Below are 57,671 nucleotides of genomic sequence, written 5' to 3'. Positions count from 1 at the left end.
GCGAAACCTGACTATTTAGCAGTCAATTATTATCGTACGCTAGTGGTACGTCATTTACCTGAAGATGAGGTGCATCCGTTTGGAACCAAGGTCAATGAGATCGATTTTGATCTTTACGGTTATTTTGCACATGAGAAGAATCCTAATCTAGTCGCGTCGACCTATGGCGCACAGATTGATCCAATGGGGTTACGTCTAGTGCTAAATGAATACTATGAAAAATATCGGTTGCCAATGATCATTACTGAAAATGGTTTAGGAACGGCCGATGAGTTGACTGCAGACGATAAGATTCATGATGACTACCGCATTGATTATTTACGTCAACATATCGAAGCGTGTCGTTTAGCGATCGAAGATGGTGTGGAATTATTTGGATATTGCCCTTGGTCAGTGATGGATCTTTTAAGCTCTCATCAAGGTTTTAAAAAGCGTTATGGCTTTATCTATATTGATCGCACAGACGAAGATGAAAAAGCATTACGCCGAATCAAAAAAGATAGTTATTACTGGTATCAAAATGTGATCCAGTCAAATGGTGAAGCGTTAGTATAAAAAAAGGGGTGTGACAGAATTTCTGTCACACCCCTTTTTTATTATTTTAATTTTGGTTTGATTTTCCATTCAAAGATCACTAACAAAGCGATAAACCAAATCGGAACAAAGAATAAAGCTTGTCTAGTCTCACCTTGTAAGAAGAGTACAAAGACGATAAACGCTAAGAATGCCACGATCAAATAACTCGTATAAGGAAAAAGTGGCATAGGGAATTTCCGTTTTGCTTTTGGTTTACTTTTAGCTGCTTGTTTTTCTGAGCGGCGGTATTTAAAATGCGCAAATACGATCATAAACCAGATAAATAAGAAACAGATCGTCGAGATACTGGTAATCAATGTAAAGACTTGTGACGGCATAAAGAAATTCAAAATAACGGCAATCAAGATCACAGCACTAGAAAAGAAGATCGCAGCTGCTGGAACATAATGACGCGTTAATTTTGAATAGCGACTTGGTGCATTGCCTTCACGTGAAAGCGAGTGTAGCATTCGTCCTGTCGAATAGATCGCCGAGTTACAAGCAGAAGCTGCTGAACTTAATACCACTAAGTTAACGATCGTTGCAGCAGCTGCCACTCCGATATCGGCAAATACTTCTACGAAAGGACTTTGATCGGCGTTTAGTGAATTCCAAGGGTAGATCGACATGATCACCGCTAATGCACCGATATAGAACAAAAGGACACGGATTGGTAAACTATTGATCGCTTTTGGAATCACAGTTTCAGGATCTTTTGTTTCGCCAGCAACTAGACCGACCAATTCAATTCCCACAAAGGCAAAGGTCGCCATTTGGAAAGATTTTAAGAAACCATCGGCACCAGTTGGAAAGAAACCACCATAACTCCAAATATTACTTAGACTGACTGTTCCTTTAGATGTTTTAAAGCCGATGACCATTAAGACAACACCTGTGACGATCAAGGCGATAATGGCAATGACTTTGATCAAAGAGAACCAAAACTCTAATTCACCAAATAGCGCTACTGCAACTAAGTTTAATCCAATCAATAGAGCTAAAATAATAATTTCAGGAATCCATGCTGGCACTGAAGGAAACCAGTAACGCACGTACGTACCAGTTGCTGTTAGATCCGCCATCGCGATGGATACCCAACAAAACCAATACGTCCAACCAGTAACAAAAGCCGCTTTTACACCAAGATACTTGGCAATAAAATCAATAAACGAATGCTTTGAGGTATCGGATAATAATAATTCTCCGAGTGCTCGCATAATCAAAAAACACATTATGCCGACTGCGGCATAAGCAATTAAAATCGATGGTCCAGCTAATTGGATCGAGCGTCCTGATCCAAGAAAGAGTCCGGTACCAATCGCGCCACCAAGTGCAATCAACTGCACGTGACGATTTTTTAATCCCCGATCGAGAGATTTTTTTTCTTCTGTCATCCTATCATCCTATCTTAAAAAAAGTACAATAATTATATTTTAATCTATTTCTCAGAAATTACAAGTGATATCTTTTTCAGGCTATGAAAAGACAACATTTAAGAGAATTAAAATAACGCTTGTATCAACTGTCGTGATAGGGAATTCTTTCTATTTTTGTTTTCACGAAAATAACATTATTTTTTCATAATCATTTGGATTGCTTGCTGGATTTTGGCATTTTGCTCGGTAGGATCATCTGCCGGATTCTCTAAACAAGCTTTTAGATTTTCGGCTACGATCAATCCCATCGTACGATCGATACTAGAACGGACTGCACTTAATTGCGTAATAACATCGATACATTCTTTTTCATCTTCGATCATTTTCTGGATTCCGCGCAGTTGACCTTCTGTTCGTTTTAAACGGTTTAAAATTTTTCGTTGTTCTTCGGGAGTGACTTGCATGAAGCATTCCACCTTTCTCTTCTTTCTTTTATGATTATACCCACCTATGTATAGAAGTCAAAAAAAACAATCACTCACTAAATCACTTGTTAAGATCACATTGATTGACAGAAATAAGAAAATCATTTATAAATACCCTATAAGGTATTTTAGAAAGCGTAAAAAGGAGGATTCACATGTTTTCATTATTTAAACAAGGAAAAAGTATCTCAACAAAAGAATTGGCACAACAAAATCTCAATCAGTTGGTATTACTGGATGTTCGTAATCCAAGTGAATTTAAAACAGGTCATATTCGCCAAGCTAAAAATGTTCCACTAGCCAATATTTCGCAGTATCAAGGGAAAGAATCTGAACTCTATGTCATTTGTCAGTCGGGCATGCGTAGTAAACAAGCTGCAAAAATACTCAAAAAGAAAGGCTATGATGTCATAAATATCCGCGGGGGTATGCGACAATGGTCGGGAAGAGTTGTAGGAGGAAAATAAAATGAAAATCATTATTATTGGCGGAGTAGCTGGTGGAATGTCAGCTGCAACCCGTTTGCGTCGTTTAAACGAATCTGCTGAGATCATTATTTTTGAGAAGGGGCCGTATGTTTCATTTGCAAATTGTGGCTTACCTTACTACGTATCTGGAGAAATCGATCGTCGTGAGAAATTACTTGTGCAAACACCAGAAAGTTTGAAAACGCGATTTGATCTTGATGTGCGACCAGAACATGAAGTCGTGGCGATCTCATCAAAAGAGCACACGGTAACTGTACGCAATGCACAAGGTGAATTTAAAGAAACGTATGATAAATTGATTCTCTCTCCTGGAGCGAAACCATTTATCCCACCGATTTCAGGAATTGAACAAACAAAAAATACGTATAGTTTGCGTAATGTACCTGATCTAGATCGTTTGATGGCAGGGATAACGACTGAAACGAAAGAAGCTGTGGTGATTGGCGCTGGTTTTATTGGATTAGAAATGGCCGAAAATTTAAGCAAACGCGGACTCAACGTAACGATCGTCGAGCAAGCACCACATGTCTTACCGCCACTTGATGAAGAAATGGCCGCTTATATCAAAAACGAATTGATTGCAAATGGTGTGACGGTATTGACCGCTGATTCAGCAACAGCATTTTCTAATGAAGGAAAACAGATTCATTTAAGTTCAGGCAAAGTCCTTAATTCTGATTTGACACTACTTTCTGTCGGGGTCACTCCTGCGAGTGAATTAGCCAAACAAGCTAATCTTGCGTTAGGGGTGAGAGATGGAATCATAGTCGATGAACACTATCAAACAAGTGCTAAAGACATTTTTGCTGTAGGAGATGCGATTCTTGTGAACCATCAAATTACACATGAAGCATCTTTGATTTCTCTAGCCTCACCAGCCAATCGTCAAGGGCGACAAGTTGCAGATGTCATCTCAGGGTTAGATCGAATCAATCAAGGAAGTATCGGGACGGCGATCGTACGAGTATTCAATCAAACCGCCGCTTCAACGGGGATTAGTGAACGTGCTGCTAAACAAGCTGGTTTTGATGTTTCTGTCGTCCATGTCAGTGGCAAAGACCATGCTGGTTACTATCCTGGAGCGACGGATATACGATTAAAGTTAGTGTTTGATCGATATACCGGAATGATCTACGGAGCGCAAGGAATTGGGCAAAAGGGAGTCGATAAACGAATCGATATCTTAGCGACAGCTATTAAAGGTGGTTTAACGATCTTTGACTTGCCGGAGTTAGAACTGACCTATGCACCACCATTTGGGTCAGCTAAGGATCCTGTGAATATGCTAGGTTACGCAGCAATCAATTTAGCAGAAGGAATCAGTCAATCGATTCAGTGGTATGAACTTGACGATTATTTAAAAGCGGGAGCTATTTTACTTGATGTTCGTAATCCTAGTGAAGTAGCAAAAGGACGTTTTAAACAAGCAGAATATATCCCGTTGGATCAATTGCGTGAAAAAATCCAAACACTAGACAAAACCAAAACATACATTGTAAGCTGTCATAGTGGACTTAGAAGTTATATTGCAGAGCGGATGCTGAAACAAGCAAACTTCGATGTGAAAAATTTAGATGGCGCCTACGCCTTATATCAAACAGTGAAACCGGAGGAAATCGATTATGTATAGATCTATCTCAATGCCAGAATTTGACCAAGAATTAAAGAAAGACATCCAAGTGATCGATGTGCGTGAACGAGACGAGTTTGCAAACGGTCATGTACCAAAAGCGATCAATAAACCGCTAAGTGAATTGGCGACACAGATTACAGATATGGATGATGAAGCAGAATATTATATTATCTGCCAATCCGGTGGACGTTCTGCACAAGCTTGTGCATACTTAGCCGATCAGGGATTTGATGTGATCAACGTTATGGGTGGTACTTCAGCTTATACCGGTCATTTAGAACAATAATTTTGATTAGAAGATCTTTTAAAGATCTTCTTTTTTTATACGCAAAAAAGCATAAGAGTGCTAGAATGGTAGCAGATTGATTACTAAAGGAGGAATAGATATGAAATTAGCGAAACAAGATCGTATTTTATTTTTTGGGGATAGCATTACAGACGTAGGGCGTGATCGCACCGATTTTTTTGACCTTGGCAAGGGATTTCCTCTATTGGTCAATGCTGCTTTGCAAGCCGCAAAACCTGAGTATGAATTGGAAAGTCTAAATCGCGGAATCAGTGGCGATCAGATCCAAGATTTAATCGAACGATTCGACGTTGATTGTGCACAACTAGCTCCAGATGCGATCGTATTGTTGATTGGGATCAATGATGTTTGGCATCACGTCGAGGATGCAGATTTTCTGGATCCCAAGCAAACCAAACGATTTGAAGCGGAATACCGAACATTGTTGACAAAATTGCAACAAGTAACAAAAACGATTTTGATTTTAGAACCGTTTGTACTACATGAACCAAGCGATCGAGCGAATTGGCGAGCATCTTTAGATCCTAAGATCCAAATCGTCCGCCAACTAGCTAAAGAATTTTCATGCGAATTCATCGCTTTAGATGGCTACTTTACACAACTAGCATTAACAAGCAAAGCAAAATATTATACAGGAGAAGATGGTGTCCATCCAACACCAGCTGGTCATCACGTGATTGCTACCAAAATTTTAGAAACGGTGGAGTGGGTCTAGATGGATAAAGTGCACCGATTTCGAGAGTTGGCACCCGGACTAGGATTATCAGTTGTCGTCGCAATGGTCGCAAAAGCCTTAGCTTTGGTTTTTCCAACATTAGGTGGTGCTACGATTGCGATCTTATTAGGGATCGTATTAGGAAATACTATCTTTAAGCAACCTATCCTGGCTAAAGGAACAAAATTTTCTGAAAGTCGTTTGTTAGAGTATTCCGTTGTATTATTGGGATTTACCGTGACATTTCAAACGATTGCCCAATTAGGTGTCAGAGGGTTTATTTTCATTTTCGTGATGATGACGATTGTGATCATCGGTACGTTGTATTTAGGTGGAGCATTTAAATTCAATAAAAAAATGAGTATGATGATGGCTGGTGGGAACGCAGTGTGTGGTTCTTCAGCGATCGGAGCGATTGCCCCAGCAATTCAAGCAGATGATCAAGAAAAGGGTCAAATTATTACATTAGTAAACCTCTTAGGGACCGTGATGATGCTGACGTTACCATTTTTAGGTACGAGTCTATTTCAAGGAGATCAATTAGCGCAAGGCGCTTTGATCGGAGGAACGCTTCAATCAGTCGGTCAAGTTGTTGCAGGGGCTAGCTTGATCGATCCACAAGTCGTTCAATATGCGATGCTATTTAAAATCTTGAGAATTATTTTGTTAGTCGTTGTAGTAGCGGTATTTGAAAAAATGAATCAAGGACCGGCAACTGTTTCCACGAAACCCAATCGTAAAAAATTTCCGATCCCTTGGTATGTTACTGGTTTTTTGATCGTATGTATTCTCAATAGTTTTGTGAGTTTACCAACTAGTTTTGAAACGATTGCCCATTTTTTAAGTACATGGTTTGAAACGACAGCACTAGCTGCTATTGGGTTACGTTTAGATCTGCGACGTTTTATTAAAGAAGGACCACGCTTTTTATTTTATGGGTTGTCAGTCGGTAGCGTACAGACTGTTGCAGCATTAGGATTTTTATGGTTATTTCCAGTATAATTAGCGAGGTTTTTTTCTGTTCTTTTTTTTGAAATATGCTACACTAAAAGCACTAAAATACAAGGAGCGGATAGTATGCCATTAATTCGTGTCGATGTAACTGAAGCATTTACCAAAGAAACGACGAGACAGATCTTAGATGTGATCCATCGTCAAGTCGTTGAAGTCTTTAAGGTCCCTAAAGGTGATCGCTATCAAATTTTGTCACGTCATAGTCAAGATGAGCTGATTTTAGAAGACACGGGTCTGGGATTTGAACGCACAGCAAATCGAATCTCGATCCAAGTGTTTAGCCGTCCGCGAGCTAAGGAAGATAAAGTGAAATTTTATCAAGCGGTCGTGACTGCACTTGAAAAAGAGTTAGGAATCCAAGGTAAAGATGTATTGATCTCATTGTTTGAAAATAGCGATGCGGACTGGTCATTTGGTTTTGGTGAAGCACAGTTCTTGACTGGAAAATTATAAGTGAGAGAAGGGGGATGACAGAAGTCTTCCCCCTTTAAAAATCGTATGAACGGTGTTTTGGAAGTAGTTCGTTCAAAAATAGGCCAAATCATGTTCGAAATAGGCGAACCTGTTATCAGAAGGATTCGGCTTATTTTTAGAACTGCTCACCTTTTGTCACAACCTCATTTTTTAACTTATAAAAAAACGATGATTATGATAGACTGTTATTAGGGAAAATAAGAATGGAAAGAGTGGGAGTATGCCAAGAAAACTTTTTTGTGAGATATCGCCATTGACCTATAAAATTTCGGTCAGAAAAAATATTTTAGTCAAAAAATTACAAGATCGTAAATCGAATCACGTATTTGCACGTCGATTTAGTGCAGAGCGTTTACCAAACTTAGTCTATAAACACAATTCATTGATTCGTCGGAAATTAGGAACGATTCGAACTGATTTACAAGACAATAAAGCCATCAATCTTGCATTATCGACGCCAAAAGTTAATGGAATCTTGATCCAGCCAAACGAAACGTTCTCGTTTTGGCAATTAGTGGGAGAATGTAGCGCAAAATTAGGATATAAAGAAGGATTGACAGTTGGTCGAGAAGAAGAAACAAGTTCTGGTATCGGCGGGGGCATGTGTCAGTTTACAAATTTGATTCATTGGATGGTCTTGCATACGCCTTTAGAGATCGTTGAACACCATCATCATGATGGTGTGGATATGTTTCCTGATTTTGGACGTAAAGTACCTTTTGGAACTGGGACATCGATCGTCTATAATTATTTTGATTATCGTTTTAAAAATGTGACGGATCAAACATTTCAATTGATCACCTACGTAGATGAAACTTATCTATATGGCGAAATTCGCAGTGAAACACCACTCGATGCAAAATATCATATAAAAGTAGAAGATGAATTCTTTAGTCAAGAAGATGGTGTCGTGTATCGCAACAGTGAGATCTATCAACGAGTTGTCGACAAAAAAACTGGGAATGTGATCAAAAAAAATCTGATCAAAAAAAATCATGCAAAAGTACTGTATGATACCAGCGATTTAGAAGTAAGGGTGTTGTCTTAACAAAAAATCGCGTTCTATTGAAAAAATTTTAAGGGATGTGACAGACTTTTGTCACATCCCTTTTTTTTAAAGTCCATACCATGCGATCCCTTCATTCCGCCAACCCAGAGCGACAAGCCCGTTTCGTTCGCTTGCGCTACTTGTATAAAAGTGACGGCCATCGTGTTTGTTGTATACACGATAAACCGGACTACCACTTGCAGAAACTTGATAAGCGATCCCTTCATCCCGCCAACCAAGTCGAATTAAACCCGTTTTTTCAGCAACTGATGTTGTATAAAAGTGCATCCCTGAATTTGGATTGTATACACGATAAACAGCTGTCCCTTGAGATGGGGAAAACCAAGCAATTCCTTCTGCCCGCCAACCCAGAGTTGTCAAATGAGCGTATTCTGCTGCATTTTTTGTATAAAAATGTTCACCAGAATTAGGATTATATAATCGGAAATTCGCTACGAAACTATGTGTTTCTGAATCGATCCAAGAAAGGATCGTTGCATTGAGGCGAGTACCAAAATTGTCTTGTTGGCCACCATAAGTATGTGTTGCAACTAATTGTTTTTGAGTATTGTAGACCGGACTACCACTTTGCCCACTTGTCGTATCTAGTGTATAGTGCACTATGGTATCTTCGATTGCATCGATGATACCAGTTGTTTGCCACATCGTTTCTGCTTTTTCTCCTGGAAATCCATTTGTCTGAATCGTTTCATTAGGCATCACAGTTGTTGTTGAACCAAACCAACCTGTTTTGTAGCCGATGGGTGTGTCTAATCGGATCAATCCAATATCGTGGGTGGAATCTTGATTCTTTGTCCATGCCTCAACTGAAAACAATTTAGCTGCATTTGCTGATCCAAACGGAGCCAAATGCCCATTTAGTCCTGGATAGACGGTGACAGTTTGTGCCCAACCACCATTTTTTTGGCTATAGATCATATGTCCGGCGGTCAAGACACCATCGCTAGAAACCATTGAACCGCTACCAGTATAAAACGTACCATTAGGAAACTTTGTTAAGATAAAAACAGTAGCACTGTAAGGAAATTTCGTCGTATCTTTTACAGCGATACGATCATCACTTGCTAGGATACTTTCAGCGATTGAATTTGTCATATTGCTTTGAGGATAGAGAGTATCTCCTGATTGTGCAGCAGGTAGTGTAATCATTTGTGCTTCATCTGTTACACCGGTCCCGATTTGGGAAGGCATAGTTGAAGGAGCGCCTTCAGGTAAATAGTAGGTTTCATTTTGATTTGTCGTGATCATCATTTGTTCTTCACCGTATACAAAAGAAGTAGTAACGAAAAATCCAATTAATCCTAAGCAGCTGATCCATTTTAGAGCAGAAAACGTAGTCATTTTAGACGCCTCCTTTCAGACAAGACAAATAACGTAAAATTGTTCAGAAATACTCAAATAAAATAGGAAACATCAAGAAATTTTTGCCAAACCATAAACTAAAATTGTTTTTTAGATATAGATATATTATTTTTTTCACCTAATATATAGCACTTTTTTTATGGAAATTCAATTAAAATTCACAAACTTTAGTTATAAAAAGGATCATTTTTTTTATCTTTGTCTGCTCTTTTTTTTGGTGAAAAAATGAACAAAATAAATTTATCTAAAAAATGTAGAAAAAATAAAATTTTAAAAAATTAAAACGTTTTTTCTATTTTTTATTTATTTGATAAATGTAATGTATCCATTTAAAAGAAGAAACAGCTATTCTTATCTATAGAGTATTTTGTGAAATTTTGAAAAGAGAAACTAAAAAGATAGTTGTTTTTTAATAGCATTTGTTTTGTTATATGATTGATCTTTATCGAAAAAACTTTTTTTGTTAACGTTTACAAAAAAAGTTTTTTTTGTATAATAAGAATTATGAACGAGGAGGGGATCATGTGGAGATCGGAATTATCGGTTTGGGGAAAATGGGAGCAAATATCGCATCGAATTTAGTGGAACAAGGGTATCAAGTACGAGGGCTAGATACTTCGCCTACAACGTGTGAAGCAATACAAAGCCAAGGGATTCCAACTTTTTTAGAACTAGCACCTTTCTTAGCTGCATTTTCAGGTCGCCGAGTCATCTGGTTGATGTTACCAGCAGGAGAGATTACAGAAAACATGGTGATTGCATTAAGCGAATCTTTAAATGAAAGCGATATCGTAATCGAAGGTGGGAATTCGTTTTATCAAGATTCGATTCGTAGAGCAACGTTGTTTGCAGAAAAAAAATTGGGGTATCTAGATTGTGGGACTTCTGGTGGCATTAGCGGGGCTAGAAAAAATGCTTGCTTGATGATCGGTGGTGAGCATCACGTATTCCAAAGTATCGAACCACTTTTTTCTGATCTTGCTTGTCAAGATGGCTATCTTTACGCTGGTGCAAGCGGTAGTGGCCACTTTTTGAAAATGATCCACAATGGAATTGAATATGGCATGATGCAAGCGATCGGTGAAGGGTTACAATTGGTCGAAAAAAGTGCCTATGACTTTGATCTAACTAAGGTCACAAAAGTTTGGAACCATGGTTCGGTGATTCGGAGTTGGTTGATGGAATTGATGGAAACACAACTGATCGCGGATCCAAAACTAGCGACATTTAGTAGTACCGTAGCTGCTTCTGGTGAAGCGAAGTGGACAGTTGAAACAGCTTTAGAGATGAATCTAGCCGTTCCAGTGATTGCCTCAAGTCTATTTGCTCGTAATCTTTCACAAGAAAATGATCCATTCTCAGCAAAAGTCGTTTCTGCTTTACGCAATGGTTTTGGAGGTCATGAAAGTCACGTGTCACATATTAGTTAAGGGGGAAGAAACACATGGAAACATTGACGGTGGTACAAAGTTTACTAATTGCTTTATGGGTAGCTGGAATCATGTCGCGTTGGTTAGGTGGAGGAGCTTCATTGAACTTACGCTTCTCACCAATGATGACGGGATTATTTGTCGGAATCGTGATGGGAGATGTGGCACAAGCCATGATCGTCACAGCAGCCTTGCAGATGATTTATATGGGTGTGTTCTCACCAGGTGGTTCGATGCCAGCTGAGCCTTCTGTAGCAGCAGCGATTGCTGTACCTGTCGCATTATTAGGGAATTTACAACCAGAAGCTGCGATCGCAGTAGCCGTTCCTGTAGGTCTTTTAGGTAGCTATCTCTATCAAGTCCGCTTTTTTATCAACACGTTTTTAGGCAAATATACCGATAAAGCAGTAAATGATCTTAATGTCAAAGCAATCAAGCGTTCAATCATTTTATATCCAACACTGGCTTCTTTTGCTCTTTTTGTACCATTGATTTTTATCGCACTATTTTTTGGCGCCCCAGTGATTGCCGATGTGATCAATGCATTGAAAGGGACTGTTGTGATCCATATCTTAGAAGTAGTTGGTGGTGGTTTAGCAGCAATCGGGATTGCGACGACAGTTTATGTGATCGGGCGTAAAGATTTTCTAGTCTTTTTCTTTTTAGCTTATTTTGGCAGTGTCGTATTTGCTTCATTGAAAATTACTATGGTGACCTATGCTATTTTTGGAACATTGATCGCTTTGATCTTTATCCAAGCACGTAAACACAATCAATTGCCACCTGTCGCACATGCTACTAGTCAAGTAGATGGCGATGATGATGATTATGACGATGGATTTTAATAAAGGGGGATTTAGAAAATGAAAACGATCACAACAGATGTACACGCACCAGAAGAGATCACAAAAAAAGATGTGACGAAGGCCTACCTACGTTGGTATTTTGCTAAGGAGATTCCCCATTCATTCGAACGTTACCTTGCCCCATCACTTCTTTATGCGATGATGCCGATTTTAAAAAAAATCTATAAAGACGATGATGATTTACGAGCAGCATATAAACGCCAACTGCTTTTCTTCAATACCCAATTGAGTTGGGGGGGTGGGGTCATTACTGGATTGATGTCTTCTATGGAAGAGCAACGTGCCAAAGAAGAACATGAGCAAACGGAAATTTTGATGCAAGATGATTTGATGTACAATACTAAAGCTGGTTTGATGGGTGCTTTAGCAGGAATTGGGGATGCGATCGATTCAGGTACGGTCCAATATATCTTTATCGCTATCGCTGTCCCTTGGGCACAACAAGGAAGTCCTCTAGGAGCGTTGTTCCCATTTCTTTGTTTTTCAATCTATCAAATGGTCTTAGGTGCTTTCTTTGCTCGTCAGGCATTTAGTATGGGACAAAATGCTTCTGGTTTGATGCAAAGTACAGGTGTGCAAACCGCCATTGAGATGTTGTCTGTTTTAGGATTATTCATGATGGGCGTGTTAGCAGGAAATTATGTCAAAGTCACTTCAAGTTTGAAATTTGATATCTCTGGACGCGAATTTGTTGTTCAAGATATTTTAAATCAGATCATGCCGGGGATCTTGCCATTAGCTGTTGTGATGGGTGTTTATTGGTATTACACGAAAAAAGGCTTGAATGTCACCAAAGCACTCCTCTGGTTGACAGGGATCTTAATCGTATTAGCAGGAATCGGTATTTTATAAAAGGGAGACGATAAAAATGGGAAAAATTATATTAGCACGTGTAGATGAACGATTGATTCATGGTCAAGTAATGGTGACCTTATCACAAAAAAATGGTGTAAATTCAATCTTTGTCGTAGATGAAGTTGTAGCTAAAGATAAATTTATGCGTGAATTATACAAAAATGCAGGAAGCCGTACCGGACAAAAAACAATCGTCGTGACACCGGAAAAAGCGGAATTTTATTGGGATGAATTTGCATTTAAAGACTATAACTGCATCCTGATTGCTAAAACGGTCAAAACGATTTATGAGCTAGTGAAGCACGGTTTACCGATGGAAGAGTTAAATATCGGTGGAATCGCACAAAAAGATTCTGAAAAAGATGTATTAATAACGAAATCAGTTTATTTGAATCAGGAAGATGCTTTACGATTAAAAGAACTAAATGAAGATTATGGCGTAAAAGATATTTATTTTCAAGCGACGCCGTCTTCATCAAAATCAAGCTTACAAGATGTATTAAAACAATTTGGATTATAGAAAATAGGTGAGTGTATGAAAACAAGTGAACAATTTAAAGACTGGGTATTTCGCTATCAATATATCTACAATTCGCGTAAAAGTGACCACAAAAAAGAACGGTTCATTCACGCATTGTTAAAAGACATCGTTGCGTTTCGAACAGATGTAACTGTAGTGGAATCCACACAAGCACCTATAACACGTGATCTCTATATTGGAGATGTTAAAAAAGCCAAGCGGATCATTTGTACGTATTATGATACACCGATGGAAGCTTTCGGCGCGTATACATTTTTTGATACGAAAAAACAAGCAAAAAAAACATTAGCTTACCTCTATGGGACTAGTCTGTTATTGTTTGTACTTGGTGTCTGTTTAACACTCACTTATATTCGATTTGCACCCCATGCGTTTGATTTTTCTTCCCCAATCACGTGGTTGAGTGTACTTGGATTTGGTCTGTACTTTTTAGGCTTACGTCATGTCACAAAAGGTAGTCCAGTGCGCAAAAATCTGATCCGGAATACTTCATCGATTTTAGCGATCTTAGAGATGAGCCGACAACAAGAAGTAGACACGGCTTACATGTTAATCGATCGTGGTTGTTATGGATTGGAAAATTTAAATGAACATAAGCGCATCAACCCAAACGCTCAATGGATCTATTTAGATAGTATCGGAGCACATGCGCCGTTGCACCGTGTGGACAAACAGGAAAAGACGGGCAAAACGACGTATATCTTTGCTGCTCAACAAAAAAATCAACACTATTATTTATCAAAAAAACAATTAAAAGAACGCTATTTGAATATGGAAAATCTAACGCAAGTTTTTAAATGGTGTCTTTAATAAAAGGAGAATAAAGGATGATTGGAATCGTTATTGCGACTCATGGGAATTTAAGCCGAGGATTGAAAGACGCTGCTGAAGTGGTCGTTGGCCCGACACAACAATTAGAAACCGTTAGTTTAGAACAAGGAGATGATATCACGGCACTCGGTCAAAAAATCAAGCGAGCCATTGAAATTGTCGACAGTCAAGAAGGTGTCGTCGTTTTGACAGATCTGGCGAGTGCAAGTCCATACAATCAAACTGTGTTGATCAGCCGGGAATTAGCCGAAGAAACTAAAGAACGTGTTGAGTTGATCAGTGGGGTCAATTTACCCATGGTGATCGAAGCGATCAATCAGCAATATCTAAATGCAACAAGTACAGCGATTCATCCATTACTTATATCTCAGGGAATCGAAGGGATTACACGCTTTGAGCTGGTTGAAGAAGATAACGAAGAAGATGGATTTTAAAAGGAGGATGGAGTATGCAGTGGGGATTTAGATGGTATGGCAAACAAGATTCGATCCCAATCGAACATGTCGCCCAAATACCTGGGATCAATGGTGTTATCGGAACATTATTAGGAAAATTGCCGGGAACGGTTTGGGAAATTTCAGAGATCCAAGCCTTACAAGCGCAAGCAGCTAAGAAAAATCTGACCGTTTTAGGAATTGAAAGCGTAGCAGTCCATGATGCGATCAAAGCAGGCACTGCTAAACGGGATGACTATATCGACAACTATATCCAAACGATCCGAAATTTGGCTGCCTGTGGGATTCATTTGATCTGTTATAGTTTCAAACCGATTTTTGGATGGGCAAAAACCGATCTATTCTATGAAAATCAAGATGGGAGTTTTTCACTAGTCTATGATCAAGCTGTCGTTAATCAAATGGAACCTAGCCAAATGTATCAATTGATCCATAGTCAATCACGAGGATTTAAATTGCCTGGTTGGGAAGCAGAACGTTTAAAAAAATTTGATGAATTATTTGCATTGTATCAAGACGTGACGGAAGCAGATCTTTTAGAAAATCTGCGCTACTTTTTAACGAGAATCATACCTGTGTGTGAAGAAGTTCGTGTGAAAATGGCGATCCATCCGGATGATCCGCCTTGGGAATTATTTGGTCTACCCCGGATCACGAAAAATTTAACGGATTTGCAGACGATTTTAAACTTGGTCGACTCTCCTTATCATGGGTTGACTTTTTGTACGGGATCTTTGGGTGCTGATCCGAATAATGATTTAGTCGACATGATCAAACAAGTAGGTGAACGAATTCATTTCGTCCATTTTCGCAATGTCGCTTATTTGGGTGAGCAGCATTTTAAAGAATCCGCTCATCTATCGACACAAGGATCTCTAGATATGTATGCGATTATGAAAGCTTTGATGGAACAAGGTTTTGATGGTGTTATTCGTCCAGATCATGGACGTACGATTTGGGATGAAGTCGCAATGCCAGGCTATGGTCTGTATGATCGCGCATTAGGAATCAGTTATTTACAAGGATTACATGAAGCGATTTTAAAAGGAGGACTTTGATGTTAGTAAAATCCAAAGCAGATGCTGTAACAGAAGTCTTAAACCACACGCGCTTATTGCCTTTATATACACCTCATGATCTTGATAGATTGCCTGATTTAGAAGCCGTTTTACTCGCATGCGGATTGCCTATTATTGAAATCACGTTGCGTTCATCTTCGGCTTTGGCTGCCATTACTTATTTAGCCAAACGTCAGCAGCTGATCGTCGGTGCTGGGACAGTAAGAACGCTAGCACAAGCGCAAGCAGCTGTTGCAGCAGGGGCAACGTTTTTAGTCTCGCCAGCAATCATACCAGAAGTAGTCGACTATGCAAAACAACAACAAATCTCGATCTATCCTGGTGTTGCAACACCTTCTGAGATTCAGATAGCTGTCGATCATGGGATATCGACAGTCAAATTTTTCCCAGCACATCTCTATGGCGGACTAGAAGCCATTCAAAGTTTAAGAGGACCATTTTATGATGTATCGTTTATCCCGACAGGTGGAATCGACCAGACCAATTACCTTGATTATTTACAAACAGATGGCGTGGTCGCTGTCGGGGGCTCGTTTATTATCTCAGATAAAGTTCTTGCTACACCAGATCATGGCGAATATTATCTATCGACTTTATTGAAACAGATCCACAAACCGTAAAGGAGAGCATATGCGTAAATTAGCAGCAGTTATTTTAGATATGGATGGATTAATGTTTGATACAGGGCGTTTAGCGTACGAGGCCTATCTGTTATCTGCCAAACGTTATGATTACCAAATGACTCCAGATGTATACTACGATCTCACCGGACGTACGCATCCAGCGATTTTGGAAAAAATGAAACAATTGTATGGCGAAGATCAACCTATCGAAAAGTGGCGTAAGACGATGATCGAGGAAAAAGAAAATTTACTTCAAAAGCAACAACGAGTATATACCAAAAAAGGGTTACGCACTTTACTGGATTATGCAAAAGCACAGGATATCAAGGTCATTGTCGCTTCTTCTAATTTAAATAGTCAAATAGAACGCTATTTAGCACTCGAGAATATTACGACATATATCGATGATATCGTAAGTGGTGAAGAAGTGACTCATGGAAAACCCGATCCTGAGATTTTTCTACGCGCATTGGCTAAAAGTGGGGTTTCAAAAGAAGAAGCGATCGTATTTGAAGATTCGATCGTGGGAATTACTGCTGCCAATCGTGCTCAGTTACGCTCGATTTTGATTCCGGATGATCTTACGGATCTACCTACTTATCAGGGGAAAGTGGCTGTAGATACGACGAAATTTGAACAAAAAAAAGCCCAACCAACATTTGAATTTGCTGATTTAGCACAGGCAACGGCTTTTATGCAACAACAGTTTGTTTAAAAAAAGGTGCAAAAGGTTTACATTCTTGTAGAGCTTTTGGATCTTTTTTTAATAAAAAAACTATCGTTATCTTGGACCTTTAAGCCAAACTTGGTTACAATGCTAGCAATAGTAAACAATAAGCGCTATAGGAACAGGAGGGGACGTATGAGTGATTCCATTCGCTTGAGTATCAAATCGATCTATACAAATCTTAGCGAAAAAGAAAAGAAAATCGCGGATTTTATTTTAGAGCATCCTGTCGATGTCGGAAGCAATTCTATTAGTGAACTATCGGAAACGTTGGCGATTGCTCCATCCACGATTTTTCAATTTACACGTAAATTAGGTTATCAAGGCTTTAAAGATTTTAAATTAGCGCTCTTGACGCAAGGACGCAGTGAAGCAGAAGTTGTGATCCATGAGAATATTTACGATAGTGATAGCCTACTCGTCAAAGCGCAAAAAGTCTTTGACACGAATATCGCAACGCTTTTAGATACGCGAAAATTTTTAGATCAAGAATCATTAGCACAAGCGTTGAGTTATTTGAAAGCAGCCGAAGCCGTCTATTTTTTTGGCGTAGGAGGTTCTGAGATTGTAGCAACAGATGCATACCATAAATTTTTACGAGCACCAATTCGCGTCCATCATAGCACGGATTATCACATCCAGTTAATGGAAGCTTCTTTGATGAAGCCAAATGAGTGTGCAGTGTTGATCTCACATACTGGTCGTTCAAAAGAGACCATCGAAATTGCACAAGCAGCTAAGGAAGTCGGAGCTAAGTTGATCGTATTGACTAGTTCAAAGCAGTCGCCACTGGCTTTATTAGGGGATGCAGTATTTGTTTCAATCGCTGAAGAGACTGAATTTCGTTCAGAAGCGTTATCTTCACGCATCGCTCAGCTGAGTATCTTAGATTCACTTTATGTGATATTCATGTTCGAACGGCAAAATGCTTCGAAACAATCGATCCATAAAGTACGCGAACGAATCGCAAAATTGAAAACAACGTAAAATGAGTCGCGGACAGTTACACGTCTTTTATATGAAAAGGGGGTGTGACAAAAGTCTTTCACACCCTTTTAGAAATAGAATAAATGGTGTTCCAGAAGTAACTCCTTCGGAAATAAGCCAAATAATTACCGAAATAGGTGAACCTATTGTCGGAATTATTTGGCTTATTTCTTGAAGTGATCCACTTCTGTCACAGCCTCTTTTTTATTGGTTATATTTTTCTTGATAGACTTTATCGTATAGTTTTTGATCTAATACGACATCGATTTCACCTAAATATTCGACTGCTCCTTCGCGCACAAAGTTACGCTTGAAGGTATACAAGCCATCTTCAGTTGATTCAGCTTCGATTCCCCCCATGTCATAACGCGCGCAGTTCGCGTCTATCGCCCATTGTACCATTGCTTCTTGCACGGCATATGGTGCATTATATAACAACGTATCCATGGAACCTGCGTACATGTACCAAATTTTGTCACCAGCTTTAAACGCCACACCAGTGGAGAGCAATTCGCCATCTTTTTTTGCTAAGTAAATCCGCATCTGTTCTGTTCCTGGAAAGGCTTTTTGCATCTGTTCAAAGTAGACTTTTGGACGATAACTGATTCCATGACGCTTACTCATTGTTTCATAAGAAGTATAAAATGCCTCTAGTTCTTCTACACCATTACCATAAGTGACTTCGACACCATCTTTGACCGCTTTTTTCAACTTATTTTTGATCTTAGAAGGAACAAGATCATGTAATGAAGTCGGTCTTGTTTCACATTTATCAAAATGGATCACCATATTCAATCGCGGTTGGATCGTTCCGTGCATCCCAAGTGCTTCAATATTTCGACTCAAGATTACATAGCCAGCATCTGTGAGGGATTGGATCAATTCTTCATCATATTTAATCTCTGGATCAAATTTAAGAAGATAGACATCTTCAGGTAAGGCTTTTTTGCACTCTGTAACAAGTTGATTAAATAACGAGATATCTTGCATATCCATTACCGGTCCTTTTGTACAATACGCAAAACGACTTCCTTCTGGACCTTGGCCGATCAAAATCGAAGCCGCTGCGATGATACGCCCCGCTTCTTCGACATAGACATAAAGCCCTTCCCAGTTTTCTTTGACTGCTTGCCAAGCGATATTTTGAGTGATTTGACCAAATGGCGAAGTATTTACGAAGGTTTGATACGCTTGTACTGCTTGTTTATTGGTTTGATCTAAGACAGGCATGATACACGCTCCTTTTTCTATTTTTTACATAAATTCCTATCTACTCTACTATACCAAAAATAACTTAAAAGAAGCATAAATAACCCGAAATATAAATTTAAACTATAACAACTCATAAAATTTAAGAGTTATCCTATATAGTTTTGCCGTGATACAGTAGGGTCACTATCTTTAAGGGGGAGCATTTATGAAAACATCGATCGTTGGATTTCCAAGAATTGGAGAGCACCGGGAGTTAAAATTTAGTACTGAACGTTACTTTCGTCAAGAACTAACTGAGCAAGAATTGGAAGAAACGGCTAGAGCGCTGCGGAAGACACATTGGCAGCGATTAAAAGCAGAAGGTCTAGATTTTATACCAAGTGGTGATTTTTCATTTTTTGATACGGTATTAGATACAGCAACATTATTTAACATCATTCCGCAAAAATATCGACAATTAGGACTGACAGAACTGGAGACATATTTTGCGATGGCAAGAGGGTATCAAGGAGAAAAAGGGGATGTGACCGCACTTGCGATGAAAAAATGGTTTAACACAAATTACCATTATATGGTTCCAGAAATCGAAGATGCTACAAATATCAAAGTCAGTGGAACCCGCTTATTTGATCAAATCAAAGAAGCAAATGAACTTGGGATCAACACACGGCCGACGATCGTGGGTCCTTATACTTTAGCAAATTTAGCAAATTACACTGGCAATAAGGATAAACAAGCGATCTATCCTGAACTGATCCAAGCATATCGTGAGCTTTTCCAAAAAATAGAGGCGCTTGGTTGTGAGTGGATCCAAATCGACGAACCGGCATTTGTCTTTGATTTATCTTTGGCAGAGCAGCAGGCGATCCAAGCGTTATACGAAGCGCTTTTGGCTGGACACGTGGGACCGAAGATTTTGATTCAAACGTATTTTGGTGACGTTCGTGATCTTTATGAAACCTTGACGGCTTTACCAGTCGCAGGAATCGGTCTGGATTTTGTCGAGGGACGTAAAAATCTTGAATTGATCGAACGATTTGGTTTTCCTGAGGATAAATGGTTAGTTGCAGGAGTGGTCAATGGCAAAAATATTTGGCGCAATGAATATCAAAAAACAATTCCAACCATCGAGCGCTTGCAAAATAAAGCGAAAGTAATTTTGTCGACATCTTGTTCATTGCTACATGTACCCTATACGTTAACGAATGAACCTCAATTACCCGAAACGATCAGCCGACACTTTGCATTTGCTCTTGAAAAACTAACAGAATTAGCAGAATTAAAAGCTTATTTTACAACAGGAAAAGAGACCTATGTGACTCGTAATCAAGCATTGTTTGCGACACAGCGCTTTGTAAAAAATCCAGAAGTATCTCAGTGGATCGCAAATCTCACGTCAGCTGATTTCAAGCGTTTACCTGAATTAGCAGTGCGAGCAACACTTCAAAAATCTCGTTTAGCACTGCCTTTATTGCCTACGACTACGATCGGTTCATTTCCACAAACCAAAGAGGTCAAGCAATGGCGGGCAACGTATAAAAAAGGCGAGTTAACACTAGAAGACTATCAACAACGGATCGCTAAAAAAATTGCGGAGTGTATCGCATTTCAAGAAGAGATTGGTTTAGATGTATTAGTCCATGGTGAATTTGAACGCAATGATATGGTTGAATATTTTGGAGAACAACTTGCAGGATATGTCTTTACCAAAAAAGCTTGGGTTCAATCTTATGGCACGAGATGTGTCAAGCCACCTATTATTTGGGGGGATATTTATCGCAAACGGTCTTTGACAGTAGCAGAGACGGTGTACGCACAGTCGCTGACAGATAAACCGGTCAAAGGAATGTTGACGGGACCGGTCACGATTTTAAATTGGTCTTTTCCACGTGAAGACATTTCATTAAAAGAAGCAACGCTACAACTTGCTTTAGCGATCCAAGAAGAAGTCTTAGAGCTAGAAGAAAAAGGGATAAAGATCATTCAAATCGATGAAGCAGCGTTACGTGAAAAATTACCACTACGAAAAAGCGATTGGCATAGTCAATACCTCGAGTGGGCGATTCCGGCTTTTCGTCTAGTGCATAGTCAAGTACAGCCTGAAACACAGATCCATACGCATATGTGTTATAGCGAATTCACAGATATCATTCGTGAAATCGATCAAATGGATGCAGATGTGATTTCATTTGAAGCATCACGCTCGAATTTGGCGATTTTAGATGCCTTACGTGATCAGGATTTTAAAACACAAGTGGGGCCAGGTATCTATGATATTCATTCACCACGCATTCCCACAGTAGCAGAAATGGAAACAACGATCGATCAGATTTTAGCAAAATTGCCGATCTCTCAAGTATGGATCAATCCTGATTGTGGTCTAAAAACACGGCATGAAGCCGAAACGTATGCTAGTCTGCGTCATTTAGTGACTGCTGCTGTGCAAAAAAGGGAGGAATACGATGCGAACCGATCAACTATTTCAACAAAAGACCGTATTTTCATATGAGGTCTTTCCACCAAAAGCCACAACGTCTCTTGATACGATCTATACGACATTGGAGCGAATGAAAGGCCAGCAGCCAGATTTTATTAGTGTGACATTAGGTGCTGGTGGATCGGTCAAAAACTTGCAGACAGTTGAGATCGCACACAAGATCCAAACGGAGCAGTTTTTACCTAGTGTGGCGCATTTACCAGCGATCCATTTTACAAAAGCGGAGATTTTGACGATTTTAGCGCAACTTAAAGCAAAAAAAATCGACAATATCTTAGCGCTAAGAGGAGACATCATACCAGGTAAGCCTACGAGTGACGATTTTATTCATGCGGCAGATCTAGTCTCGTTCATCAAAGAACATGGCGCGTTTAATATTATCGGAGCCTGTTATCCAGAAACTCATCTAGAAGCAAAAAATGCAATTGAAGATATCCGTTTCTTAAAAGAAAAAGTTGAAGCCGGGACCAGTCAGTTGGTCTCGCAGCTTTTCTTTGACAATCAATATTTTTACCGCTTTTTAGAACGTTGTGCTTTGGCTCAGATCGAAGTGCCGATCCAAGCTGGGATCATGCCGGTCGTCAATAAAAAACAAATCGAGCGGATCACCAAAATGTCACATGTGACCTTGCCTGAAAAATTTTTAAAAATGATGGCGCGTTATGAACATAATCCAGAAGCGATTCGCGATGCTGGAATCGCCTATGCTGTTGATCAAATCGTTGATTTAGTGGCACAAGGCGTCGATGGAATCCATCTTTATACTATGAATAATCCTTACGTTGCCAAACGGATTCGTGAAGCAACACGTAGTTTATTTGAAACACCATCACTAGCTCTGATTGCAGAGTAGTGGTGGTGTTTTGACGTATTTTGCAAAATCAAGATGAATATGAGAGGATAGAGAAAAAGGAGGGGTTCACATGATTGAAATCCAGGCTTTATCAAAAAAATATGGTCCCAAAAAAGCACTCAGCAACCTTGATTTGACCATCAATAATGGTGAGATCTATGGTTTACTAGGTCACAATGGTGCCGGCAAGTCGACGTTGATCAAAATGTTGGTCAGTATCTTACAGCCAACGTCAGGTACGATCGTCATCGATGGTTTACCTTTAGCGACCAATCGCGAAACGATCAAAAAACAAATTGGTTATGTACCTGATTCACCAGATCTTTTTTTACAATTAACTGCACATGAATATTGGTCTTTAATGGCCGCAGCCTATATGATTCCAAAAGATCAAGTAGCGACTCGCCTACCAGAACTTGTGGCACGTTTTTCGATGCAAGACCATCAAACTGAAACGATTGCGAGTTTTTCACACGGGATGCGTCAAAAAACCATGATCATTGGAGCATTGCTCTCTGATCCTGATATTTGGATATTAGATGAACCACTACAAGGCTTAGATCCACAAGCAGCCTTTGATTTAAAAGAAATGATGAAGTTGCATGTACAAAAAGGTAAAACCGTTATTTTTTCTACTCACGTATTGGAAAGTGCCCAGCAGTTATGTGATCGTTTAGCGATTTTGAAACAAGGAAACTTGTTATACGATGGTACAGTAGATGCTTTACTTGAGCGTTATCCTAATGAATCACTAGAAACGATCTATTTAGGACTCGTTCATCAAGACGAGCCAAGCGAGGTGTAGTGAGATGGAACAATTAAAAGAACTCATTCGGGTCAATTTATTGTTTGCCAATCCTCAGGTCACTGAGAAAGGACGTGCTAAAGGCAAACAAGGTCATGCGTTGGTTCGTTCGATCCTAAGTCAGTATTTATTGTCCACGATTATTTTTTCGGTAATTTATGGCGCGATCATGTTTTCTACAGATTTTTCAAAGCGTCCTGAGTTGTTTACTTATTTTGTGGGTCTTTTTGGACTTTTAGGTTTATCACAAACGATCAGTGCGATTTTAAATGTGTTTTTAGAAAGCCGAGATATTCCTGCCTATTTGCCATTGCCATTTAAACAATGGACGATTTTTACCGCGAAGTTGATCGTAGTCAGTCTAGCGGTCGTTCCCTTTTTATTGCCGATTTTTATTTTGTTTTTACTTAGTAGCCTCAGTGCAGGCATGCCTGTGGTCTTTGCTGTATGTATCGGGATTTGTTTGTTTATTTGTTGTTTATTGATCTTGTATTTTCTTTCGAGTATTCTCGTCTTTGGATTAGCCAAGACCTCTTTTTATAAAAAACACAAAAAAATCGTGACATCAGCGTTATTACTGATTACGACAGGTCTAGTGGTCGTAGGGATCTTATTTTTTAATCGCTCTAGTAGTCTAGATGAAGTCAGTCAAACCCCTAAGATTGCGTTATTCATGCCGTTGTTTTATATTACGACGCAATTTACTTCTACAGCCAGTCTGATGTCTATTAGCATCATGGTGGTCTTAATACTTGTTCTTTCGTTGATTTTACGTTTTTTTATCCTACCTCATTTTTACGAAGAATTGATTGAAATCTCGACAATAGAAGGGAATCCGACACGTAAAATTAAACCAGCACAAAGTGTGACGAAATTATTATGGTCGTACAATTTACAGTTGATCAAAGATCCAAATCTATTGTTACAAGTGTTCTCAGGATCGGTTGTCTTTCCAATCATTTTCTTTATTAGTTTTGGGGCTAGTGGTACGATCGATCTAAGTGGTCTGTCTTTTCAATATAGTGCAGCTTTGGTTTATGCGGGGATGTTAGTGAGTTATTTAGTGACTACACCTGTTTCACTTGTTGCGATCATCTTATCACTAGATAAAGAAAATTATCCTTATATTTATGCTACACCGATCTCGATTGGTTACTATCTACGACAAAAATTTTTATTTGGCCTTAGCGTGCAGTTTGGGATCACCTTTTTACTGATGATCGTAGCGTATTTTGTTTTTCATATGCCTTTGATCTTGTTGATCGTCTTTATGATTGGTGGCTTGATCGGCAGTACGATTTTTTCACAAGTCTATTTTTGGCGCGACTTCCGCTTGTTTTCTAGTCATTGGACCGATCTAACACAGTTATTTTCAAGAGGAGCTGGAACATTTGGCTTCGTTTTATTGCAGTTTAGTGGCTTGATCATCGGAGGGATCTTGGTAAGTGCAGTTGCCTTTGTCAGCTATTTAGTTCCCAATAGTTTAGTTCCAATAGGATTGGTTCTAGTAGTATTATTAGGTGCCGGTGTCGTCCATATGTATTACTATAAAAAATATTGGAGTACGCTATGAAGCGTTATGGACTAGTATTAGTGTTCGTGATGGCGACAAGTTTTATGTCAACCAAACCCGTTTTAGCAAAAGAAACACAGATGATGTCTCGTTTGTATAATCAAAATAGTGGAGAACATTTTTATACGGCTTCTGCTGTGGAACGTCAGACGTTGATCGATCTAGGTTGGCAAGACGAAGGAGAAGCATTTGAAGCTCCAGTAGCAGGCATCCCGGTTTTTCGGGTATACAATCGAAAAGCAGGGGATCATCATTACACGAGTTCGGAAAGTGAAAAAAATCATTTGGTTCAATTAGGTTGGCAAGATGAAGGAGTTGGTTGGTACGCATTAGCTAGCGGTACACCAGTCTACCGGGCGTATAATAAATATGCGACTTCAGGTAGTCACCATTATACGATCAGTCAAAACGAAATCGATCTGTTAGTTAAAGCGGGCTGGCAAGATGAAGGAGTCGCTTGGTATGCCGTTTCAAGTGAATTACTAAACGCGCAACCGACTACGCGTGAAATAGCGATCAGTCAAGCGGTATACACGCAATTAGCGACCTATCGTCTGGAAAAAGGCAAACCGCTGTTACAGCATGAAACGCGTCTGGATACAGGTGCGTATCTACGAGCAAAAGAAATCAGTACATTTGATACTAGCTATGCTGATCAACAAAAGTTAGCCCAACATCTACGACCGAATGGACAAAGTTTTGCGTCACTTTATCAAAATTTGGCCATCACAGATTTTTCAGATTATGCAGAAAATATCGCCTTGATTCCACATCAAGAGTCGATTGAAACAAGTGCTAAACTTTCCATTACTAATTTAAGTAATAGTCAACAAGGTCATCGTGAAACGATGGAAACGGAATTTTTTGACCAAGTGGGGGTAGGTGTTTTTGAAACCTCTACACAAACCATTGTAGTCCAACATTTTGCCAAAAAATAAAGGAGGCATGACAGCACGCTGTCACACTGCCTAAACATCGGATAAACGGTCTTCTAAAAGCAACTCCTTCAAAAATAAGCCACCACATTACCGAAATAGATGACTCTATTATCGGCAATGTGGTGGCTTATTTATTCGCGCTGCCCACTTTTTTATTTAGATGTGCGTACTTTACGATTTTTAATGATCGTTACAAGAATTGGAACAAGTGACACGAGGATGATTCCGATCATAATGATCGAGAAGTGTTCATTGATAAATGGAATCGATCCTAAGAAATAGCCTGCGAACAACCCGATCGCTGACCAACAGATCGCACTGACGATATTGTAAAAGCTAAACAAGCGCCAACTCATCTGACTAGCTCCAGCGATGAATGGGATAAAGGTACGAACGAAAGGTAAAAAACGTCCGATAAAAATCGTATGTTTTCCTTTTTCATTAAAGAAATGCTCCGCTTTTTCGACTTCTTCTTGTCGAATAAAACGAGATAGTTTTCCATCATATAAGACCTTCAATCCAAATGTTCGACCAAGCCAATAATTCAATAAATCACCTAAAATCGCTGCTACGACGCAAGTCAAAAACAAAGTGGGAAGATGGAGTACACTACTGCCGACAGCAGCTAATGCTCCAGCTGCAAAGAGTAGAGAATCACCTGGTAAAAAAGGAAAGATAACTACGCCGGTTTCTACAAAGATAATTAAAAATAACAGGGGATAAACGCCCCAGCCATATTGATTGACCAATGCCAAAAGATGAGCATCGATATGGATAATAAAATCGATCAGTGCCAAAAGAAATTCGCTCCTTTAAATACATTCTTATCTCTATAGTAAAGAAGTTCACGAGTAAGGTCTAGAAAAATTTGAAAAAAAAGCAAAACTTAACTTATTTCATAAATTTTTTGATCAAGGCAAACTTTTTATTGGTATAAGGTGGATAAAGCATCGCTAATTTTGGTAACTCGCGTTTTTTTACAATCGCTTTTTGATGTGAGAATGTCAAAAAGCTATAGTGACCATGATAATGTCCCATACCAGATTGGCCAACACCACCAAAAGGAAGATACTCATTCGTTAGATGGAGTAAGGTATCGTTGATCACACCACCACCAAAACTTAGATTAGCCAAGACGAGATCTTCGGCTTTTTTTTCTTTAGTGAAAAGATATAGGGCGAGTGGTTTTTCGAGTTTTTGGATCGGTCGAATCACTTCTTCTTCAAACGCGTGTTTTGAATAGGTCAAGATCGGCAGAACTGGACCAAAAAGTTCTTCTTGCATCAACGCATCCTCAAATGTTAATTCTGTGACGATCGTGGGTGCGACAAAGCGAGATGGGACATCGATCTCACCACCTAAAACGATTTTTCCATTGGTTTGTTGCAATAGTTCAACAAAGCGCGAGGTGTGTTTTTCCGTTGCTAAACGCCCAAAATCTGGACTTTTTTTAGGTTCAAGACCATAAAATTTTTGTAAATGGAGCGTCAACTCACGCGTAAAATCATGTGCGATGCTTTCTTCTACAAGCACATAGTCAGGTGCGACACAAGTTTGACCAGCATTGACGAATTTTCCCCAAGCGATCTTTTCAGCAGCTGTATTGAGTTCACTGCTCTCTGTGACGATCGCTGGACTTTTTCCACCTAGTTCAAGCGTTACAGGAACCAAATGCTGACTTGCAGCTTTCATCACGATTTTCCCAACAGCAGGACTACCAGTAAAAAAGATATGGTCGAACGGTTGAGCCAATAGTTCTGTCGTCTCTTTTACTTCACCTTCGATCACTGTAACGAACTCAGGATCAAAAATAGTTGCGAGCATATTTTTAATGACTTTGGTGACATTTGGCGTATACTCTGATGGCTTGATGACTGCTGTGTTTCCAGCTGCGATGGCACCGATCAAAGGTTCGATCACAAGTTGGAAAGGATAGTTAAATGGACCCATGATCAAAACAGTGCCTAGTGGTTCAAAAATCGAATAGCTTGATGCACCTAAAAGATAAGTTGGATTTTTCGCTTTTCTAGGACGCATCCAACGGGCTAATTTTTTACGTGTTTGACGAATGCTTTGTAAGACAAATCCGATTTCTGTGGCATATGTTTCAAAAGCTGACTTATGCAGATCTTGTTCAAATGCTTGATACAATTCGTCCGTTTTTTCATTGATTGCTCGTTCTAGTTTTTTTAATTGCATTAATCGAAAAGCTAGCGGTCGAGTTTGATTACTTAGATAATATTCTTTTTGGATTTGCACACTCGTTTTGATATCCATGGTTCACGCTCCGTGTAGTAGTTTTTTATCTAGTGTACGTCAAAATGTTTAGAAAACAAAAAAATAAGCGCTAGGATAACCTAGCGCTTATTTTTTATTATTATAAAGATTTAGCGACTTCAGCTACACGAGATAAACCAGCTTCAACGATTTCAGCTGTTTTAGAAGGATCAGCATTGTGTCCTTCGATAATCACTGTGTCTGTGATGTTCATACCGAACATACCACCAAAAGTTTTTTCCATGTAAGTTACAGCAGTTTCCATAGCAACTGCATCACCAGAAGAGTAAATTCCACCACGAGCGTTAAGTAAAATGATTTCTTTACCTGCTTGTAATTGGTTCATTGTTCCATCTTGGTTGTATGAGAATGTGTAACCAGCTTGGAAGATGTAGTCGATGAACGTGTGTAATGCTGCAGGGATTGTTAAGTTCCACATTGGGAAAGCAAAAACGACAACGTCTGCTTTAGAAAATTTTTGTTGAACGACTTCACGGATATCCATTAGTTTTTGTTCAGCATCTGTAAATGGTTTGTCTGTCGCCATTTTACCAAAAGCATCAAATAATGTTTGACCGATATAAGGCATATCTTGAGCAAATACATCAAATGTATCGATGTTTACTTTTGTTGCATCTAAGTTTTCTACAAATGTGTTATACATTGCAGTTGAAGTTCCATCTGGACGGTTGTTTCCTTTTACGACTAATACGTTTTTCATGAAGTTTTTTCCACCTATTCTTAATCTTTAATTTTTTAACTGAACTTAGCATACACTATTTTTTTATAACTTACAATAAATAAGTCCTTACTTTTTTATAGTAAATTTCAAAAGCATAAAAAAATACTACGAATCTTGAAAAAGCAGCAAAATAAAGGTATACTGAATCAAAAGTTTAGGTTAGCCTAAAAAATGAACTAAACTAAAAAGGAGGAAAACGATGATCGAGTTAAACGAAATCAGTGTTCGCTATCGTAAAGATGAGCTTGCTGTAGATCGTGTGTCTGTATCAATAGCAACACCAGCGTTGATCGGGATATTAGGACCAAATGGCGCGGGAAAATCGACCTTGATCAAAGGGATACTAAAACTGGTTCCAGCTACAGGTCAAGCAAAGATCGATCAACAAGAGATCACTGCACTGCGCCAATATATCGCTTATGTCGAACAAAAAGCTGAAATCGACCGGACGTTTCCGATTACAGTAAGAGAATGTGTTTCATTAGGGTTGTATCCAAATCGCCCATTTTATAAAAAGATCTCGAAAGCGGAATGGCAAAAAGTCGATCAAGCATTAGCGAAAGTCGAGATGGAGTCATTTTCGTTGCGGCAAATCGGTGAATTATCAGGAGGGCAATTCCAACGCGTTTTAGTAGCACGAGCGTTAGTCCAACAAGCGAAAGTGATTTTTTTAGATGAACCATTCGTTGGGATCGATCGCAATAGCGAAGAACTGATCATGAATGTCTTAAGACAATTGCGTGATCAAGGAACGTACATTTTTATCGTCCATCATGATCTAGGAAAAGTAAACGACTATTTTGATGAAGTCATATTGATGAATAAACGATTGATCACATATGGCAAAACTAAAGACGTATTCATTCCAAAGTGGATCACAAAAACCTATGGCACACAAACGATGATCTTACAGGAGGGGAGCTCATGATTTTTTTTGAGGCTTTAGGACAATATACGTTTTTACAACATGCTCTCGTGACGGCATTAGCCATCGGCATCGTATCAGGTATGCTAGGATGTTTTATTATCTTGAGAGGATTATCTTTGATGGGTGATGCGATCTCACATGCCGTTTTACCTGGGGTTGCCTTATCGTATATCTTTGGCATCTCTTATTTTTGGGGAGCACTTTGTTTTGGGATCGTGGCTTCTTTTTTGATTTCTTCTATCTCAAGTCAAAGCGTGATCAAACAAGATACAGCAATCGGCATTACCTTTAGTAGTTTCTTAGCTTTAGGTGTCATCTTGATCGGTGTATCCAACAGTTCAACTGATTTGTTCCATGTGTTGTTTGGAAACATTCTAGCGGTAACAAAACAAGAAATGTGGCAAACGATCGGGATCGCGATCTTGGTAGTGGGTGTATTGGTCGTTTGCTATCGTCCCTTATTTTTGACCTCGTTTGATCCGATGATGGCTAAAGCTAGTGGGATCAAAGTTCAATGGTTTCATTATCTTTTGATGCTACTGCTGACGATCGTATCGATCACCGCGATGCAAAGTGTCGGCACGATGCTAGTCGTCTCGCTATTGATCACACCAGCAGCAACAGCTTTTTTATTTAGTAAACGTCTGCATTATATGTTGGCTCTCGCAGCCTTTTTTGGAGCGAGCGCATCTTTTTTTGGATTGTGGATCGGGTATATTTACAATTTGTCCGCCGGTTCAAGTATCGTGCTATTTGCAGCTGCACAGTTTGTGTTCGCCTTTGTCTTTTCACCCAAACATCAATTGAAACAAGTCAAGATATGGCGTAGTGTGGGTGTGATAAGTGCGGTCATTGGTTTAGGTAGTTTATTATTTTTCCAAACCGCGACGCCAAAAAATGACAAGCTATCGGTCGTTGTCACAAATTCGATTTTGTATGATTTGGTTCAACAAGTTGGACAAGATCATGTACAGGTCCATTCATTAGTTCCAGTCGGGAAAAATCCTCATGAACATGAACCGTTACCAGAAGATATCGTAAAAGTAAGTGAAGCAGATGTGGTTGTTTACAATGGATTGAACCTAGAAGCTGGAAGTGATGGTTGGTTTCAAAAATTAATGGAGACGACGCATAAACAAGCGGATCAAGATTATTTTGCCGCAAGTCGTACAGTAGAACCCTTGTATATTGAAGGGAGTCTTGAACAGACTGAAGCGCAACTAGATCCACATGCTTGGTTAGCGCTTGAAAATGGACAAAAGTATATCACCGAGATCGCCCGCATATTAAGCCAAAAAGATCCAGATCATCAAAATGAATATGAGCAAAATGCAAAACAGTATAACCAAAAATTACAAACATTAGATGATGAGATACGCCAACAAATCGCGCAGATCCCTGAGGAAAATCGGTTGATCGTCACGAGTGAAGGGGCGTTCCAATACTTTTCTAAAGCGTATGAGATCCCGTTTGCTTATATCTGGCCAATCAATACGGAACAAGAAGGGACTCCACAACAAGTAAAAGATCTAGTCGATCGCTTGATAGATAGTCCAGTGCCAGTGGTGTTTGTTGAAACGAGTGTCTCGAGAAAACCGATGGAAAGCATTGCACGACAAACCGATAAACCGATCTATAGTGAATTGTTTACCGATTCGATCGCAAAACCGGGTGAAACTGGTGATAGCTATTATGCGATGATGGAATGGAACCTTACGAAGATCGCACAAGGATTGATACAAAAAAAGTGAACGAGTTTAGACTCGCTCACTTTTTTTACGTGGTTTAGATCCTTGTTTTTTAGAGACTAAAACGGCAGCTTTTTCTTCTTTTTCTAGATGATAATACGTAACGGTTGGTGGGACACCTAACCGTGCTGGGATAGCAGTCATCCCAATACCCGTGTTTACAGATAGCAATGTCTTTTCAGCTAACAAATACAATCCGTGGGTGAATTTTGTGGATCCTTTGTGCGTCGGTCGATAACGTGGTAAACGAATCTGGCCACCATGGCTGTGTCCGGCTAAGACGAGATCAAACCGATCGATATGTGGGATATCTTCGACACTGTCTGGTTCGTGAGTCAGTAAGATATGCCAATCGGCAAATGTTTGTTGATACTTATAGCTAGGACGACCTTTCAAAGAATCATCTAACCCAACGATTGTTAAAGACACATCGTCATTTGTAAAATAAGCTTGTTCGTTTACAAGTAACTGAAAATCGGCTTTTTTTAAAACTTCACGAACAAAGTATTGGCCATCATGGGCATAATCGTGGTTGCCTAAAATCGCAAACTTTCCTAGTGGTGCATGGAGTTTTTTTAACTTTTCGATCAATTTCTTGGTATTGCGTTGTGGCCAACGAGCGTAGTTTGAAATCAAGTCCCCAGTAAAGATGATCATATCGGGTTTCGTCACAAGTAGCTGTTTGATCACACGGTTGAGTTTTCGCGGTGGATACCATCGTGAAAAATGGAGGTCACTGATCTGCGCTAGTACGATACTAGTTTTTCCTTGATAAAGATCAGCTGCGCTTGTAATATCCAAGACTTTTTTCTTATCTTTACGGATAAAATAATGCGTTTCAAGCAAGCGGCTAGGTTCGATAACAAAGATATATACTAGAAAACCAACGAGCAGAAGGAGACAAATATAAAAGAAGATCATGCAAAAAGCGCTCCTTAACTAGAATTAATAGATAACCTTAGAATAGGCGAAAATCACAAAAAAAGCAATCGAACAAAACAAAAAAGATTTGATCGATTACTAAAAAATTACATATATTATTTAAAATGCTTTCGCGCCGGGGAAAGATGCGTTTGTCGAGAGAAACGTTTAGAAAATCGTTTAGGGATCAAGAATAACAGCACATCATATGGAATGCTGATCACATTCCAAAGCAAACCATGACTATTAAACGATCGAGTGTAAACGAGCGCACTCAAAGCATATAAGATCAAAAGACTAAGACACAATAAAATGAGTTTGGTCACAACGATCGGATAAGGTGAGTGGGTCAAAAGCAAGGTAAACAAAACTGGCATACCATAAAAATAAGTGGCTAGTAAGCCAAAGCGCCAATTGCGCACAAAGAAAAAAGTTTCGCGGATCAATAAGATCAAACTAAACAGTAAGGCAAGTGGAGGGAACAGGCTAAATAATGCCGTATAGATCATTCCAAATACAAATAGCATCGGACCATTGATCAATGCAACGAGCCCAAGTAATGCCAATAGGATCAAACCTTTGCCCCAAAATGGCACGATACAAAGCAAACCGAATAAAATAAACAAGGACCAGTGGCTCCAACTACCTACTGCTTCTTGTTTTGTTTTGGGTGCTTGAATAAGTGTTTTGATACGCGTTAGCAATCGATTCAAGAAACCATCTCCTTTTTATTTAGTATAAAGAATGCCTAGACTTTTGCCATCGTTCCTAGGACTGAGATTTTCTTGAAAATCAGAGCTTTCCATTTAGAAATTTGTCAAAATATGCTATTGTATGGAAGAGAATTAAGGAGGAACATAGATGATTTTTGATACGCATACCCATTTAAATGCCGAACAGTTCCAAGATGAGATCGATGAAACGATCGACCGTGCGCATACATTAGGTGTCACTGAAATGGCCGTTGTTGGATTTGATACGCCGACTATTGAAAAGTCGTTAGCATTAAGTCAGCGTTATGACGGGATCTATAGTATTATCGGCTGGCACCCGACAGAAGCTGGAAGCTATACAAAAGAAATCGAAACGACATTATACCGTCAATTGACATTGCCTAAAGTCGTGGCTTTAGGCGAAATCGGCTTGGATTATTATTGGATGGAAGATCCTAAAGAAGTCCAAGCCAAAGTGTTTAAACGCCAAATTGAGATCGCCAAAGAATTTAACTTGCCAATCAGTATCCACACGCGCGATGCGATGGAAGATACTTATGCGATTTTAAAAGAAGCTAATATCCAAGATATCGGTGGGATCATGCACAGCTTTAGCGGCGATGGAGAATGGGCGAAGAAATTTTTAGATCTTGGCATGCATATTTCGTTTAGTGGTGTCGTGACGTTTAAAAAAGCACTTGAAGTCAAAGAAGCTGCACAAGTCGTACCGTTAGATCGTTTATTGGTCGAAACGGATGCGCCTTATCTTGCACCAGTCCCATTTCGAGGCAAACGCAATGAACCTGGCTATACCAAATATGTAGTCGACGAGATTGCGGCTTTGCGTGAGATGAGCGTGGAAGAAGTAGCGAATCAAACGACTCAAAATGCACGTCGCTTGTTTAGGATCGGTGAGTAGCATGTCTAAATTAAAAGTTGAAGAAGTGATCGTCGTTGAAGGAAAAGATGATACGAGACGTCTACGACAAGTACTAGAAGTGGATACGATCGAAACGATTGGCTCAGCGATCAATGATCAGATTTTAGAACGGATCGCCCACGCACAAGAAACACGAGGCGTGATCGTATTTACCGATCCCGACTTTTCGGGTGAAAAAATTCGGAAAACGATCATGGCTGAGATCCCTGATGCAAAACATGCATTTTTGCCACGTGATCAAGCTGTCCCAAAGAAAAAAGGTGGTAGCTTAGGTGTCGAACATGCGAGTGATGCAGCGATCTTGGAGGCTTTACAAAAAGTCGTTACTCCAGTCGATAAGGCAGAAGAAGCAGTGATCGATCGTGCTACTTTGATGGCATATGGCTTGATTGCAGGTGACAAAGCCAAAGAACGTCGTGAAGCGCTAGGGGATCTACTACGCATCGGGTATACTAATGGTAAACAATTGGAAAAGCGCTTGGCGATGTTTCGAATCGATGAAGCAACGTTTAAAGACGCAATGAAACAAGTGGAGGAAAATTTGTGAACGAATATCGCGAAATCGCAACACCATCTCGAACAAAAGAGATTTTAGCTAAACATGGCTTTACATTTAAAAAGAGTTTAGGGCAAAACTTTTTGACCGATCCAAATATTTTACGAAAGATCGTCGAAGCAGCTCAGATCGATGAACATACAAATGCAGTCGAAGTAGGCCCAGGAATCGGGGCTTTGACCGAGCATCTAGCACAACATGCACATCAAGTATTGGCTTTTGAAATCGATGATCGCTTGATCCCGGTTTTAGCAGATACGTTATCTCCTTATGATAATGTGACTGTGATCCACCAAGATATTTTAAAAGCAGATGTCGCTACGGTCTTTAATGAGCAATTCAAAGAAAATTTACCGATAAAAGTCGTAGCCAACTTGCCTTATTACATTACGACGCCGATCATGATGCACTTTTTAGAATCGAAAGCTCAAATCGCGGAAATGGTCGTGATGATGCAAAAAGAAGTTGCAGATCGAATCTCTGCTAAACCTGGGACAAAAGCATACGGTTCGCTCTCGATTGCTGTTCAATACCATATGCATGCAGAAGTTGCCTTTATCGTTCCAAAAACAGTTTTCGTACCACAACCAAACGTTGATTCTGCGATTTTAAAGTTAACTAGACGCGAAACGCCCGCGGTTTCGGTCACGGATGAAAAAGCCTTTTTCAAATTAACCAAAGCAGGTTTCTTACAACGTCGTAAAACCTTATGGAACAACTTACAAAGCTATTATGGTAAAGACGAAGCAACCAAAGCTTGGCTACAAAAAAGCTTAGATGAAGCGCAAATCGATCCGTCAAGACGAGGGGAAACATTGAGTTTAGAAGAATTTGCACGTTTAAGTAATGCGATGGAAGCCTTGCGTTAACAAAAGCTATGACAGAAATCTGTCATAGCTTCTTTTTTTGATTCTTTAACTGTCTTGACACATAAGGAGATTGTGCGTACAATACGAAGTATCAAAAGTGTCTTGACACATTAAGGAGCAATGTATGAAAACTCGTTCTGTTCGTTCACTGACAATCGCTGCTTTATTGATCGCAATGGGAATCTTGATTCCGATGGTGATGCCTAAAGTCGTGATCGGTCCAGCTTCATTTACGCTCGCTAGTCATGTTCCAGTCATGTTGGCGATGTTTTTTTCACCGATGATGGCACTTGCCGTTGCCTTAGGGACGACGTTTGGTTTTTTGATGACGACCCCGTTGATCATTGCAGCTAGAGCCTTGACCCATGTTGTATTTGCTATGATCGGTGCAATCTATTTGAAGCGTTATCCACAAACTGTCAGTCATCCTGTTCGCTTTCAATTGTTTAATTTTGTGATGGCCTTGATCCATGTACTAGCAGAAGTTACGATAGTATGGGCTTTTTATGCGACCGGTTCGATCAGTGGTGCTGCAATCGATCAAAACTTTTTTGGTTTTCTTTTTGGATTACTGGGTGTAGGTGGGATCTTACATAGTATGATCGATTTTACTTTGGCTTTTATCATCGCTAAAAATCTTAGTCGCTTGTTTAGCGTTCCTGTATTTGCAAAAGCAAAAGCGCAAAGCCGAACATTTTCTGAAATAAATCTCGAAAAAAATTAGAAAACTCATGAAAAAACGATTGTTGTTCAAAGTACAGCATGGTATAGTGAACGTGTGAAGTCACTTCACAAAAAATCAGAGTAGGAGATAAAGCGTTAAGTGCCAAAAGGATGGGATGTTGCCTATTGGACGAAGGATGAAGATCCGCGGTTTTGTCTTCGCATTCGCTGCATATCGTGTGTAGCAACTCGCTAAGGAGATGCTCAAAATGAATATCAAGAAATTAAATGCCCGCATGATTGCCTTAATGGGAATCTTGATCGCGCTTATTGCGATCGTCGGGAAAATGTTGGGAATTGAAACACAATTTCTAACGATCAGCTTTTCATTTGTTCCAACTATGATCATGGGGATGCTGTTTGGTCCTTTATGGACTGGGATCGGATGTGTGTTAGCTGACTTTTTAGGGATGGCACTATTTGCGAAATCATCCTTTTTTATTGGCTTCACATTTAATGCATTTTTAGCTGGAGTCATTTATGGTTGGTTCTTTTATCAAAAACCAGTCACATTCAAACGCGCACTAGGGTGTGTGTTGACTATCACGTTATTGATCAATCTATGCTTGACACCGATTTGGTTATCGATCATGTATGGACAACCATTGTTTAGTTGGGTGATCTGGGGACCCCGTTTACTTAAAACGGTCATCTTTTTCCCGATCCAAACTGGTTTAGTCTACTTCTTTGGTAGCGTGACAACACTTGATCGCATCGTTCGACGTGCGGCTGTAAAATTAAATTCATAAATCGAAAAACCACTCGACACATCCACGAGTGGTTTTTTTTAGTAAAGAAAAACTATTTATAGAAACGTTTCGACTAATAATTTGAATTATTAAATAAAGAAAACGCTTGCTTTTTGTATTTAGAGCATTTATACTACAAATTGTAGAAACGTTTCACCGGATTTCACTACGAATCTGATCGCAAGATAGAAAGGAAAAAATATATGAATAAGTTGAAAGAGTTCTATAATCAAAGGCAACTACATTGGATGGTGTTGCCAGGGGTCGCATTCATGATCGTCTTCAACTATATTCCGATTTATGGAATCATCATCGCCTTTAAAAATTATACGGTCGTCGATACGATTTCATCTGCGGAATGGGTCGGATTAGAGAATTTTAAAATCATCATGCAAGATAGTTTCTTTTGGGAGGCCGTAAGAAATACGATGGCCATCAGTTTGTTGAAGTTAGGCTTAGGATTTTTCATTCCGATCATCTTAGCGATCATGATCTTTGAAATGAGCGATGGTCGTTTAAAGAAATTTATTCAAACCGTATCATATATTCCCCATTTCTTTTCTTGGATCGTATTAGGTGGGATGATGATTTCTTGGTTATCAACAGATGGATTTTTCAATCAAATCTTTATGTCGATGGGATTGATGGATAAAGGTGTCAATCACTTATTAAATCCTAACGAATATTGGTGGATCGCAGTACTATCTGATTTATGGAAAGAAGTAGGTTGGGGGACGATCTTGTATCTAGCAGGGATGTCACGAATAGACCCGACATTTTATGAAGCAGCACGAATCGATGGTGCAACTAAAATCACTCAAATCAGAAAGATCACATTGCCCTTATTGACTCCAATCATTTCATTAAATTTGATTTTAAATGTAAGCGGAATCCTAGGGTCAAACCTAGATCAAACGTTAGTATTGATGAACTCACAAAACCAAAATCGTTCAGAAGTAATCAATTCGTTCGTTTATAAAATGGGTCTAGTTCAAGGAGACTTCTCATATGCTACCGCAGTTGGACTTGGTGTATCGATCATTTCTGTAATTTTATTAGTCATTACTGACCGTGTGACACGCAAAATGAACGACGGAAAATCAGTTATCTTATAGGAGGGGACTTTGGTGTTAAAAAAACGAAAGCAAGAAAACAAGTGGTTTTACTTCTTTAATACGTTGATCTTGATTTTATTTTCCTTAGTGATCATCGTTCCAGTCTGGAATATCCTGGTTTCCTCATTTTCATCCAGTTCAGGTTTAGCCAGTAACGGACTTGTCTTATGGCCTAAGGGGTTCACTTTAGAAAATTATCGTCGTGTGTTTTCCGATTCTAGTATTCCTAGAGCGTTTATGATCTCAGTGTTAAAAACAGTCATCGGGGCGTTGACGCATACTTTATTTTGTGCGGTAGTCGCATATGGACTAAGTAAAAAACGCTTGGTCGGCAGAAGTATCTATACCACGATGGGTGTCATCACCTTGTACTTTAGTGGTGGGATGATCCCGACTTACCTCTTGATCAAATCATTGGGGTTACTTGATACATTTTGGGTGTACATTATTCCAGCCTTATTTAGTTACTATGATGTCGTGATCTTGATGAACTTCTTTAGAGAGATCCCACCGTCATTAGAAGAGTCAGCGAAGATCGATGGTGCGAGTGAGTTCCAAATTTTTTATAAGATCTTCTTACCATTGACCAAACCAGCATTAGCTACGATCATCTTATTTAATGGTGTGGGCCAATGGAACGACTTTATGACAACCAAATTATACGTTACGAAACAATCGCTTTATCCTTTACAAATGAAGATCTATGAGATTATCGTCCAATCGAATTTAAGTTCGTTGACCGATAGCGGAAGTACCGACTATGTCGTACAAGCGACCACTAGAGGAGTCCAATTGGCAACGATCGTCATTACTACAGTACCGATTTTAGTCATTTACCCATTATTACAAAAACACTTCATCGGCGGCATGATGGCTGGTGCAGTAAAAGAATAAAAACATTTTAGAAAGAGGGATCGTGATGAAAAAAGTTTTAAGCGGGATGATGTTGGGGGTTGCTGTTTTAGGTTTGGCTGCTTGTGGCAGTGGGGATAAAAAAGAGTCTGCGACACCAGATTTTTCGATTAAAGATCGTTATGAATTAGACAAAACACAACCAGCATGGAAATTAGACACGAAAAAAGAAACAACGAAAATTCGTTGGTATATCAATTCAGATTGGACAAGCTTACCATTTGGGAAAGATGTAACGACAGCTCAAATCAAAAAAGATTTGAATATCGATATCGAATTTTTATCTGGAGATGACGCAAAATTAAACGCGATGATCTCAAGTGGGGACATGCCAGATATCGTAACGTTGATGGATAAATCAAGTCAAGCAGCACAAAAAGCAAATTCTTGGGCCTATTCATTAAACGATCTAGCCAAAGAATATGATCCTTATCTTTTAGAAGTAGCCAATCAAGATACTTTCAAATGGTATTCATTAGATGATGGAAAAACGTATGGTTATCCAAACTACTCAAATACTCAAGCAGATTACGATAGTGGCAATATCCCAGTCAATGATAACTTTGTCATTCGTGAAGATGTCTATGAAGCACTAGGCAAACCAAGTGTATCTACTCCAGAAGACTTTAAAAAAGTGATGAATGAGATCAGTGAAAAATACCCAGATATGACACCATTTGGCTTTACGACTGTCGGTGATAAAGCAGGCCCATTCTTAGATAAATTGCAAGACTTCTTAGGTGTACCGTTAGAAGATGAAGATGGCAACTACTACGATCGTAACGTAGATAAAGAGTATATCGAATGGTTACGTACGTTAAATGAAGTTTACCGTAAAGGTGAAATCAGTGATGATAGCTTCACTGATGATGGTCCAACATTTGATGAAAAAGTAAAACAAGGGAAATACGCTACAATGCTAGTTGCAGGAACAAGTGGTCAAGGTGGAAACTTTACTGAATTTAGTAAAAATTCAGGTACGAAATATATTGCGATCGATGGACCATCAAGTACAAGTGGCCGTGAAGCAACCTTGAATCAAACAGGTATCTCAGGTTGGTTGATCAACTACGTGACTAAAGATGCAAAAGATCCAGCGAAAGTAACACAATTGTTTACGTACCTAATCGATGAACAAGGCCAAATCTTGACTAAATTCGGAGTTGAAGGCGTCACGTATGAATACAATGCAGACGGCAAGATTGATTACTTACAAGAAGTCAAAGACTTAGAAAAATCAGATAATGACGCGTATAACAAAAAATATGGAATCAGCCGTTTCAACTACTTCAATAATGACCGTGTCAATGCAATGAAAGTCAAAACAGACAATGCTTTAACACAAATGCAAGACTGGGGTGTTGGTAAATTGAAACCACACTTTATCGTTGAAAATATCAATCCAGATGCAGGTACGGCAGAAGCGCGTTCAAATAGTGCGATCGAAACAAAATTAAATAGTACGGTCATCTCCTTGATCCGTGCGAAAGATGAAAAAGCTTTCGATAGTACGTTAGATGAATTCAAAACGTTCTTAGACAATAACAAATGGGATGCTGTGAAGAAAGTGAAATCAGAAAAAATGCAAGAAAATAGAGAGAAATTAAAATAATCAATAGATAGAAAGGCGGGAAGAAGAGGAAAGGGATGGAGCGATTCGGATCCTTTCCTCTTTGTTTAGGATGATCAATAAATTTTTTGCATACGAAGGATGGTACTATCGTGTATTTTCTTTTCTAGCCGATTTGGTGTTATTAAGTTTCTTGTTCTTATTTCCCGCATTGACTATCGTGTTACTCGGTCCTGCTTTGATTGCACTCTATCAAACGTGTGATCGTTTGTATCAGGAACGGGATATTCCAACCATCAAAACATATTGGACTGTATTTAAAACCCAGTTTAAACGTGGATTAGCGCTAGACGGTCTACTTGTCGCTTATACAGTGATCGTATTGGGCATCGTCTATAGCTTGATGGAGATCTCTACGTATCTAAGTATCTTGTCGATTATTTTGATTACATTTGCTACCTTGTATTCGATGATGTTTATCTTGATCGACAGTCTTTATTCTTTTGATTTAAAACAAACAGCTAAAGAAAGTATCTATTTTGTTTTAAGTAGTACGGCAAATGCCATCATTTTATTGGTGCTACCCGTAATCGGGTTACTTGTACTCAATAAGATCAATCTTTACTTATTCATTTGTATTGGAACCGGAGCGATCGCCTATTTGCAAGTATTCTTTTTTAGACGCGTAATAGTCAAAGAGGAGCGTGATGACGTTGACGGCAACACAAAGTGAGATTTTAGCATTTTGGAAAACTGTTCAAAAAGAGCTAGCTGAAATCCAACCAAACTATACGCTCACTTCATTACCAGCACTTGATGAACAGATTGAAGTATTTGCTTTACAATTCACCAGTCTTTATCAAGAAGTGATCCATGGACTGTATTTACGCCCTAAAACTGACAAAGTGGTGCCGGTGATTATTGAAAGTTTAGGCTACTGGAATAAAATCGAAGATCCGTTTCAATTTAGTCACTGGCCCCAAATGGGATATGCCTGTCTTGTGATCGACAATCGCGCTCAAGGTGGGAAGACGCTTGATCAAGCACCGTATCATACGACAAGTCACCCTGAACCTTTTGGAAGAGGAATCTTAGAGCATGAGGACTTTTATTTTAAACGCTTGTTAGCTGATCAGTTGCGTTTGGTACATTTTGCGACGACACGTGAGGAACTTGATCAAACACAGATCATATTTCGTGGAGCTTCTCAAGGTGGTGGAGTTGTTTTATTGTTAGGAGCATTATTGCCAAATATTCCTAAGTGGATTTTTGCAGATGTGCCAAGCCACTCAAATATCAAACATCGTGTAAGCGAAAAAACGGGATCGTATGGTGTGATCGGGCGCTTTTTAGATTACTATCCACATCAACAAACGCAAATCGAACACGAATTAAGTTATTTTGATTTACAGTATCTCGCTGATTTGATTACTTGTCCGGTCAGTATCAGTGTTGCTAGTCATGATCCGGTTTGTCCAATGAAGGATTTTATACCTGCTTACCATAAGATCACGGCACCAAAAACATTACGAGTCTACTGGAAAAAAGGACATGAAGGTGGCGCAATGGCGCAAACCGTACGAGAGATCAACCAAATCAACCAAATCACGCAGGAGTGAACAAGAATGGAAATTGCAACCTATAATATTCGTTTAGACACGACGCAAGATCAGGATTGGAGTTGGGCAGCGCGAGCTTTTCATGTGTGCGAGCTACTGGCTTTTCATCAATGGGATATCATCGGGTTACAAGAAGTACGCCCAAATCAAAAAGAAGACCTAATGAAACTGCCTTATACGCTGACGTATTACGAACGCGAAGGCGACGGCAGTGATGAAGGCTTGGTGTTACTTAGTGATCCGTGTTTTACAATCAAAGATCAAGGATTCTTTTGGTTATCTGATACGCCAAATGTCTCTAGTATCCATCCTGAAGCTGGATGCAAGCGAATCGCGATGTGGGTCGTGTATCAAAAAGGGCAAGAGCCTCCTTTTCTAGTCATCAACACACATTTAGACCATATTTCAGAAAGTGCGCGTTATGAAGGGATGCGTGTCTTGTTACAGGAGTTACAAGATAAGATCGCGCGCTATCAAACGATTTTACTAGGTGATTTTAATGCGCTACCTGATGAGCGGGTGCACACGTTATTGAAAGGGTTTACGGATGTCAAAGAGCTGACGTCACAGTATTATGGACCAAAAGGCACGTTTCAAGATTTTGACTATACACGTGCATGGTCTGATCTAGAGGAAATCGATTATATCTATGCGAAAGGTTTTTCAGTAAGTAAAGTGGGTTGTGTGACCGATTCATGTGATCAACGTTTTCCATCGGATCATTTTCCGCTCGTAGCTACTGTAACGCAGACAAAATAAAATAGAGATAGGTGAAAAATAGATGAAAAAAGAACAATTACGTGAATTAGTCGCACAAATGACGATGAAAGAAAAAGTCGATCAATTGCTGCAATTAGCAGCTGATTTTTATTCAGAACATGCCGAAGCCAAAACCGGACCGATGGCGCAATTAAATATCACACAAGAAACTGTCAATCATGCAGGAACGACATTAGGGATATCAGGCGCTAAAGAAGCGATCCGAGTCCAAAAAACCTATATGGAAAACAATCGCCTACATATTCCGACACTATTAATGGCAGATATCATCCATGGTTTCCGAACGATTTTTCCGATTCCATTAGGGCTAGGAAGCAGTTGGGATCTACATGCAGCTAAACAAATGGCAGAAGTATCTGCTAAAGAAGCTGCAGTTTCTGGATTGCATGTTACGTTTTCACCAATGGTCGATCTAGTGCGTGACCCAAGATGGGGACGAGTGATGGAATCGACTGGAGAGGATCCATTTTTAAATGCTCGCTTTGCAGAAGCTTTTGTTAAAGGCTATCAAGGTGATGATCTGGAACATGACTTCATGCGTGTAGCCGCTTGTGTCAAACACTTTGCCGCATATGGTGCAGCTTTAGCAGGACGTGATTACAATACAGTAAATATGTCTGAACGCCAATTACGCGATCAGTATTTACCAGGATATAAAGCGGCTCTTGATGCTGGTGCAAAATTAGTGATGACTTCATTTAATACAGTAGATGGTATTCCAGCGACTGGAAATGAATGGCTGTTTCGTGATGTATTGCGTGGCGAGTTTGGCTTTGATGGCGTCGTGATCTCAGACTGGGGTGCTGTTCAGGAATTGATCCCTCATGGTGTTGCCAAAGATCAAAAAGAAGCTGCACGTCTAGCGATCCATGCATCGGTAGATATCGAAATGATGACGAACTGCTACACTGGCTATCTAGAAGAGCTGATTGCAGAAGGTAGCGTACCAGAAGCAATGCTAGACGAAGCAGTTTTACGTATTTTAGAATTGAAAAATGATTTAGGTTTATTTGAACATCCTTATCGTGGTGCAGATGAGGCATTGGAAAAAGAGCATGTACTATCTGATGAGCATCGTTTGATCGCACGCGACGTAGCCCGTCGTTCGATCGTATTGTTAAAAAATGAACGTGCAGCATTACCACTTGCAGCCCCACAAACGATCGCACTAGTAGGTCCGGCTGCTAAATCTCATGACGTACTGGGTGTTTGGTCTTGGCAAGGTAAAAAAGAAGAAGCAATCTCGCTTGCACAAGGGATGCAACAATATAGTGATCACATCAAGACTGGCAATGAAGCGTTCGATTATTTTACACCATCAAAAGAAGCGATCGAAGAAGCAGTAGCTTTAGCTAAAGAAACAGAAGTCGTAGTCTTGGCTTTAGGTGAAGAAGATTGGATGAGCGGAGAAGCTTCAAGTAAAACAGATATTTGCTTACCACAAGCACAAATCGAATTGTTCCACAAAGTAAGAGCTGTAGCAAAAACACTGATCGTGACGTTATATAATGGACGTCCACTTGATCTGATTGCAATCCAAGAAGCAGATGCGATCGTTGAAGCATGGTTTTTAGGAACAGAAGCAGGGAATGCTTTGGCAGATATTTTATTTGGAGCGTATAACCCTTCAGGTCGCTTAAGTATGTCATTTCCTGAAAATGTCGGACAAGTGCCCGTCTTTTACAATGCAGATAACACGGGACGCCCTTACTTAGGGGATCCAAATTAAAAATATGTATCAAAATATCTAGATGCATCTAATCAACCGCGTTATCCATTTGGATATGGCTTGAGTTATGGCGACGTTACGTATAGTCAAACGATCGTCCATCAAGAAACTGTTGAACTTGGTGAGCCGATCGTGATCGAAGCCACGATCTCAAACCATAGTGATTATGCACGCAGAGAAACGGTTCAACTGTATATCCAAGACGTCGTAGGTAAAGTCGTTCGTCCGGTTCGTGAATTAAAAGGATTCAAACAGATCGATCTTGCACCACAAGATACTCAGACTGTTCGCTTTGAACTTACGACAAATGATCTATTCTATGTCCATGCCAATCAAGAATGGTCGACTGAGCCAGGAGAATTTCATGCTTGGATCGCACCGAATAGTCAAGAAGGTCAAAGAGCCAGCTTCATGCTCAAATAACTTGGATCAAGAAAGGAAGAGACGATGCCACATTTAGAAAAGAAATTAGTAGCTGAATTTTTAGATTCAGGTGAATTAGTCAGCTTGATGCATGAAGACATCATGATCAATCAATTATACAGCACACCATTAGACGGCAGTGTAACGCAAGTATATCTGAGAATCAAAGATCAACAACCTTATACGATCATCCCCTTGATCGGTACGACAGCTGCGAGTCAGTTTTCAAAAAGTGAACAAGCATTCTACTGGACTGGTGAAGCACAAGGAATAACGTATCAAGTGCGCTTTGCTCTAGGCGAAAAAGATACTTGGTTTTGGACAGTCGACCTAACTGGTGAAGGCCAAGTCATCGATGTGATCTTAGGGCAAGATATCGGCAATGCAGCTAAAGGTGCGGTTCGTTCAAATGAAGCGTACATGTCTCAGTATGTCGATCATTTTGTAACAAAAAATCAAGATCAGATCAGTATTACGTCTAGACAAAATCAACCCCAAAATGATCAGTTTCCAGTCGTTGAAATCGGGGGAATCACTCCAATCGTCGGTTTTGAAACAGATGGCTATCAATTTTTTGGTAAGGCGTATGAAGAAACCAATGAGCCGATCAGCTTACAAAAAGAAGTACTAGATAGTAAAGTCTATCAATATGAATTTGCCTATATTGCCTTGCAATCAATCGAATATACATTGACTGATACGACAACAACATGTGTGTTTTATGGTGCATTTGCAACAGATCATCCTGAAGCAGTCACAAAACCACTTTATGAACCACACGCAATCAAAGAAATCTACGCTCATCTTGAAGATGCGCCGATTACAACTACTTTTTCACACCCAGTCTCTTATATTGGACGTCCGATCGTGGGTCGACGTTTGACGACAGAGGAGATCGATCATCGTTTTCCAGTAAAAGTCAAAGAAGAGTATCTAGAAGATGGTGAGATCGGAGCCTTTTTTACAAAAAATGAGCGCCATGTCGTATTGAAAAACAAAGAACTAGCGATGGAACGAGCAACGGGTCATATCCTATTGAGTGGGATCGATCTAGATGTCGATCATCCCGTTATGAGTACGACGACTTATATGTACGGCTTATTTAATTCTCAAATCGTCTTAGGCAATACATCGATGAATAAGCTAATGAGCAATAGCCGTAATTCATTAAATCGCTTGAAACATGCGGGTCAACGAATCTATCTAAAAGAAGCAGATATGTGGCGGATGTTAACACTGCCTTCTGCATTTGAAATGGGCTTGAACTCCGCTACTTGGTATTATCAACTAGCAGACGATTGTTTAAAAATCACGACATTTACGGCCTGTGAGAACCACCAAATCAAAACGGTGATCGAAAGTGAAGCAGGAAAAAGCTACACGTTTGCCATTACCAATCATATTTTAATGGATGCAGCTGAAGAATCGCCGACCTATAGATTAGAACAAGTCGAGCAACAATTGACAATCAAACCAAGTGAAACATCTGTAATCACAACGAAATATCCAGATTTAACGTATCAGATCACTTTAGATCAATCATTTACACTTACAGATGAGACGATTCTAGTAGAAGGAATCGCCCAAACAGAACAGCTGGTCTTTGTCGTACAAGAGACAAATGAACTAACGATTGATATCACGGGTAGTTTGGATGGAGTAACCAAAACAAGAGAGCTTGAATTCAAAGTAGAAGAAGAAGCAATCGTGGCCAAAATCAATGAATTGCTCAATCGTTTTGAGTTGTTCCATGATACGGTCGACGTGACGAGTATGAATCTATTGACACGTTGGTACGTATTGGATATGCTGATCCATTACTTGTCACCACATGGACTAGAACAATATGGTGGAGCTGCTTGGGGAACTCGAGATGTCTCACAAGGACCGACTGAATTTTTCCTAGCAACCAATCGTCTAAAAGTCGTGGCATCAATCATTACGCATATCTTTGAAAATCAATTTGAAGACGATGGTAACTGGCCACAATGGTTCATGTTTGACCGCTATGAAGAACAAAAAGCGGATGAAAGTCATGGCGATGTCATTGTTTGGCCGATGAAAGTTGTCGCAGACTACTTGGAAAAGTCTGGAGATTTTAGTATATTAGATAAGCAGATTTCATACACGGATAGAGAGACGTTCAAAAAAACGCAACACAGTGCATCATTGTTTGAACATCTCCAAAAAGAGATTCAGTATATCGAAGAGAATTTTTTACCAGGGACTTCTTTATCTTGCTATGGTGACGGTGATTGGGACGATACCTTACAACCGTATGATAGCCGTTTGAAAAAATACATGGCAAGTAGTTGGACCGTTGCATTGACGTATCAAGTAACAAAAAAACTAGGTGCTTTATTAAAAGACTATCGACCTGAAGCTAGCCACCAGTTGACGACACTTAGTGAACAGATTTTAGCTGACTTTAACACCTATATGTTAAAAGATGAGACGATTCCAGGATTTGTCTATATGGAAAATCAAGATGAAGTCGAGTATATGATCCATCCAACGGATCAAAAAACAGGCATCCACTATCGACTACTTCCAATGACACGTAGTATGATCGCGGAGATCTTGACACCAGAACAAGTCAAAACACATCTAAGTACGATCAAAGAGCATCTTTATTTCCCTGATGGCGTGCGCTTGATGAACCGTCCAGCTCACTATCAAGGTGGCGTGAGTCACAATTTCAAACGTGCAGAACAAGCGGCGAATTTTGGTCGTGAAATCGGATTGCAATACGTTCATGCACATATCCGTTTTACCGAAGCGATGGCAAAAATCGGAGAAGCAAATGAAACGTGGAAAGGATTGAACACGATCAATCCGATCGACTTGCAAAAACGAGTTCCAAATGCAGCACTAAGACAATCAAATGCTTATTTTAGTAGTTCAGATGGAGCATTTGCAACACGTTATGATGCACAAGAACATTTTGATCAACTCAAAACGGGTGAAGTTGCAGTCAAAGGTGGCTGGCGTGTGTATTCTAGTGGACCGGGTATCTATTTGAACCAATTGATCACAAATGTTTTAGGTATTCGCGTTTTCTTCGATCATTATGTCTTTGATCCAGTATTACCAGAAGAATTAGATGGGTTACGTCTAAATTATCGAATCGCAGATAAAGATGTGACGTTCGTTTATCATTTAGGCTCTAAAGAATCAAAAGTCGTGATCGATCAACACGTAATCACGACATCTCGTGAGGCCAATCCCTATCGTTTAGGAGGATTCGCGATCCCTGTTCAAACAATCGAAGAGACAATTAAAAACCAAAGTATCATCGAAATCTACTGTTAAGCAAACGCTTAGAGAAAGGAGCAGTCATGGTAGGAATCAAAGATATCGCACAAGCAGCTGGAGTGTCGATCTCTACTGTATCTTATGCGCTAAATGGAAATCCCAAAATCACTGAACAAACAAGAGAGAAAATCATGAAAATTGCAGCTGAGATGAACTATGTTCCCAATATGGCTGCTCGCACATTAAAACGGCAACAAACAGATATCATTGGTGTGTATCTAACCGATTATGGTGGTAGTTTCTATGGTGAATTACTAGATGGAATCAAAAAAGGACTCGAAACACAAGGATATGAAATGATTGTTTGTAGTGGGAATAAATCCCAATTATTCTTACCTGAGCGGATGATCGATGGTGCGATCGTCCTTGATTGGTCGTTTCGAACAAAAACGATTTTAAATTACGCAGATCGTGGACATAAATTAGTTGTATTAGACCGTGAGATCGAACACCCAGAAATCAGAAGTATCTTATTAGATAACAAAGGTGGAGCCACGTTAGCGATCGAACAGTTTGCGCATCTAGATACGCAAAAAGTCTATTTGATTGCCGGACCTGAAAAAGCATACGATAGTCAAAAACGACTGGCTGCAAGTACTGCTGAATTGGATCTGTATCAAATCCCTTATGAATGTTTTACTGGGGAATTTACTGAAGCGTCGGGTTTTGAGATCGCAAAAACGATTTTTGAGACTAATCCTACATTACCAGTCGATATCTTTTCATTTAACGATGAAATGGCAGTAGGGGTCTACAATTATGTGCAAACATTAGGCTTAACGATCGGGACCGATGTGCGCCTGATTGGTTTTGATAATATCGAAATCGGTAAATATCTACAACCAGCACTTTCGACGATCGCCTATTCTCAACATCGTTGGGGAATGTTAGCTGCCAATAAAATCGTCAAACTACTCCAAGAAGAGACTACTGATTCGGAGTGGATCTATACGACCTTTATCAAACGAGGAACGACATAGTTGTATCAAAAGCTGTATCGCACATGAGGCGATGCAGCTTTTTTTTCGAAAACAAAACAAATGTGATTATTCACAAACTATTGACGGATAGGTAAAACTACAGTATGCTCGAATTTTGGAGAGGAGAATTTTATGGGATTATTTGTTAGTTTTACTTTGATCATGAGTATGCTCTTTATTGGAGAATGGGCATCGACGAAAACGAAAGCAGTCGTGCCGTCACTGTTTATGACAGCTGTTTTATTTGTTTTGGGATTTTGGACATTTTTTCCAAAAGATATGGTCGAACAAGTTGGATTTGGTATGACATTTGCTAAAATCTGTGTGCCGTTGACACTTGTGCATTTAGGTACAAAAATGGATCTACGGCAGTTGGTCGATCAATGGAAAGCGATCGTGATCGCACTCTTAGGCGTCTGTGGTACGATCGCGTTATGTTTGACGATCGGCACGATGATTTTTGATTTTCGTACGGTGATTGCTTCCGTGCCACCGTTAGTCGGAGGACTAGTTGCCGCATTATTGATGTCGGATAATTTAAAAGCAATGAATTTAGATACGCTAGCGGCATTGCCAATCTATATGCTAATGTTTCATGGGTTATTGGGGTATCCAATCACGGCGATGCTACTCAAAAAAGAAGGCAAGCGATTAAAAGCCGAATTGAAAACCAAACAAGCACAGCAACAAACAATCGAGATTGAAACACTACCGGTCGAAAAAACGAAATGGATCGATACCCTACCGAAACAGTACCGGACACCTGCATTTGCACTAGCACGTGTTGGTCTTGTGATCGTGTTGGCGAATGCACTTTCGATCGTCTTGCAACATGCAGTCAATGCCAATATTTTGTGTTTATTATTAGGGATCGTCTTTAGCCAGTTTGGATTGCTTGAAACCAATGTGTTACAAAAAGCTGGTGTCTTCAATTGGTTGATCTATGGCTTAACGGCTTACATCTTTTCACAATTAAGCACGACGACACCAAGCACGTTACTTCATTTTATTCCACAGATCTTCACTTTGATGATTTTAGCGATCATTGGCATGTGGATCATGACCCGCTTGATACATAAATTCTTTGGTTACAGTAAAGAAATGGCACTGGCTACAGCGTTGACGGCTTTGTTTGGATTTCCCGCTGATTTCATTTTGACAAACGATGTCATCAAAGAGCTAGCCGAAACAGAAGAGGAAACCGAATATTTAACGGCACACCTCATGCCAAAAATGCTAGTAGCAGGCTTTGCGACTGTTTCGATCACGTCGATCGTAATTGCCAGTATCTTCATTAAACTACTATAAAAGGCTTATCAAACAAGCAGGTTGCTGCTTGTTTTTTTATTGTTTAAATAACAAATGTGTGGTTTGACGGATGATAAATCCTCGTGTTATTTTGAAAAAAAGAAAGGGGAATGCTTATGAAACGTATCGCATTATCTTATCCGCTTGGTGTCGACACGCCACGATTTACCGACAATCCGCCGGTCATGATTTGGCCGCATTCTTCAACGGATAAAGGAGATAAATTCAATCAATCGTTCCATATGTCGGTCAATCACAGTGGCACGCATATGGATGGAGCGAATCATTTCAATCCGGAAGGAAAACAACTATGGGAATACCCAATTGACACATTCGTTTACGAACAAGTCCGAGTGATCGATTTAGAAAAACAGGACGATGAATTGATCACTAAACAAGATCTAGAACCATTTGAAGAAATCATCAAAGAAGCGGATCTTTTGATTGTACGGACAGGGTTTTATCGTTATCGTAGCGATGCACATCGTTATGGCCAACATAATCCAGGATTTACTAAAGATGCAGGTGAGTATTTCATGACATTTGAGAACTTACGTGCGATCGGAATGGATCTTCCTTCAGCAGGTGGTGGGCAAACGATGGAACCACATGGAGTAGCCTTTCATCAAACTGTTTTAGGATTAGGACGAGAAGATGGACGTGCGATTTTGTTGATTGAAGATATGAAATTAGACGAAGACTTGACGAATATAAAACGTGTCTACGCGTTACCTTTGCTCATTAAAGGAATCGATAGTGGACCATGTACGATTTTAGCTGAGCTTTCAGAATAAATGGAGTGGACTAGTCACAAGTCCACTCCATTTGGTATTCGTATTCACCGGTCGCTGAATCTTGACTTTTCCCGATGACGGCAAAGCCTTCTTTACTATAAAAACGAAAAGCTTGCTGATTTTTAGCGTAAACCGCTAGTGTTAGTGAGGGAGCGATCGTTTTAGCTTTGTTGATCAAAGCGTGTCCGATGCTGTGTCGTTGAGCTGATTTTGAAACAAACAAACCGGCAAGGTAGGTGTCAACAAGACCGATAAAACCTACGATTTCACCATGGTGTTGGTAGACATAGATCTCAGCTGTCTTCATCGCTTCACGCACTGCAGGTAGTTGTTGTTGCCAATAGTTGTTTGGGATAAAATCATGGGCATCTTGAGTGGTATCTAGCCAGATTGTTAAAACATCTTCTAGTTGGTCAGAGTTCATTTTTAAAATCATCGTACACCTCCAAATACTAGTATAGCTTATTTGGTGAGAATTCTAAAAGAGTCACTCGATAGATATTTACAAAGTAGTGAAAAGCAGTTAAGATATGAAAGAAATCATTAGGCAACACAACTTAAGCACTATAAATAAAAGGAATCCTTCTGTTTAAGAAGTCGATTTCTTTTTTTCTTTGCCTAAAACGGAATCATAGGAGGAGTTTCATGAAAAAATTAATGGAAAACACGCGCTTTCGCGAGATCTTTTTGGTGACGATCGGTGCCTTTATTTTAGCACTATCGATCAATAGTATCTTGCTACCTAATCTGTTAGTAGCAGGTGGAGCGAATGGATTAGCTGTCGTACTACATGCGTTATTCAATTGGAATATCGCGATCGTCTTGTATATGATCAATATCCCGCTACTTGTGCTCTGCTTTATTTTCTTAGGGAAACAAACAGGATTAAAGACCATCTACGGAAGTATGAGTTATCCGTTTTTTGTCTGGTTGACCTCGGGTGTCGCACCATTGACGGATAATCTATTTTTAGCAACGATCTACGGAGGTGTCGTAACGGGTGTTGGATTGGGATTTGTCTTTCGTGCTGAAGCATCAACAGGTGGCACAGCAATCATCTCACAGATCGTTCATAAATATGCGAAGATCCCGATTGGTGCAGCGATGTCAATCGTCGATGGACTCGTGATCTTAACAGCACTGATCGTATTTGATACAGAGATCGTTTTGTATTCATTGATTTGTCTCTTTTCGATCGGTCGCGTAGTCGATGCAGTCCAAACGGGATTAGGACGCTACAAAAATATGCTGATCATCAGCGAAAAAGCACCATTATTGCAACAAGCCTTGTTGGAACAACTAGATAAAGGGGTGACACGTATTCCGATCGAAGGTGGATTTGATAAAACACCGAAAACCTTGCTGATGACGACGATCAAAGAACGAGATTATTCGATGATCCGTGAGCATCTTTTGGCAATTGATAGTGAGGCCTTTATCGTGTCGATGAATGCAAGTGAAGTCCATGGTAAAGGATTTAGTATTAAACGGATTATGGAACAAATCGATTATTAAAAAAGAGCAGCCATTGTGCTGTTCTTTTTTTTCGAACAATTTTGAAAGACGATTGTTATCTTTGAGCGTAACTGCACAAATTGCGTTATAATAAGCGTGAGAGCTACGCATAGAAAGGATGTTGAAAAGATGAGAGAAGAACAAGCGATTCAAAAACTACAAGAGATCGTCCGCTTAGAAACGGTCAATGGACAAGAAAAACGAGTTGCCGATTATCTAGAAACGTTATTTGCAGAGCATGGGATCGAAACGACTCGTGTCGAATACGCACCAGAACGCGTCAATTTAATTGCTGAGATTGGTGACGGAGATGGTCCAGTTTTGGCTTTTGATGGGCATATGGATGTAGTCGCTACAGGTGATGAATCTGCTTGGACGTATCCTCCTTTTTCAGCAACGATCGAACATGGTCGTATGTTTGGCCGCGGCGTGACGGATATGAAAGCCGGTCTGATGGCCGCAGTACTTGCGATGATCAATTTAAAAACGAGCGGGATCAAGATCCCAGGTAAAATTCGGTTAATGGCTACGATCGGAGAAGAGTTAGGGTTACTTGGTGCACAGCAACTAGCAGAGTTAGGTTATGCGGATGATATCGATTCTTTGGTTGTCTGTGAACCGAGTGGGGAAAGCCGTGAAGTCGTCTTAAAAATGCCATTACCAAAAGGGTTGGTCAAAGAAGAAGGCAATGTCGAACAACGCTTTATTTTCATTGCGCATAAGGGATCTTTGACCTATGAAGTGCATGCCAATGGTCGAGCAGCCCATAGTTCGATGCCAGAACTTGGCCAAAATGCTATCGATTCGTTGATGTACTATTACCAAAAACAACAAGAATACTTTGCGACGATCACAACAAAAGATACCATCTTAGGTGAGATGACACCAGTCGTAACGCTGATCAATGGTGGTGAACAAGCCAATTCTGTACCGGCTTTTGCGAGTATGACGACCAAGATCAGAACGATCCCAGAAGTCCACAATACGACATTGATCAAAGAGCTCACGGAGTTAGTCGAAAATTGCAACCAAGAAACATCAGCGAAACTTTCTTTACACATCTTGCAAAGTTCATTTCCGGTAAAAAGCGATCCAAAAGCGAAGATCGTAGGACTAGCAAAAACGATCGTCGAAGATGCAGTAGGAGAAAGTGTTCCGATCATTGGTGTGGCTGGCGGAACAGATGCGTCACGTTTTGTCGAATACAATCCGGATATCCATGTGGTGGTATGTGGACCAGGAAATGCAAGTGCGCACCAAGTCGATGAATTTGTCTATGTCGATACGTATTTACAATTTATCGATGCGTACGAACAGATTATGCGACGTTTTTTTGAATAAAAATTGATTTTTCGACGAAATCATACACAAATAACGAGATAGCCTAGCTATTTCGTTATTTGTGTTGTGGCATCAAGCGGTATTGTCATGTATAATAGGTGCGAACGTAATGTAGGGAAACTAGTGAATAAAAGGAGAGAAACATGAAAGGAACTGGCGCTAAAGCACTAATATTTATGGGTTTTGTCCTCGTGTTCGTCCTTTTGATCGGAGGGATGTGGTACTTTATGCATGAAGAGGAACAACCAACTACTTCAAAAGAGAGCTCGACAGTGACGACTTCTAGTGAAACGACCACCACAACGAGCGAGTCGGCCAAACCCAAAACACTGGATGAACGGATCGCGACTATGACAGTCGAAGAAAAAGTCGGGCAACTCTTTTTTGCCCGAGTACCAGACGTCCAACAAATCGAGGATATCAAAGAATATGATCTAGGTGGCTATGTTTTGTTTGGCCGCGATGTCCAAGGCTTGACTGAACGTCAATTAAAAGACAAGATCTTAAGTTATCAGCAAGCAAGTAAGATCCCGATGTTGATCGGTTCAGATGAAGAAGGTGGCTGGGTCAGTCGTTTAAGTACGAATGAACAGTTGGTTTCAGAACCCTTTGCGTCACCGCAAACGCTCTATGCACAAGGCGGGATCGATGCTATCGTAGCAGATACAAAAACCAAAGCCGACTTATTGCGCAGCTATGGAATCACGACGGGTCTATTTCCGGTCGCAGACGTTGCAACGGATCCAGAAGCCTTTATCTACGATCGTACACTTGGTCAAGATGCTAAACTAACAGCAGATTATGTTACGGCAGTGACTAAAGCTTTGAAAGAAGAAAAAGTCGGTTCGACATTAAAACACTTCCCAGGTTATGGAAACAATCGTGATTCGCATGTCGAGATCGTGACTGATACGCGTTCATTAGATGAATTGCGTCAAGTCGATTTTGTTCCATTCATTGCGGGAATCCAGGCCGGAGCAGACAGTATTTTAGTCAGTCATAATATCGTGTCTAGTATCGATCCTACTGAACCAGCTTCGATCTCACCTGCAGTTCATAAGCTTTTACGCGATGAGTTGCATTTTAACGGAGTGATCATGACAGACGATATGGATATGGCTGGACTAGCAGATTTTATCTCACAAGATGAAGCAGGCTTAAAAGCATTACAAGCAGGCAATGACCTAGTAATGTCGTCAAGCTATGCGGTTCAGATCCCAGTCGTGATCGCAGCAGTTGAAAATGGCGATTACCCAGAAAGCCAATTGGACGCTTCAGTCAAACGCGTCTTACAGTGGAAACAAGATTTAGGATTATTAGCGAATTAAGAAAGAAGTACAGTAAACACTGTGCTTCTTTTTTTGTCTAAAAATAACACTAAAAAACATTGAGATACTTGATTTAGTTCAATTTTTTTAGATTTGCTTAAAAAAATAGACATGCCAATTTTTAGAAAATGCCTTTATGATAATGCTATCGATGAAGTAAAAGGAGAGATTGATGGTGAAGCAGATTTTAAAAATATGTTTAGTTGCACTAGGAATCACACTGATTTTTAGCGTTACTATACATGGACGAACTCTTGCTGATGAGTCAGGGAATACTGATTTACGTGCAGTAAACTCCTTACAACCAGAAACTTTTCAAGTCCAACATAAGTTCAATATTAAAAGAGATGATATCTTAACAAGTACTCTACTAACGAATAAAATCAATTTTTTTATTGAATGGACGTTACCAAATAATATTTCTCCTAAATTATTTGTTGCCAGTCTAACAAGTAATTCTAAGTTAGTGATGGGAACAACGACTATCCCGTTGACGGATAAGAATGTGACGATATCATCTGAAGCAAACCATACGATTCGCTATACTTTTTCAGATAATTCTGTTGATATTCTTACGTTAATAAAATGGTTATTGGGACTAAATCAGAATTCCATAACGATCACAACACTTCTAGAATCAAATGTAGCAAGCCTTTCAAATGAAGGTTTTACACCTGATAAAAGTATCGATCGAATCGTTACCAAAGGAAAATTACCACCAAGTGAGAATCAGATATTATCATTTACGGCTGATTTCTATAATAAAAACAATAAAAAAATATTAACGAATACCGCTGAGATCAAAACATGGAATACTTATATTTCTCCTTGGAACCAAGAACAAGCAGCCTCTACATTGAATGGAAAATTAGATGATACACAAATGGATCAAAGCACAGAAGTTATTGGAATCAATCGTGTACTAAACGGAAGTAATTATGCTGATCGGAAAATCGTATTGCCGATTACAACAACGGTGGATCCAAAGTTATTTTATCGAACGATCAATCTCTACACAAAGCAAGTAAATACTGATATGAACATCTACCATCAGACTAGTACGACCGCGGATGAAGCGACACAGGAAGTACTCATAGATCAAGAGAATACCAGTCAAAATACGAGCGCGAAAAAAAATCGAAGTACATTAAATCGAACGACATCTATTTTATTTGATAGTGAAACATTGAGTCCAGTGCCACTTATGATCACCCAAACGACCTCGTTGACATTCGCTATCGATAATTTACCAAGTCAAGCTGTAGTCGGTGAACAGATCCACTTAGTTGGACAAGTCGAAGCTGATGACGCAAACATAAAGTATAGTGTATCAATCGATGGTACTCCAGATGTTCCTTTGGAAAATCAAAGTGCGATCAAAAACCAAGTAATGCTGACTTTACCTGAGTTAACCGAAGGCAAACACACTCTCTTGTTAAAAGCTAAAAATCAATATACTGAAACGACCATCGATACTCCAGTACAAGTTGAAAAAGAGGAAGTATATATCGATTCTCATACAACAACAATTGATTTTGGAACGCATGCCATTCCCAATGTGGATGAAATAATATCGGCACGATCGGTAGTTCAATTGCAAATATTTGATAATTACCACAGCGTTAATCGGTGGAAAGTATCTGCTAAGATGTCCAGTCCACTACAAACGGCACAATACGAGCTTTTACCAGCAGATATATTACTTCATACGGTAAATGATCAAACATTTATGCTCAATGATGAATTTGAAACGATTTATCAAAATGAGGAACTGCATTTAGGCACATTTTCTTTGCTTGATGATGAAATGCCAATTTACTTAAAAATGTATTCTTCAAATGTTAAAGCACAAACGCAATATAATGGAACAGTCGAATTTTTATTACAGACTGGTCCTTGATTATATAATTATTTTAAATGAAAGTAGGAAAAGATATGAATAAAAAATTAGTTGGTACAATTATTTTAGGTGGAGTACTAGGGTGTTCTTTACCGATTACTGTTC

The 57,671-nt window shown here is 39.6% G+C and carries 53 protein-coding genes, 2 pseudogenes and 1 riboswitch (1 of these 56 running past the window's edge); of the genes and pseudogenes, 45 read left to right on the top strand and 10 right to left on the bottom strand.

Annotated elements, in window-relative coordinates:
* Positions 1–555, top strand: a pseudogene (locus QZ413_RS04440) (glycoside hydrolase family 1 protein); it begins 855 nt to the left of the window's first position.
* Between the two features lie 41 nt (positions 556–596).
* Here QZ413_RS04440 and QZ413_RS04435 read toward each other — a convergent pair.
* Together QZ413_RS04435 and QZ413_RS04430 are read right to left on the bottom strand one after the other, a co-directional pair.
* Positions 597–1,970 carry an amino acid permease gene (locus tag QZ413_RS04435; RefSeq protein WP_297076878.1) on the bottom strand — a complete coding sequence of 458 codons (1,374 nt, stop codon included), beginning with the start codon at positions 1,968–1,970 and terminating at the stop codon, positions 597–599.
* A gap of 176 nt (positions 1,971–2,146) precedes the next feature.
* A complete protein-coding gene (locus tag QZ413_RS04430; RefSeq protein WP_297076877.1) occupies positions 2,147–2,416 on the bottom strand; it encodes a metal-sensitive transcriptional regulator in 270 nt (89 codons plus the stop codon).
* A 176-nt stretch (positions 2,417–2,592) separates the two neighbouring features.
* Between QZ413_RS04430 and QZ413_RS04425 the strand changes: the two genes are divergently transcribed.
* From QZ413_RS04425 to QZ413_RS04395, 7 genes are all read left to right on the top strand, one after another.
* Positions 2,593–2,904: a rhodanese-like domain-containing protein gene (locus tag QZ413_RS04425; RefSeq protein WP_297076875.1), complete on the top strand. Its 312-nt coding sequence runs from the start codon at positions 2,593–2,595 to the stop codon at positions 2,902–2,904.
* A 1-nt stretch (position 2,905) separates the two neighbouring features.
* The gene (locus tag QZ413_RS04420) at positions 2,906–4,555 is read left to right on the top strand and encodes an FAD-dependent oxidoreductase (protein WP_297076873.1); all 1,650 of its coding nucleotides are present in this window, start codon (positions 2,906–2,908) and stop codon (positions 4,553–4,555) included.
* The gene (locus QZ413_RS04415) at positions 4,548–4,844 is read left to right on the top strand and encodes a rhodanese-like domain-containing protein (RefSeq protein ID WP_297076871.1); all 297 of its coding nucleotides are present in this window, start codon (positions 4,548–4,550) and stop codon (positions 4,842–4,844) included. Before QZ413_RS04420 ends, QZ413_RS04415 begins: the two co-directional genes overlap by 8 nt.
* Positions 4,845–4,944: 100 nt before the next feature.
* Complete coding sequence (locus QZ413_RS04410) at positions 4,945–5,580, top strand: SGNH/GDSL hydrolase family protein (RefSeq protein WP_297076870.1); 636 nt, start codon at positions 4,945–4,947, stop codon at positions 5,578–5,580.
* Complete coding sequence (locus tag QZ413_RS04405; RefSeq protein ID WP_297076867.1) at positions 5,581–6,582, top strand: YeiH family protein; 1,002 nt, start codon at positions 5,581–5,583, stop codon at positions 6,580–6,582.
* 75 nt (positions 6,583–6,657) lie between these two features.
* Positions 6,658–7,047 (top strand): tautomerase family protein, encoded by a 390-nt coding sequence (locus QZ413_RS04400; protein WP_297076865.1) that lies wholly within the window; start codon positions 6,658–6,660, stop codon positions 7,045–7,047.
* Between the two features lie 241 nt (positions 7,048–7,288).
* The gene (locus QZ413_RS04395) at positions 7,289–8,116 is read left to right on the top strand and encodes a VanW family protein (protein WP_297076863.1); all 828 of its coding nucleotides are present in this window, start codon (positions 7,289–7,291) and stop codon (positions 8,114–8,116) included.
* 66 nt (positions 8,117–8,182) lie between these two features.
* Here QZ413_RS04395 and QZ413_RS04390 read toward each other — a convergent pair whose 3' ends face one another.
* Positions 8,183–9,478 (bottom strand): trypsin-like peptidase domain-containing protein, encoded by a 1,296-nt coding sequence (locus QZ413_RS04390; protein WP_297076862.1) that lies wholly within the window; start codon positions 9,476–9,478, stop codon positions 8,183–8,185.
* Between the two features lie 545 nt (positions 9,479–10,023).
* Here QZ413_RS04390 and gnd point away from each other — a divergent pair.
* The 10 genes from gnd to QZ413_RS04340 all read left to right on the top strand — a co-directional run bounded on the left by gnd (position 10,024) and on the right by QZ413_RS04340 (position 17,893).
* Positions 10,024–10,929 (top strand): phosphogluconate dehydrogenase (NAD(+)-dependent, decarboxylating), encoded by a 906-nt coding sequence (gene gnd / locus QZ413_RS04385; protein ID WP_297076860.1) that lies wholly within the window; start codon positions 10,024–10,026, stop codon positions 10,927–10,929.
* 14 nt (positions 10,930–10,943) lie between these two features.
* The gene (locus tag QZ413_RS04380) at positions 10,944–11,774 is read left to right on the top strand and encodes a PTS sugar transporter subunit IIC (protein ID WP_297076859.1); all 831 of its coding nucleotides are present in this window, start codon (positions 10,944–10,946) and stop codon (positions 11,772–11,774) included.
* A gap of 18 nt (positions 11,775–11,792) precedes the next feature.
* Positions 11,793–12,647: a PTS system mannose/fructose/sorbose family transporter subunit IID gene (locus tag QZ413_RS04375; protein WP_297076857.1), complete on the top strand. Its 855-nt coding sequence runs from the start codon at positions 11,793–11,795 to the stop codon at positions 12,645–12,647.
* A gap of 16 nt (positions 12,648–12,663) precedes the next feature.
* Positions 12,664–13,170 carry a PTS sugar transporter subunit IIB gene (locus tag QZ413_RS04370; RefSeq protein ID WP_297076855.1) on the top strand — a complete coding sequence of 169 codons (507 nt, stop codon included), beginning with the start codon at positions 12,664–12,666 and terminating at the stop codon, positions 13,168–13,170.
* A gap of 15 nt (positions 13,171–13,185) precedes the next feature.
* Positions 13,186–14,001, top strand: a complete 816-nt coding sequence (locus QZ413_RS04365) for a hypothetical protein (protein WP_297076854.1) — start codon at positions 13,186–13,188, stop codon at positions 13,999–14,001.
* 17 nt (positions 14,002–14,018) lie between these two features.
* Entirely contained in the window at positions 14,019–14,456 is a 438-nt protein-coding gene (locus tag QZ413_RS04360; RefSeq protein WP_297076853.1) for a PTS sugar transporter subunit IIA, read from the top strand.
* A gap of 14 nt (positions 14,457–14,470) precedes the next feature.
* A complete protein-coding gene (gene uxuA, locus QZ413_RS04355; RefSeq protein ID WP_297076851.1) occupies positions 14,471–15,535 on the top strand; it encodes a mannonate dehydratase in 1,065 nt (354 codons plus the stop codon).
* Positions 15,535–16,176 (top strand): bifunctional 4-hydroxy-2-oxoglutarate aldolase/2-dehydro-3-deoxy-phosphogluconate aldolase, encoded by a 642-nt coding sequence (locus tag QZ413_RS04350; RefSeq protein ID WP_297076850.1) that lies wholly within the window; start codon positions 15,535–15,537, stop codon positions 16,174–16,176. The genes uxuA and QZ413_RS04350 overlap by 1 nt, the downstream gene beginning before the upstream one ends.
* Positions 16,177–16,186: 10 nt before the next feature.
* A complete protein-coding gene (locus QZ413_RS04345; protein ID WP_297076848.1) occupies positions 16,187–16,894 on the top strand; it encodes an HAD family phosphatase in 708 nt (235 codons plus the stop codon).
* A 147-nt stretch (positions 16,895–17,041) separates the two neighbouring features.
* Positions 17,042–17,893 (top strand): MurR/RpiR family transcriptional regulator, encoded by an 852-nt coding sequence (locus QZ413_RS04340; RefSeq protein ID WP_297076847.1) that lies wholly within the window; start codon positions 17,042–17,044, stop codon positions 17,891–17,893.
* Positions 17,894–18,097: 204 nt separating this feature from the next.
* Here the strand turns inward: QZ413_RS04340 and QZ413_RS04335 are convergent, their stop codons facing one another.
* Positions 18,098–19,123, bottom strand: coding sequence for a peptidoglycan bridge formation glycyltransferase FemA/FemB family protein (locus QZ413_RS04335; protein WP_297076844.1), 1,026 nt, complete (start codon positions 19,121–19,123; stop codon positions 18,098–18,100).
* A gap of 187 nt (positions 19,124–19,310) precedes the next feature.
* Here QZ413_RS04335 and metE point away from each other — a divergent pair, with 187 nt between their 5' ends.
* The 5 genes from metE (at position 19,311) to QZ413_RS04310 (ending at position 25,771) form a co-directional block, all read left to right on the top strand.
* A complete protein-coding gene (metE, locus tag QZ413_RS04330; RefSeq protein WP_297076842.1) occupies positions 19,311–21,614 on the top strand; it encodes a 5-methyltetrahydropteroyltriglutamate--homocysteine S-methyltransferase in 2,304 nt (767 codons plus the stop codon).
* A complete protein-coding gene (gene metF / locus QZ413_RS04325; protein WP_297076838.1) occupies positions 21,568–22,455 on the top strand; it encodes a methylenetetrahydrofolate reductase [NAD(P)H] in 888 nt (295 codons plus the stop codon). Before metE ends, metF begins: the two co-directional genes overlap by 47 nt.
* Before the next feature lie 70 nt (positions 22,456–22,525).
* The gene (locus QZ413_RS04320) at positions 22,526–23,260 is read left to right on the top strand and encodes an ABC transporter ATP-binding protein (protein ID WP_297076833.1); all 735 of its coding nucleotides are present in this window, start codon (positions 22,526–22,528) and stop codon (positions 23,258–23,260) included.
* 4 nt (positions 23,261–23,264) lie between these two features.
* The gene (locus QZ413_RS04315; RefSeq protein WP_297076831.1) at positions 23,265–24,833 is read left to right on the top strand and encodes a hypothetical protein; all 1,569 of its coding nucleotides are present in this window, start codon (positions 23,265–23,267) and stop codon (positions 24,831–24,833) included.
* Positions 24,830–25,771 carry a CAP domain-containing protein gene (locus QZ413_RS04310; protein ID WP_297076828.1) on the top strand — a complete coding sequence of 314 codons (942 nt, stop codon included), beginning with the start codon at positions 24,830–24,832 and terminating at the stop codon, positions 25,769–25,771. Before QZ413_RS04315 ends, QZ413_RS04310 begins: the two co-directional genes overlap by 4 nt.
* A 152-nt stretch (positions 25,772–25,923) precedes the next feature.
* On the opposite strand, the gene QZ413_RS04305 is transcribed toward QZ413_RS04310, so the two are convergent.
* The 3 genes from QZ413_RS04305 to QZ413_RS04295 all read right to left on the bottom strand — a co-directional run bounded on the left by QZ413_RS04305 (position 25,924) and on the right by QZ413_RS04295 (position 28,769).
* Complete coding sequence (locus tag QZ413_RS04305; protein WP_297076825.1) at positions 25,924–26,568, bottom strand: VTT domain-containing protein; 645 nt, start codon at positions 26,566–26,568, stop codon at positions 25,924–25,926.
* A 94-nt stretch (positions 26,569–26,662) separates the two neighbouring features.
* Positions 26,663–28,048, bottom strand: coding sequence for an aldehyde dehydrogenase (locus QZ413_RS04300; protein WP_297076823.1), 1,386 nt, complete (start codon positions 28,046–28,048; stop codon positions 26,663–26,665).
* Between the two features lie 100 nt (positions 28,049–28,148).
* On the bottom strand, positions 28,149–28,769 hold the full coding sequence (locus QZ413_RS04295; protein WP_297076820.1) for an FMN-dependent NADH-azoreductase: 621 nt from the start codon (positions 28,767–28,769) through the stop codon (positions 28,149–28,151).
* A gap of 220 nt (positions 28,770–28,989) precedes the next feature.
* Between QZ413_RS04295 and QZ413_RS04290 the strand changes: the two genes are divergently transcribed.
* Positions 28,990–29,718, top strand: a complete 729-nt coding sequence (locus QZ413_RS04290) for a metal ABC transporter ATP-binding protein (protein ID WP_297076818.1) — start codon at positions 28,990–28,992, stop codon at positions 29,716–29,718.
* Complete coding sequence (locus QZ413_RS04285; protein ID WP_297076815.1) at positions 29,715–31,469, top strand: metal ABC transporter solute-binding protein, Zn/Mn family; 1,755 nt, start codon at positions 29,715–29,717, stop codon at positions 31,467–31,469. The genes QZ413_RS04290 and QZ413_RS04285 overlap by 4 nt, the downstream gene beginning before the upstream one ends.
* A 6-nt stretch (positions 31,470–31,475) precedes the next feature.
* On the opposite strand, the gene QZ413_RS04280 is transcribed toward QZ413_RS04285, so the two are convergent.
* Both QZ413_RS04280 and QZ413_RS04275 read right to left on the bottom strand, forming a co-directional pair.
* The gene (locus QZ413_RS04280) at positions 31,476–32,387 is read right to left on the bottom strand and encodes a metallophosphoesterase (protein WP_297076812.1); all 912 of its coding nucleotides are present in this window, start codon (positions 32,385–32,387) and stop codon (positions 31,476–31,478) included.
* Positions 32,388–32,503: 116 nt separating this feature from the next.
* Positions 32,504–33,100 carry a hypothetical protein gene (locus QZ413_RS04275; protein ID WP_297076809.1) on the bottom strand — a complete coding sequence of 199 codons (597 nt, stop codon included), beginning with the start codon at positions 33,098–33,100 and terminating at the stop codon, positions 32,504–32,506.
* Between the two features lie 148 nt (positions 33,101–33,248).
* Here QZ413_RS04275 and QZ413_RS04270 point away from each other — a divergent pair, with 148 nt between their 5' ends.
* The 16 genes and pseudogenes from QZ413_RS04270 (at position 33,249) to QZ413_RS04195 (ending at position 51,482) form a co-directional block, all read left to right on the top strand.
* On the top strand, positions 33,249–34,019 hold the full coding sequence (locus QZ413_RS04270; RefSeq protein ID WP_297076806.1) for a TatD family hydrolase: 771 nt from the start codon (positions 33,249–33,251) through the stop codon (positions 34,017–34,019).
* A 1-nt stretch (position 34,020) separates the two neighbouring features.
* Positions 34,021–34,587 (top strand): ribonuclease M5, encoded by a 567-nt coding sequence (gene rnmV, locus QZ413_RS04265; protein ID WP_297076803.1) that lies wholly within the window; start codon positions 34,021–34,023, stop codon positions 34,585–34,587.
* A complete protein-coding gene (gene rsmA, locus QZ413_RS04260; protein ID WP_297076801.1) occupies positions 34,584–35,465 on the top strand; it encodes a 16S rRNA (adenine(1518)-N(6)/adenine(1519)-N(6))-dimethyltransferase RsmA in 882 nt (293 codons plus the stop codon). The genes rnmV and rsmA overlap by 4 nt, the downstream gene beginning before the upstream one ends.
* Before the next feature lie 124 nt (positions 35,466–35,589).
* Complete coding sequence (locus tag QZ413_RS04255; RefSeq protein ID WP_297076800.1) at positions 35,590–36,189, top strand: hypothetical protein; 600 nt, start codon at positions 35,590–35,592, stop codon at positions 36,187–36,189.
* A gap of 74 nt (positions 36,190–36,263) precedes the next feature.
* Positions 36,264–36,361: riboswitch (THF riboswitch) on the top strand.
* Between the two features lie 36 nt (positions 36,362–36,397).
* A complete protein-coding gene (locus tag QZ413_RS04250; RefSeq protein WP_297076798.1) occupies positions 36,398–36,937 on the top strand; it encodes a folate family ECF transporter S component in 540 nt (179 codons plus the stop codon).
* Positions 36,938–37,140: 203 nt separating this feature from the next.
* On the top strand, positions 37,141–38,052 hold the full coding sequence (locus tag QZ413_RS04245) for a sugar ABC transporter permease (protein ID WP_297076796.1): 912 nt from the start codon (positions 37,141–37,143) through the stop codon (positions 38,050–38,052).
* A 12-nt stretch (positions 38,053–38,064) separates the two neighbouring features.
* Positions 38,065–38,946 (top strand): carbohydrate ABC transporter permease, encoded by an 882-nt coding sequence (locus tag QZ413_RS04240; RefSeq protein WP_297076794.1) that lies wholly within the window; start codon positions 38,065–38,067, stop codon positions 38,944–38,946.
* 25 nt (positions 38,947–38,971) lie between these two features.
* Positions 38,972–40,576: a sugar ABC transporter substrate-binding protein gene (locus tag QZ413_RS04235; RefSeq protein WP_297076792.1), complete on the top strand. Its 1,605-nt coding sequence runs from the start codon at positions 38,972–38,974 to the stop codon at positions 40,574–40,576.
* Positions 40,577–40,646: 70 nt separating this feature from the next.
* Entirely contained in the window at positions 40,647–41,267 is a 621-nt protein-coding gene (locus tag QZ413_RS04230; protein ID WP_297076789.1) for a DUF624 domain-containing protein, read from the top strand.
* On the top strand, positions 41,242–42,153 hold the full coding sequence (locus tag QZ413_RS04225) for an acetylxylan esterase (protein WP_297076787.1): 912 nt from the start codon (positions 41,242–41,244) through the stop codon (positions 42,151–42,153). The genes QZ413_RS04230 and QZ413_RS04225 overlap by 26 nt, the downstream gene beginning before the upstream one ends.
* Positions 42,154–42,159: 6 nt before the next feature.
* A complete protein-coding gene (locus QZ413_RS04220; RefSeq protein WP_297076785.1) occupies positions 42,160–42,912 on the top strand; it encodes an endonuclease/exonuclease/phosphatase family protein in 753 nt (250 codons plus the stop codon).
* Between the two features lie 22 nt (positions 42,913–42,934).
* Positions 42,935–45,085, top strand: a pseudogene (locus QZ413_RS04215) (glycoside hydrolase family 3 N-terminal domain-containing protein).
* A gap of 24 nt (positions 45,086–45,109) precedes the next feature.
* Positions 45,110–48,397: a GH36-type glycosyl hydrolase domain-containing protein gene (locus QZ413_RS04210; protein WP_297076782.1), complete on the top strand. Its 3,288-nt coding sequence runs from the start codon at positions 45,110–45,112 to the stop codon at positions 48,395–48,397.
* Between the two features lie 26 nt (positions 48,398–48,423).
* Positions 48,424–49,380 carry a LacI family DNA-binding transcriptional regulator gene (locus QZ413_RS04205; protein WP_297076778.1) on the top strand — a complete coding sequence of 319 codons (957 nt, stop codon included), beginning with the start codon at positions 48,424–48,426 and terminating at the stop codon, positions 49,378–49,380.
* Between the two features lie 132 nt (positions 49,381–49,512).
* Entirely contained in the window at positions 49,513–50,688 is a 1,176-nt protein-coding gene (locus QZ413_RS04200; RefSeq protein WP_297076775.1) for a hypothetical protein, read from the top strand.
* Between the two features lie 116 nt (positions 50,689–50,804).
* Positions 50,805–51,482 (top strand): cyclase family protein, encoded by a 678-nt coding sequence (locus QZ413_RS04195; RefSeq protein ID WP_297076773.1) that lies wholly within the window; start codon positions 50,805–50,807, stop codon positions 51,480–51,482.
* Between the two features lie 10 nt (positions 51,483–51,492).
* Here the strand turns inward: QZ413_RS04195 and QZ413_RS04190 are convergent, their stop codons facing one another.
* Positions 51,493–51,918, bottom strand: a complete 426-nt coding sequence (locus tag QZ413_RS04190; protein ID WP_297076770.1) for a GNAT family N-acetyltransferase — start codon at positions 51,916–51,918, stop codon at positions 51,493–51,495.
* A 209-nt stretch (positions 51,919–52,127) separates the two neighbouring features.
* Here QZ413_RS04190 and QZ413_RS04185 point away from each other — a divergent pair, with 209 nt between their 5' ends.
* The 4 genes from QZ413_RS04185 (at position 52,128) to QZ413_RS04170 (ending at position 57,566) form a co-directional block, all read left to right on the top strand.
* Positions 52,128–52,997, top strand: coding sequence for a YitT family protein (locus QZ413_RS04185; RefSeq protein ID WP_297076768.1), 870 nt, complete (start codon positions 52,128–52,130; stop codon positions 52,995–52,997).
* 129 nt (positions 52,998–53,126) lie between these two features.
* Positions 53,127–54,338, top strand: coding sequence for an ArgE/DapE family deacylase (locus tag QZ413_RS04180; RefSeq protein ID WP_297076766.1), 1,212 nt, complete (start codon positions 53,127–53,129; stop codon positions 54,336–54,338).
* 143 nt (positions 54,339–54,481) lie between these two features.
* Positions 54,482–55,666, top strand: coding sequence for a glycoside hydrolase family 3 N-terminal domain-containing protein (locus QZ413_RS04175; protein WP_297076764.1), 1,185 nt, complete (start codon positions 54,482–54,484; stop codon positions 55,664–55,666).
* A 172-nt stretch (positions 55,667–55,838) separates the two neighbouring features.
* Positions 55,839–57,566, top strand: a complete 1,728-nt coding sequence (locus tag QZ413_RS04170; protein WP_297076762.1) for a hypothetical protein — start codon at positions 55,839–55,841, stop codon at positions 57,564–57,566.
* The last annotated feature ends 105 nt before the right edge of the window (positions 57,567–57,671 follow it).

Origin of the sequence: uncultured Enterococcus sp. (genome assembly GCF_913775425.1) — a bacterium.
Taxonomy (GTDB): Bacteria; Bacillota; Bacilli; order Lactobacillales; family Enterococcaceae; genus Enterococcus_G.
Note: the sequence above shows the minus strand (reverse complement) of the source record. Positions and strands in the feature narration are given on the sequence as shown.

Excerpts from the sequence above, each read along its gene's own strand:
- metE (WP_297076842.1), top strand. The coding sequence starts at position 19,311 with ATGAAAACATCGATCGTTGGATTTCCAAGAATTGGAGAGCACCGGGAG.
- QZ413_RS04300 (WP_297076823.1), bottom strand. The coding sequence starts at position 28,048 with ATGGATATCAAAACGAGTGTGCAAATCCAAAAAGAATATTATCTAAGT.
- QZ413_RS04415 (WP_297076871.1), top strand. The coding sequence starts at position 4,548 with ATGTATAGATCTATCTCAATGCCAGAATTTGACCAAGAATTAAAGAAA.
- QZ413_RS04340 (WP_297076847.1), top strand. The coding sequence starts at position 17,042 with ATGAGTGATTCCATTCGCTTGAGTATCAAATCGATCTATACAAATCTT.
- QZ413_RS04170 (WP_297076762.1), top strand. The coding sequence starts at position 55,839 with ATGGTGAAGCAGATTTTAAAAATATGTTTAGTTGCACTAGGAATCACA.
- QZ413_RS04430 (WP_297076877.1), bottom strand. The coding sequence starts at position 2,416 with ATGCAAGTCACTCCCGAAGAACAACGAAAAATTTTAAACCGTTTAAAA.
- QZ413_RS04255 (WP_297076800.1), top strand. The coding sequence starts at position 35,590 with ATGAAAACTCGTTCTGTTCGTTCACTGACAATCGCTGCTTTATTGATC.
- QZ413_RS04320 (WP_297076833.1), top strand. The coding sequence starts at position 22,526 with ATGATTGAAATCCAGGCTTTATCAAAAAAATATGGTCCCAAAAAAGCA.
- QZ413_RS04390 (WP_297076862.1), bottom strand. The coding sequence starts at position 9,478 with ATGACTACGTTTTCTGCTCTAAAATGGATCAGCTGCTTAGGATTAATT.
- QZ413_RS04190 (WP_297076770.1), bottom strand. The coding sequence starts at position 51,918 with ATGATTTTAAAAATGAACTCTGACCAACTAGAAGATGTTTTAACAATC.
- QZ413_RS04405 (WP_297076867.1), top strand. The coding sequence starts at position 5,581 with ATGGATAAAGTGCACCGATTTCGAGAGTTGGCACCCGGACTAGGATTA.
- QZ413_RS04280 (WP_297076812.1), bottom strand. The coding sequence starts at position 32,387 with ATGATCTTCTTTTATATTTGTCTCCTTCTGCTCGTTGGTTTTCTAGTA.
- QZ413_RS04310 (WP_297076828.1), top strand. The coding sequence starts at position 24,830 with ATGAAGCGTTATGGACTAGTATTAGTGTTCGTGATGGCGACAAGTTTT.
- QZ413_RS04365 (WP_297076854.1), top strand. The coding sequence starts at position 13,186 with ATGAAAACAAGTGAACAATTTAAAGACTGGGTATTTCGCTATCAATAT.
- QZ413_RS04250 (WP_297076798.1), top strand. The coding sequence starts at position 36,398 with ATGAATATCAAGAAATTAAATGCCCGCATGATTGCCTTAATGGGAATC.
- QZ413_RS04350 (WP_297076850.1), top strand. The coding sequence starts at position 15,535 with ATGTTAGTAAAATCCAAAGCAGATGCTGTAACAGAAGTCTTAAACCAC.
- metF (WP_297076838.1), top strand. The coding sequence starts at position 21,568 with ATGCGAACCGATCAACTATTTCAACAAAAGACCGTATTTTCATATGAG.
- QZ413_RS04235 (WP_297076792.1), top strand. The coding sequence starts at position 38,972 with ATGAAAAAAGTTTTAAGCGGGATGATGTTGGGGGTTGCTGTTTTAGGT.
- QZ413_RS04220 (WP_297076785.1), top strand. The coding sequence starts at position 42,160 with ATGGAAATTGCAACCTATAATATTCGTTTAGACACGACGCAAGATCAG.
- QZ413_RS04245 (WP_297076796.1), top strand. The coding sequence starts at position 37,141 with ATGAATAAGTTGAAAGAGTTCTATAATCAAAGGCAACTACATTGGATG.
- QZ413_RS04230 (WP_297076789.1), top strand. The coding sequence starts at position 40,647 with ATGATCAATAAATTTTTTGCATACGAAGGATGGTACTATCGTGTATTT.
- uxuA (WP_297076851.1), top strand. The coding sequence starts at position 14,471 with ATGCAGTGGGGATTTAGATGGTATGGCAAACAAGATTCGATCCCAATC.
- QZ413_RS04205 (WP_297076778.1), top strand. The coding sequence starts at position 48,424 with ATGGTAGGAATCAAAGATATCGCACAAGCAGCTGGAGTGTCGATCTCT.
- QZ413_RS04175 (WP_297076764.1), top strand. The coding sequence starts at position 54,482 with ATGAAAGGAACTGGCGCTAAAGCACTAATATTTATGGGTTTTGTCCTC.
- QZ413_RS04290 (WP_297076818.1), top strand. The coding sequence starts at position 28,990 with ATGATCGAGTTAAACGAAATCAGTGTTCGCTATCGTAAAGATGAGCTT.
- QZ413_RS04315 (WP_297076831.1), top strand. The coding sequence starts at position 23,265 with ATGGAACAATTAAAAGAACTCATTCGGGTCAATTTATTGTTTGCCAAT.
- QZ413_RS04200 (WP_297076775.1), top strand. The coding sequence starts at position 49,513 with ATGGGATTATTTGTTAGTTTTACTTTGATCATGAGTATGCTCTTTATT.
- QZ413_RS04225 (WP_297076787.1), top strand. The coding sequence starts at position 41,242 with ATGACGTTGACGGCAACACAAAGTGAGATTTTAGCATTTTGGAAAACT.
- QZ413_RS04195 (WP_297076773.1), top strand. The coding sequence starts at position 50,805 with ATGAAACGTATCGCATTATCTTATCCGCTTGGTGTCGACACGCCACGA.
- QZ413_RS04395 (WP_297076863.1), top strand. The coding sequence starts at position 7,289 with ATGCCAAGAAAACTTTTTTGTGAGATATCGCCATTGACCTATAAAATT.
- QZ413_RS04370 (WP_297076855.1), top strand. The coding sequence starts at position 12,664 with ATGGGAAAAATTATATTAGCACGTGTAGATGAACGATTGATTCATGGT.
- QZ413_RS04210 (WP_297076782.1), top strand. The coding sequence starts at position 45,110 with ATGCCACATTTAGAAAAGAAATTAGTAGCTGAATTTTTAGATTCAGGT.
- QZ413_RS04335 (WP_297076844.1), bottom strand. The coding sequence starts at position 19,123 with ATGCCTGTCTTAGATCAAACCAATAAACAAGCAGTACAAGCGTATCAA.
- QZ413_RS04425 (WP_297076875.1), top strand. The coding sequence starts at position 2,593 with ATGTTTTCATTATTTAAACAAGGAAAAAGTATCTCAACAAAAGAATTG.
- QZ413_RS04360 (WP_297076853.1), top strand. The coding sequence starts at position 14,019 with ATGATTGGAATCGTTATTGCGACTCATGGGAATTTAAGCCGAGGATTG.
- rnmV (WP_297076803.1), top strand. The coding sequence starts at position 34,021 with ATGTCTAAATTAAAAGTTGAAGAAGTGATCGTCGTTGAAGGAAAAGAT.
- QZ413_RS04295 (WP_297076820.1), bottom strand. The coding sequence starts at position 28,769 with ATGAAAAACGTATTAGTCGTAAAAGGAAACAACCGTCCAGATGGAACT.
- QZ413_RS04180 (WP_297076766.1), top strand. The coding sequence starts at position 53,127 with ATGAGAGAAGAACAAGCGATTCAAAAACTACAAGAGATCGTCCGCTTA.
- QZ413_RS04420 (WP_297076873.1), top strand. The coding sequence starts at position 2,906 with ATGAAAATCATTATTATTGGCGGAGTAGCTGGTGGAATGTCAGCTGCA.
- QZ413_RS04285 (WP_297076815.1), top strand. The coding sequence starts at position 29,715 with ATGATTTTTTTTGAGGCTTTAGGACAATATACGTTTTTACAACATGCT.
- QZ413_RS04410 (WP_297076870.1), top strand. The coding sequence starts at position 4,945 with ATGAAATTAGCGAAACAAGATCGTATTTTATTTTTTGGGGATAGCATT.
- QZ413_RS04435 (WP_297076878.1), bottom strand. The coding sequence starts at position 1,970 with ATGACAGAAGAAAAAAAATCTCTCGATCGGGGATTAAAAAATCGTCAC.
- QZ413_RS04185 (WP_297076768.1), top strand. The coding sequence starts at position 52,128 with ATGAAAAAATTAATGGAAAACACGCGCTTTCGCGAGATCTTTTTGGTG.
- QZ413_RS04270 (WP_297076806.1), top strand. The coding sequence starts at position 33,249 with ATGATTTTTGATACGCATACCCATTTAAATGCCGAACAGTTCCAAGAT.
- QZ413_RS04400 (WP_297076865.1), top strand. The coding sequence starts at position 6,658 with ATGCCATTAATTCGTGTCGATGTAACTGAAGCATTTACCAAAGAAACG.
- QZ413_RS04375 (WP_297076857.1), top strand. The coding sequence starts at position 11,793 with ATGAAAACGATCACAACAGATGTACACGCACCAGAAGAGATCACAAAA.
- QZ413_RS04345 (WP_297076848.1), top strand. The coding sequence starts at position 16,187 with ATGCGTAAATTAGCAGCAGTTATTTTAGATATGGATGGATTAATGTTT.
- QZ413_RS04380 (WP_297076859.1), top strand. The coding sequence starts at position 10,944 with ATGGAAACATTGACGGTGGTACAAAGTTTACTAATTGCTTTATGGGTA.